The sequence below is a fragment of the Streptomyces fildesensis genome (assembly GCF_016107395.1).
Taxonomy (GTDB): Bacteria; Actinomycetota; Actinomycetes; order Streptomycetales; family Streptomycetaceae; genus Actinacidiphila; species Actinacidiphila fildesensis.
Genome location: NZ_JAAIKO010000024.1, coordinates 1 through 57,671 on the forward strand (window position 1 = coordinate 1; position 57,671 = coordinate 57,671).

General features: G+C 71.4%; 46 protein-coding genes (1 of these 46 running past the window's edge). 18 read left to right on the forward strand and 28 right to left on the reverse strand.

What is annotated here, in order from left to right; all coding sequences use genetic code 11:
- The coding region (locus C6N31_RS26375; protein ID WP_198358419.1) for an adenosylhomocysteinase at window positions 1–715 on the reverse strand (715 nt) is incomplete at its 3' end.
- Window positions 716–1,130: 415 nt separating this feature from the next.
- Here C6N31_RS26375 and C6N31_RS26380 point away from each other — a divergent pair.
- Complete coding sequence (locus C6N31_RS26380; RefSeq protein ID WP_307811550.1) at window positions 1,131–3,203, forward strand: fructose-specific PTS transporter subunit EIIC; 2,073 nt, start codon at window positions 1,131–1,133, stop codon at window positions 3,201–3,203.
- 79 nt (window positions 3,204–3,282) lie between these two features.
- On the opposite strand, the gene C6N31_RS26385 is transcribed toward C6N31_RS26380, so the two are convergent.
- From C6N31_RS26385 to C6N31_RS26410, 6 genes are all read right to left on the reverse strand, one after another.
- A complete protein-coding gene (locus tag C6N31_RS26385; RefSeq protein WP_138357884.1) occupies window positions 3,283–4,254 on the reverse strand; it encodes a cation diffusion facilitator family transporter in 972 nt (323 codons plus the stop codon).
- Window positions 4,255–4,339: 85 nt separating this feature from the next.
- Window positions 4,340–5,620 carry a mannose-6-phosphate isomerase, class I gene (manA, locus tag C6N31_RS26390; RefSeq protein WP_198358420.1) on the reverse strand — a complete coding sequence of 427 codons (1,281 nt, stop codon included), beginning with the start codon at window positions 5,618–5,620 and terminating at the stop codon, window positions 4,340–4,342.
- Between the two features lie 4 nt (window positions 5,621–5,624).
- Entirely contained in the window at window positions 5,625–6,761 is a 1,137-nt protein-coding gene (locus tag C6N31_RS26395) for an SIS domain-containing protein (protein ID WP_198358434.1), read from the reverse strand.
- A gap of 104 nt (window positions 6,762–6,865) precedes the next feature.
- The gene (locus C6N31_RS26400; protein ID WP_138357880.1) at window positions 6,866–7,045 is read right to left on the reverse strand and encodes a Trm112 family protein; all 180 of its coding nucleotides are present in this window, start codon (window positions 7,043–7,045) and stop codon (window positions 6,866–6,868) included.
- 121 nt (window positions 7,046–7,166) lie between these two features.
- Window positions 7,167–8,525 (reverse strand): phosphomannomutase/phosphoglucomutase, encoded by a 1,359-nt coding sequence (locus C6N31_RS26405; protein ID WP_138357878.1) that lies wholly within the window; start codon window positions 8,523–8,525, stop codon window positions 7,167–7,169.
- Between the two features lie 82 nt (window positions 8,526–8,607).
- Window positions 8,608–9,027: a DUF3499 domain-containing protein gene (locus C6N31_RS26410; RefSeq protein ID WP_198358421.1), complete on the reverse strand. Its 420-nt coding sequence runs from the start codon at window positions 9,025–9,027 to the stop codon at window positions 8,608–8,610.
- A gap of 315 nt (window positions 9,028–9,342) precedes the next feature.
- On the opposite strand from C6N31_RS26410, the gene C6N31_RS26415 reads away from it, so the two are divergent.
- Window positions 9,343–9,804, forward strand: coding sequence for a metallopeptidase family protein (locus tag C6N31_RS26415; protein ID WP_138357874.1), 462 nt, complete (start codon window positions 9,343–9,345; stop codon window positions 9,802–9,804).
- A 68-nt stretch (window positions 9,805–9,872) separates the two neighbouring features.
- Here C6N31_RS26415 and C6N31_RS26420 read toward each other — a convergent pair whose 3' ends face one another.
- The 3 genes from C6N31_RS26420 to C6N31_RS26430 form a co-directional block, all read right to left on the reverse strand.
- Window positions 9,873–11,345: a DUF5719 family protein gene (locus C6N31_RS26420; protein ID WP_198358422.1), complete on the reverse strand. Its 1,473-nt coding sequence runs from the start codon at window positions 11,343–11,345 to the stop codon at window positions 9,873–9,875.
- Between the two features lie 128 nt (window positions 11,346–11,473).
- Window positions 11,474–15,220: a glycosyltransferase family 2 protein gene (locus tag C6N31_RS26425; RefSeq protein WP_138357870.1), complete on the reverse strand. Its 3,747-nt coding sequence runs from the start codon at window positions 15,218–15,220 to the stop codon at window positions 11,474–11,476.
- Between the two features lie 233 nt (window positions 15,221–15,453).
- Entirely contained in the window at window positions 15,454–15,717 is a 264-nt protein-coding gene (locus C6N31_RS26430; RefSeq protein WP_093737255.1) for a WhiB family transcriptional regulator, read from the reverse strand.
- A 669-nt stretch (window positions 15,718–16,386) separates the two neighbouring features.
- Between C6N31_RS26430 and C6N31_RS26435 the strand changes: the two genes are divergently transcribed.
- From C6N31_RS26435 to C6N31_RS26445, 3 genes are read left to right on the forward strand one after another with little or no spacing between them, the layout of a single operon-like run.
- Window positions 16,387–16,908 carry a cysteine dioxygenase gene (locus C6N31_RS26435; RefSeq protein WP_138357868.1) on the forward strand — a complete coding sequence of 174 codons (522 nt, stop codon included), beginning with the start codon at window positions 16,387–16,389 and terminating at the stop codon, window positions 16,906–16,908.
- Window positions 16,909–16,934: 26 nt separating this feature from the next.
- The gene (gene cofD, locus C6N31_RS26440; protein WP_138357867.1) at window positions 16,935–17,891 is read left to right on the forward strand and encodes a 2-phospho-L-lactate transferase; all 957 of its coding nucleotides are present in this window, start codon (window positions 16,935–16,937) and stop codon (window positions 17,889–17,891) included.
- Window positions 17,888–19,189 carry a coenzyme F420-0:L-glutamate ligase gene (locus C6N31_RS26445; protein WP_138357866.1) on the forward strand — a complete coding sequence of 434 codons (1,302 nt, stop codon included), beginning with the start codon at window positions 17,888–17,890 and terminating at the stop codon, window positions 19,187–19,189. Before cofD ends, C6N31_RS26445 begins: the two co-directional genes overlap by 4 nt.
- 189 nt (window positions 19,190–19,378) lie before the next feature.
- Here the strand turns inward: C6N31_RS26445 and C6N31_RS26450 are convergent, their stop codons facing one another.
- The 3 genes from C6N31_RS26450 to C6N31_RS26460 form a co-directional block, all read right to left on the reverse strand.
- Window positions 19,379–20,290, reverse strand: coding sequence for a DNA-3-methyladenine glycosylase family protein (locus tag C6N31_RS26450; protein ID WP_138357896.1), 912 nt, complete (start codon window positions 20,288–20,290; stop codon window positions 19,379–19,381).
- A 54-nt stretch (window positions 20,291–20,344) separates the two neighbouring features.
- A complete protein-coding gene (manB, locus tag C6N31_RS26455; RefSeq protein WP_138357865.1) occupies window positions 20,345–21,427 on the reverse strand; it encodes a mannose-1-phosphate guanylyltransferase in 1,083 nt (360 codons plus the stop codon).
- Window positions 21,428–21,616: 189 nt separating this feature from the next.
- Window positions 21,617–23,026, reverse strand: a complete 1,410-nt coding sequence (locus C6N31_RS26460) for an N-acetylmuramoyl-L-alanine amidase (RefSeq protein ID WP_198358423.1) — start codon at window positions 23,024–23,026, stop codon at window positions 21,617–21,619.
- A gap of 128 nt (window positions 23,027–23,154) precedes the next feature.
- On the opposite strand from C6N31_RS26460, the gene C6N31_RS26465 reads away from it, so the two are divergent.
- From C6N31_RS26465 to C6N31_RS26485, 5 genes are all read left to right on the forward strand, one after another.
- Entirely contained in the window at window positions 23,155–23,910 is a 756-nt protein-coding gene (locus C6N31_RS26465) for a TIGR03089 family protein (RefSeq protein WP_138357863.1), read from the forward strand.
- A 166-nt stretch (window positions 23,911–24,076) separates the two neighbouring features.
- Entirely contained in the window at window positions 24,077–25,399 is a 1,323-nt protein-coding gene (locus C6N31_RS26470; RefSeq protein ID WP_138357862.1) for an LCP family protein, read from the forward strand.
- A 219-nt stretch (window positions 25,400–25,618) separates the two neighbouring features.
- Complete coding sequence (locus tag C6N31_RS26475) at window positions 25,619–27,292, forward strand: LCP family protein (protein WP_244809199.1); 1,674 nt, start codon at window positions 25,619–25,621, stop codon at window positions 27,290–27,292.
- Window positions 27,293–27,384: 92 nt separating this feature from the next.
- Window positions 27,385–29,139: an LCP family protein gene (locus tag C6N31_RS26480; protein WP_232485696.1), complete on the forward strand. Its 1,755-nt coding sequence runs from the start codon at window positions 27,385–27,387 to the stop codon at window positions 29,137–29,139.
- Window positions 29,140–29,144: 5 nt separating this feature from the next.
- On the forward strand, window positions 29,145–30,890 hold the full coding sequence (locus C6N31_RS26485) for an LCP family protein (protein ID WP_269287665.1): 1,746 nt from the start codon (window positions 29,145–29,147) through the stop codon (window positions 30,888–30,890).
- 59 nt (window positions 30,891–30,949) lie between these two features.
- Here the strand turns inward: C6N31_RS26485 and C6N31_RS26490 are convergent, their stop codons facing one another.
- Complete coding sequence (locus C6N31_RS26490) at window positions 30,950–31,981, reverse strand: glycosyltransferase family 2 protein (protein WP_198358424.1); 1,032 nt, start codon at window positions 31,979–31,981, stop codon at window positions 30,950–30,952.
- Between the two features lie 110 nt (window positions 31,982–32,091).
- Here C6N31_RS26490 and C6N31_RS26495 point away from each other — a divergent pair, with 110 nt between their 5' ends.
- Window positions 32,092–33,630 (forward strand): LCP family protein, encoded by a 1,539-nt coding sequence (locus C6N31_RS26495; RefSeq protein ID WP_187144896.1) that lies wholly within the window; start codon window positions 32,092–32,094, stop codon window positions 33,628–33,630.
- 73 nt (window positions 33,631–33,703) lie between these two features.
- Here the strand turns inward: C6N31_RS26495 and C6N31_RS26500 are convergent, their stop codons facing one another.
- On the reverse strand, window positions 33,704–34,258 hold the full coding sequence (locus C6N31_RS26500) for an acyl-CoA thioesterase (RefSeq protein ID WP_138356135.1): 555 nt from the start codon (window positions 34,256–34,258) through the stop codon (window positions 33,704–33,706).
- 58 nt (window positions 34,259–34,316) lie between these two features.
- Window positions 34,317–35,549 carry a cytochrome P450 family protein gene (locus tag C6N31_RS26505; RefSeq protein ID WP_138356134.1) on the reverse strand — a complete coding sequence of 411 codons (1,233 nt, stop codon included), beginning with the start codon at window positions 35,547–35,549 and terminating at the stop codon, window positions 34,317–34,319.
- A gap of 269 nt (window positions 35,550–35,818) precedes the next feature.
- On the opposite strand from C6N31_RS26505, the gene C6N31_RS26510 reads away from it, so the two are divergent.
- The 3 genes from C6N31_RS26510 (at window position 35,819) to C6N31_RS26520 (ending at window position 40,023) form a co-directional block, all read left to right on the forward strand.
- Entirely contained in the window at window positions 35,819–37,423 is a 1,605-nt protein-coding gene (locus tag C6N31_RS26510) for an NsdA family TPR-like regulatory protein (protein ID WP_198358425.1), read from the forward strand.
- Window positions 37,424–37,505: 82 nt separating this feature from the next.
- On the forward strand, window positions 37,506–38,717 hold the full coding sequence (locus C6N31_RS26515) for an LCP family protein (RefSeq protein ID WP_138356133.1): 1,212 nt from the start codon (window positions 37,506–37,508) through the stop codon (window positions 38,715–38,717).
- A 109-nt stretch (window positions 38,718–38,826) separates the two neighbouring features.
- The gene (locus C6N31_RS26520) at window positions 38,827–40,023 is read left to right on the forward strand and encodes an acyltransferase family protein (RefSeq protein ID WP_138356132.1); all 1,197 of its coding nucleotides are present in this window, start codon (window positions 38,827–38,829) and stop codon (window positions 40,021–40,023) included.
- Between the two features lie 92 nt (window positions 40,024–40,115).
- Here C6N31_RS26520 and C6N31_RS26525 read toward each other — a convergent pair whose 3' ends face one another.
- Together C6N31_RS26525 and C6N31_RS26530 are read right to left on the reverse strand one after the other, a co-directional pair.
- The gene (locus C6N31_RS26525) at window positions 40,116–41,291 is read right to left on the reverse strand and encodes an acyl-CoA dehydrogenase family protein (RefSeq protein WP_138356131.1); all 1,176 of its coding nucleotides are present in this window, start codon (window positions 41,289–41,291) and stop codon (window positions 40,116–40,118) included.
- A gap of 93 nt (window positions 41,292–41,384) precedes the next feature.
- Complete coding sequence (locus C6N31_RS26530) at window positions 41,385–42,602, reverse strand: LCP family protein (protein WP_244809201.1); 1,218 nt, start codon at window positions 42,600–42,602, stop codon at window positions 41,385–41,387.
- A gap of 147 nt (window positions 42,603–42,749) precedes the next feature.
- Here C6N31_RS26530 and C6N31_RS26535 point away from each other — a divergent pair, with 147 nt between their 5' ends.
- Window positions 42,750–44,093 (forward strand): UDP-glucose dehydrogenase family protein, encoded by a 1,344-nt coding sequence (locus C6N31_RS26535; RefSeq protein WP_198358426.1) that lies wholly within the window; start codon window positions 42,750–42,752, stop codon window positions 44,091–44,093.
- Between the two features lie 421 nt (window positions 44,094–44,514).
- Here C6N31_RS26535 and C6N31_RS26540 read toward each other — a convergent pair whose 3' ends face one another.
- Entirely contained in the window at window positions 44,515–45,072 is a 558-nt protein-coding gene (locus C6N31_RS26540) for a CGNR zinc finger domain-containing protein (protein WP_138356128.1), read from the reverse strand.
- A 91-nt stretch (window positions 45,073–45,163) separates the two neighbouring features.
- Between C6N31_RS26540 and C6N31_RS26545 the strand changes: the two genes are divergently transcribed.
- Window positions 45,164–45,526, forward strand: a complete 363-nt coding sequence (locus C6N31_RS26545) for a VOC family protein (protein WP_138356127.1) — start codon at window positions 45,164–45,166, stop codon at window positions 45,524–45,526.
- A gap of 245 nt (window positions 45,527–45,771) precedes the next feature.
- On the opposite strand, the gene C6N31_RS26550 is transcribed toward C6N31_RS26545, so the two are convergent.
- The 3 genes from C6N31_RS26550 to C6N31_RS26560 are packed head-to-tail and all read right to left on the reverse strand — an operon-like array spanning window position 45,772 to window position 48,681.
- Complete coding sequence (locus C6N31_RS26550) at window positions 45,772–46,956, reverse strand: dipeptidase (RefSeq protein WP_138356126.1); 1,185 nt, start codon at window positions 46,954–46,956, stop codon at window positions 45,772–45,774.
- Window positions 46,957–46,969: 13 nt separating this feature from the next.
- Window positions 46,970–47,545, reverse strand: a complete 576-nt coding sequence (gene purE / locus C6N31_RS26555; protein WP_138356125.1) for a 5-(carboxyamino)imidazole ribonucleotide mutase — start codon at window positions 47,543–47,545, stop codon at window positions 46,970–46,972.
- A complete protein-coding gene (locus C6N31_RS26560) occupies window positions 47,542–48,681 on the reverse strand; it encodes a 5-(carboxyamino)imidazole ribonucleotide synthase (RefSeq protein WP_138356124.1) in 1,140 nt (379 codons plus the stop codon). The genes purE and C6N31_RS26560 overlap by 4 nt, the downstream gene beginning before the upstream one ends.
- A gap of 160 nt (window positions 48,682–48,841) precedes the next feature.
- On the opposite strand from C6N31_RS26560, the gene C6N31_RS26565 reads away from it, so the two are divergent.
- Window positions 48,842–49,363, forward strand: coding sequence for a GtrA family protein (locus C6N31_RS26565; protein WP_138356123.1), 522 nt, complete (start codon window positions 48,842–48,844; stop codon window positions 49,361–49,363).
- Window positions 49,364–49,373: 10 nt separating this feature from the next.
- Here C6N31_RS26565 and C6N31_RS26570 read toward each other — a convergent pair whose 3' ends face one another.
- Together C6N31_RS26570 and C6N31_RS26575 are read right to left on the reverse strand one after the other, a co-directional pair.
- Window positions 49,374–50,660 carry a sensor histidine kinase gene (locus C6N31_RS26570; protein WP_138356122.1) on the reverse strand — a complete coding sequence of 429 codons (1,287 nt, stop codon included), beginning with the start codon at window positions 50,658–50,660 and terminating at the stop codon, window positions 49,374–49,376.
- Between the two features lie 23 nt (window positions 50,661–50,683).
- On the reverse strand, window positions 50,684–51,358 hold the full coding sequence (locus C6N31_RS26575; RefSeq protein WP_138356121.1) for a response regulator transcription factor: 675 nt from the start codon (window positions 51,356–51,358) through the stop codon (window positions 50,684–50,686).
- A gap of 344 nt (window positions 51,359–51,702) precedes the next feature.
- On the opposite strand from C6N31_RS26575, the gene C6N31_RS26580 reads away from it, so the two are divergent.
- A complete protein-coding gene (locus C6N31_RS26580; protein ID WP_198358427.1) occupies window positions 51,703–53,232 on the forward strand; it encodes a peptide MFS transporter in 1,530 nt (509 codons plus the stop codon).
- A gap of 80 nt (window positions 53,233–53,312) precedes the next feature.
- Here the strand turns inward: C6N31_RS26580 and C6N31_RS26585 are convergent, their stop codons facing one another.
- The 4 genes in view from C6N31_RS26585 to C6N31_RS26600 are tightly spaced (at most 39 nt apart) and all read right to left on the reverse strand, a layout consistent with a single transcriptional unit that may run on beyond the window.
- Entirely contained in the window at window positions 53,313–54,710 is a 1,398-nt protein-coding gene (locus C6N31_RS26585; protein WP_138356119.1) for a hypothetical protein, read from the reverse strand.
- The gene (locus tag C6N31_RS26590; RefSeq protein WP_232485710.1) at window positions 54,707–55,897 is read right to left on the reverse strand and encodes a hypothetical protein; all 1,191 of its coding nucleotides are present in this window, start codon (window positions 55,895–55,897) and stop codon (window positions 54,707–54,709) included. Before C6N31_RS26590 ends, C6N31_RS26585 begins: the two co-directional genes overlap by 4 nt.
- Before the next feature lie 5 nt (window positions 55,898–55,902).
- A complete protein-coding gene (locus C6N31_RS26595) occupies window positions 55,903–56,982 on the reverse strand; it encodes a WxL protein peptidoglycan domain-containing protein (RefSeq protein WP_187144898.1) in 1,080 nt (359 codons plus the stop codon).
- Between the two features lie 39 nt (window positions 56,983–57,021).
- Window positions 57,022–57,671 carry the final stretch of a WxL domain-containing protein gene (locus tag C6N31_RS26600; protein WP_232485697.1) on the reverse strand. The gene runs 658 nt beyond the window's last position, so 650 of the gene's 1,308 nt are visible here — the last part of the coding sequence; the start codon falls outside the window, past its right edge; the stop codon is at window positions 57,022–57,024.

Consider the following 57,671-nt stretch of genomic DNA (forward strand, 5'->3'; position numbering starts at 1 on the left):
ACTTCGACTTGGTGACCGCGTCATTGACGTTGATGGCCGGGAAGAGCAGCGAGCCTTCCTGCATCATCTCGTACAGGCGGTGGACACCGGTGGTGGTCTCCTCCGTGACGCCGCGGATCTCCGACGCCAGCTGGGTCCACTTCTGGGGGCTCTCGGAGAGGGTGCGGTTCAGCACGCGGAGGATGTAGCCGTACTCCTCGCTGTCCGCGGTGGACGGGTCCGGAGCCGCGCCGGCCTTCTCGAACTCGACACCCTTGTGCACCAGGAGCGTGGCGTCGCCGCCGTCGTCCAGGATCATGTTCGGGCCGCCGGTGGGGGTGTTCGGCCAGGTCAGCGCCTGCTCCGTGCACCACCAGTACTCCTCCAGGCTCTCGCCCTTCCAGGCGAAGACCGGCACACCCTGCGGGTTCTCGGGGGTGCCGTTCGGGCCGACCGCGATGGCGGCGGCCGCGTGGTCCTGGGTGGAGAAGATGTTGCACGACGCCCAGCGGACCTCGGCACCCAGCGCGACCAGCGTCTCGATGAGGACGGCGGTCTGGATCGTCATGTGCAGCGAGCCGGTGATGCGGGCGCCGGCCAGCGGCTGCGCCTCGGCGTACTCGGCACGGATCGACATCAGGCCGGGCATCTCGTGCTCGGCCAGCGTGATCTCCTTGCGGCCGTAAGCGGCCTGGGAGATGTCGGCGACCTTGAAGTCAGTTGCGGTGGTGGTCATACGGGCTGCTCCTCGCTGAATGCTTCGAGGTGGACGGGGAATTGACGCAGCCGCAGGCTGACGAGACAGCGCCCTCGAGCGGACACACCCGTCCCCTTGCAGCAGCGCATTCCGTCGGAGGCCCTCTCTCCCTCGGACGGCAACCACTTCCGCGGTGCCGCCCGACCGCCATCAGCAGCGACGTCTGGCTACAGACGAACCTACACCGGACGGCCCCGCGCTCCCCACCTCGTACCGGTTTCGGCCAGTGGGCCGGGGCAAGAAGAGCGCGGGAAGGACAGGCCGACCGGCGGGGACATAAGGGACCAATGTCACGTCCGCCCCGGTTCCGGAATGTTGCACGATTCGATCAGGGCAGCAACACTCTTGCGGACTCGCGCCCGTTTGCGCCCGAATGGCTCAAGGAGACGATCACGTGACCAGTCCGGCCGACCCCCGCGATGCAGCGGGGACCACGACACGGCGGCTGAAGCTGCTCGCGGTGACCGCATGCCCCACCGGCATCGCTCACACGTACATGGCCGCGGAGAAGCTGGCCCAGGCCGCCGAGGCGCTCGGCATCGACATGAAAGTGGAGACGCAAGGGTCCATCGGCGCTGAGAACGTCTTGTCTGACAACGATGTCATGGCTGCCGACGGGATCATCATCGCGGCCGACAAGGACGTCGATCTCAGCCGGTTCGCCGGCAAGAGGGTGCTCTCCGTCGGGGTCTCCGAGGGCATCAGCCACCCGGAGCGGCTGATCGAGCAGGTCCGCAGCGCCCCGGTGCACGGCGGGGGCGGCCGCGGCGGCGACTCGCTCGGCGGCGCCAGTGGTGGAAGCGGGGGCGGCGGCGGGGGCAAGCAGCGCAGCGTCGGCTACAAGGCGCTGATGAACGGCGTCTCGTACATGATCCCGTTCGTGGTGGTCGGCGGGCTGCTGATCGCCATCTCGCTGGCGCTGGGCGGGCACACCAACCCCGAGGGCGGCCTGGTCATCCCGGACGGCACCTTCTGGAAGCACGTCAACGACATCGGCGTCATCGGCTTCACGTTGATGGTCCCGATCCTGTCCGGGTACATCGCCTACGCGATCGGTGACCGGCCCGCGCTCGTCCCGGGCATGATCGGCGGCTGGATCGCCAACACCGGAGCGCTGTACGACTCCAAGGCCGGTGCGGGCTTCATCGGTGCCATCGTCACCGGCTTCCTGGCCGGCTACCTGGTGCTGTGGATCAAGAAGGTCCAGGTCCCGAAGTTCGTCCAGCCCATCATGCCGATCATCGTGATCCCCATCGTCGCGACGACCTCGCTCGGGCTGTTCTTCATCTACGTCATCGGGAAGCCGATCTCGTGGGTCTTCGAGCACCTCACCAACTTCCTGAGCGGAATGACCGGATCGAGCGCCATCCTGCTCGGCGCGATCCTCGGCCTGATGATCGCCTTCGACATGGGCGGTCCGGTCAACAAGACCGCGTTCCTCTTCGGCGCCGGCCTGATCGGTTCGGGCAATCTGACGGTCATGGGCATGTGCGCGGCCGCGATTCCCGTCATGCCGCTGGGCCAGGGTCTGGCGACCCTGCTGCGTCGCAAGCTCTACTCCGAGCAGGAGCGCGAGACCGGGATGGCGGCCCTGTTCATGGGCTGCTTCGGTATCTCGGAGGGCGCGATCCCGTTCGCCGCGGCACGGCCCGCGCAGGTCATCCCCGCGAACATGCTCGGTGGCGCGGTGGCCGGTGCCATCGCGGGCATGGCGTCGGTGAAGGACTCGGTGCCGCACGGCGGTCCCATCGTGGCGGTCCTCGGAGCGATCGGCGGGGTGCCGGTGTTCTTCCTGGCCATCGCGATCGGCACCGTGGTCACGGCGTTCACGACCAACGCGCTGATCGACATCAAGGAGCGGCGGGCCGGCGGCGCGGCGAAGTCCCTGCTGCCGCAGCAGGCGCTCGAACCGGCGCCGGCCGGCATCGGCGCCGTCGGTGCCCCGGCAGTCGGTGCCCCGACAGTCGTTGCCGCGGCACCCGAGCGCCAGGCACCCACCCCCGAGGTCACGGAAGTCCTCTCCGGCTATCTCACCGGGCAGACCGTCAAGGAGCAGCTCGACGCCTCCGACAAGGAGTCCGCGATCCGGGAGATGGCGGAGATGCTGGCGACCACCGGGAAGGTCGCGGATGTCGACGCCCTGGTGGCCGTGGCGCTGGCGCGGGAGGCGCAGGGTACGACCGGCCTCGGCGAGGAGATCGCCATCCCGCACGCCAAGACGGATGCGGTGACGTCCCCGCTGGTGGGCTTCGCGCGGTCGGCCGACGGCATCGACTGGGGTTCGCTGGACGGGACGAAGGCCAAGCTGGTCTTCATGATCTCCGTGCCGGAGGCGGCGGCCGGTGACGAGCATCTGCGGATCCTGGCGCAGCTGTCGCGCAAGCTGATGGACAGCGGCTTCCGGGACCGGCTGCAGAAGGCCCAGGACCGGGACGCCATTCTCCAGGTGCTGGCCGAGATCGAGTAGTCCTGACAGCGGCACCGTCAGCACATAGGAGGGGCCCCGCACCGGTCGATGCGGGGCCCCTCCTCCGTTCTTCGCGCCCTCAGTGGGGGTGCGGGTCGCCGCCCGGTGTCTGGGTCGGGTCGGGACCGGCCGCCGCGGCGGCCTCGCTGTAGATGTCGGGTTCGAGGTAGATGACGCGGGCGATCGGCACGGCCTCGCGGATCCGGACCTCGGCGGCGTCGATCGCGCGGGCGACCTCGGCGGCGGTGTCGTCGTGCTGGACGGCGATCTTCGCGGCGACCAGCAGTTCCTCCGGGCCGAGGTGGAGGGTGCGCATGTGGATGACGCCGGTGACGGTGTTCCCGTCGACGATGGCCTCGCGGATCATGGCTACCGATTCGGCGCCCGCACCCTCGCCGAGGAGCAGCGACTTGGTCTCGGCGGCGAGTACGAGGGCGATCACGATGAGCAGGATGCCGATGCAGAGGGTGCCGATGCCGTCCCAGACGCCGTCACCGGTGGCCAGCGCGATGCCGACACCGCACAGGGCGAGGACGAGCCCGACGAGCGCGCCGAAGTCCTCCAGCAGGACGACGGGCAGTTCCGGGGCCTTGGCGCGGCGGATGAAGTCGGTCCAGGAGAGCGCGCCGCGGGTCTGGTTGGACTCGATGATCGCGGTGCGGAAGGAGAAGCTCTCCGCGATGATCGCGAAGACCAGGACGCCGATCGGCCAGTACCAGTGCTCGATCTCGTGCGGATGCTTGATCTTCTCGTAGCCCTCGTAGAGCGCGAACATGCCACCGACGCTGAACAGCACGATCGACACCAGGAAGGCGTAGATGTAGCGCTCGCGGCCGTAGCCGAACGGGTGCTCCTCGCTCGCCTCGCGCTTGGCCTTCTTGCCCCCGACGAGGAGCAGCGCCTGGTTGCCCGAGTCGGCGAGGGAGTGCACGCCTTCGGCGAGCATGGACGACGATCCGCTGAACGCGAATGCCACGAACTTCGCCACGGCGATGGCGAGGTTGGCGCTCAATGCGGCGACGATCGCCTTGGTTCCGCCTGACGCGCTCATAGGTGTTGGTTCGTCCCTTCGGTCCTTCGGTCCGGCCCCCGGCCACTGGCCGGTCATTCTTGCAGGCTGCCCTGCGGACGGCGCGTCAGGCCACCACTGTGGCGCGGAAGACGGTCCCTCCGGTGGTGCTTCCGGTCGTGCTCCCGGCCGTGCTTCCGGCGCCGCTTCCGCCGGTGCCCCCGATGCCGCCGGCGATGCTGCCCGGGCACGTCAGTTCCACCCGTTCGCCCGCCGGGACGAAGGCGGACTCGCCGCGCTCCAGCGTCAGCTCGCCGTGCGGGGAGCGCAGCAGCGCCGCCCCGTCGGTGCAGAGCAGGATCTGCGGGGTGCGGGCGTCGGGGGTGCGGGCCTCGCCGCCGGGGGCTAGGACGTAGCGCGAGAGCCGGAACTCGTCGATGGGCGTCTCGTAGACCTCTTCGCCGTTCGAGGAGACCTCGGGGCGCAGGACGCCCGGGTCGGTGGCCTCGAAGCGGACGACGCGGAGCAGCTCCGGCACGTCCACGTGCTTGGGGGTCAGACCGCAGCGCAGCACGTTGTCGGAGTTGGCCATGATCTCGACACCGAGGCCGTCGAGGTAGGCGTGCGGGACGCCGGCGCCGAGGTAGAGGGCTTCGCCGGGCTGCAGCGTCACGTGGTTGAGGAGCATGGCCGCGATGACGCCCGGGTCGCCGGGGAAGCTGTGGGCCGTGGTGGCGTAGGCGGCGAAGTCGGCCGCGTGCGGGCCGTCCTGTTCGGCGAGCCGGGCTGCGGCCTGGGCGGCCTCGTCCACCGTTTCGGCCATCGCGTCGCGGTCGGCGGTCAGTACGGCGGCGAGGACCTCGCGCAGCGCGTCGGTCTCGGGCCGGGCGCGCAGGATGTCCGCGTACGGCTTGAGCGAGTCCACGCCGAGGGCTTCGAGGAGTTCGGCGGCCTCGGCGGGGTGCCGGAAACCGCACAGCCCGTCGAAGGGGGTGAGCGCGACGATGGCCTCGGGCTTGTGGTTCGCGTCCTTGTAGTTGCGGTGCGGGGCGTCGACGGGGATGCCGCGCGCCTCCTCGTCCGCGAAGCCCGCCCGCGCCTGGGCCAGGTCGGGATGGACCTGGAGCGACAGGGGTGCGCCGGCCGCGAGGATCTTGAACAGGAACGGCAGCCGGGGGCCGAAGCGCAACACGGCCGGCTCGCCGAGCTCGGCGAGCGGATCGGCGTCGATCGCCTCGTTCAGCGGGACCGGTCCCGCGCCCCGGTCGATCCGGGAAGGTGCTCCCGGATGCGCGCCCATCCACAGTTCGGCCTGCGGCTCGCCGGTGGGGGCGGTGCCGAGCAGTTCGGGGATGGCGGTGGTGGAGCCCCAGGCGTAGGGACGCACGGTGTTGGTCAGACGGTCCATGGCGTCATGATCTCTCGGCAGAGGCGACGGCGAGGTAAACCGAGGCGAAATCTGTCAGGGCGAGCAGCTCGGCGGTGGTCTCCAGGACCCCGCCGTCGCCCGCGGCGATCTCGCTCAGCGGGGTGTCGTGGGCGTAGGCCAGCTCACGGGCGGCGGGCGCGGACGCGGCCTGCTGTCCGGCGGCCTCCCGCAGCAGGACGACGCGCAGCCGCAGGGCCTGGTGGTCCTCGACGCGGTCGCGGAAGAAGTCGTCGGGGTCCGCCCCGGGCGAGAGGGTTCCGGCGAGCAGCGCGCCGTGGGCCGCGAGCGCCTCGGGCAGTTCGGCGGCGAGCGCCGGGCGGCCGGTCCTGGTGGCGAGGACGGCGGCGAACCGGCGGGCGGCCGGGGCGGCGTTCGGTCCGGTGCTCCACAGCAGCGGCAGGGCGTCGGCCAGTTCGGTGGCCAGCGTCTTGGCGGGGTTGGCGTACGTCGCGATGGCCGGTCCGCAGCGGGCAGCGACCTCGTCGAGCCGGTCGGCCACGGCCTGCACGGCGGTCGGCGGGGCGGTGAACAGCCCGATGCGGTCGGCGAGCGTGAGCAGCGGGGTGAGCAGCGCCCACAGCGCGCCGGGGTCCTCTGCGGGGACACCGGACGGTCCGGTGGGAAGCGGCGACGCGGGCCCGGCGAACGGGATCGTCATGCCGCGCGCCTGCTCCAGCGCCTCGGCGAGGGGCGACCTTGCGGGCGCCACGGCGGCGACGGTGCAGCCGCGCCGGTAGGCCTGCTCGACGAGGCCGACGAGGCCGGCCTCCCGGCCGCTCGCGGTGGTGAGCAGCACCAGGTCGAGCGGGCCGGTCCAGCCGGGGAGCGTCCACTGCGGTTCGTACGGGGTCGGTCCGGCCGACCGCAGCGGTATGACGGGGCAGCTGCCGGCACCGAGCGCGCCGAGCACATCGGCCACGGCCGCGGCTTCCGGGCCGGAGCCGGCGACCAGCACGGTGCGCGGCCGGCCGTCGGGGCGCAGGTCCTGGACGCCCGCCTCCTGCGTGAGCCGCGCGGCGGTCCGCACGCGGGCGCCGGCGGCCGCGGCGCCGAGCAGCAGCCCGCGGGTGTCGGCGCGGGCGAGGGCGTCGGGGTCGTCAAGCAGCGACTCGTCGAGCATCGGGACCTCCGGGTCCTGGTCCGTCACCCCGGGCACGTCCTGCCCGGGAGGTCACGGGTCCCCGTCCCGGGGGCCCGGTCAGGCCGTGTCGGCCGTCAGGCCCTTCAGGCGGGGCGGCGGGCCTCGTCGATGAGCAGGACGGGGATCTCGTCGCGTACCGGGTAGGCGAGGCCGCAGCTGTCGGAGGTGCACACGAGCTCGTTCGCTTCGATGTCCTCCCGGAGCGGGGCGTGGCACGCCGGGCAGGCGAGGATCTCCAGGAGGCTGGCTTCGACGAGCGACATGGTGGCGAGTCCTTCGGACGGCGTGGTTCGGACGGTGGTTTCGACAGCGGCGTTCCGGTGCCGCGGTGGCGGCGTACCGCGTGATCAGCCTAACGCCGGGGCGGTGCCGTGTGGGGCCGCGTCAGGCCCGGATGACGGCGAGGGCTTCGTCGCGGACGCGGTCGACGGTGGCCGCGTCGCGCGCCTCGACGTTGAGGCGGAGCAGCGGCTCGGTGTTGGAGGCGCGGACGTTGAACCACCAGTCGGCCGTGGTGACCGTGAGGCCGTCGAGTTCGTCGAGGGTGACGCCCGGCCGGCTCTCGTACGTGGCGCGGATCGCGGCCACCCGGCCGGCCTGGTCGGCGACGGTGCTGTTGATCTCGCCGGAGGCGGGGTAGCGGTCGTACTCGGCGACCAGCTCGGAGAGCGTCCCGTCCTGGGCGCCGAGCGCGGCCAGCACGTGCAGGGCGGCGAGCATGCCGGTGTCGGCGTTCCAGAACTCGCGGAAGTAGTAGTGCGCGGAGTGCTCGCCGCCGAAGATCGCACCGGTGCGGGCCATCTCCTGCTTGATGAAGGAGTGGCCGACGCGGGTGCGCACCGCCTTGCCGCCGTGCTCCGCGACGACCTCGGGCACGGACCAGGACGTGATCAGGTTGTGGATGATCGTGCCGCCGGGGTGCTTGGCCAGCTCACGGGCCGCGACCAGGGCGGTGATCGCCGAGGGCGACACCGGCTCGCCGCGCTCGTCGACCGCGAAGCAGCGGTCGGCGTCACCGTCGAAGGCGAGCCCCAGGTCGGCGCCGGTCTCCAGGACCTTCGCCTGCAGGTCGACCAGGTTCTTCGGGTCGAGCGGGTTCGCCTCGTGGTTGGGGAACGTGCCGTCGAGCTCGAAGTAGAGCGGCACGAGTTCCAGCGGCAGCCCGGCGAAGACGGTGGGAACGGTGTGGCCGCCCATCCCGTTGCCCGCGTCGACAACGACCTTCAGCCGGCGGATCGCACCGAGGTCGACCAGGCCCCGCAGATAGCCGGCGTAGTCGGCGAGCACGTCCCGCTGGGTGATCACTCCCGTGGTGGCGGCGGGCTCCGGCGCTCCCTGCTCGCTCCACCGCTCGGCCAGCACGCGGATGTCGGCCAGGCCGGTGTTCTGGCCCACGGGGGCCGCGCCCTTGTGGCACATCTTGATGCCGTTGTACTGCGCGGGGTTGTGGCTGGCGGTGAACATCGCGCCGGGCAGGTCCAGTTGGCCGCTGGCGAAGTACAGCTCGTCCGTCGAGCACAGGCCGATCTCGGTGACGGACGCGCCACGGGCGGCGGCGCCGCGCGCGAAGGCGCGGGACAGTCCGGGCGAGGAGGGGCGCATGTCATGGCCGACGACGATCGCGTCGGCCGCGGTGACGGTGACGAAGGCGGCGCCGAAGAGCTCGGCGAGCGGTTCGTCCCACTGGTCCGGGACCACGCCGCGAATGTCGTAGGCCTTGATGATCTGCGACAAGTCGGACACAGCACACCCCTGTTGAACAGCGCCGGACGGCGACGCGCGGAAAACTCCCGCTCAACCTACCCCGGCGGGGTGATCGGTCCGGTCAGGGCTCCGGGGAGGGCAGTACCCTCAGATGACCTCTGCGGGCGACCTCCCTGGGGTCCGCCTCCCGGCCCCGGGAGCCGTTCGCGGGGCGCTCCGGCGGGCGGACCGCCTCGCGCACCGCGTTGGCGAGCGCTTCGAGATCGTCACCGCTGGGGAGGACGGGACCGCTGTCCACGGCGAGCCGGACGACCTCCCAGCCGCGCGGGGCGGTGAGGCGCTCGGAGTGCTCGTGGCAGAGGTCGTAGCAGTGCGGCTCGGCGTAGGTCGCGAGCGGGCCGAGTACGGCGGTCGAGTCCGCATAGACGTACGTCAGCGTCGCGACGGCGGGTCGGCCGCAAGCGGTCCGCGAACAGCGACGTACAGGGCTCACGACGTTGGACGCTACCGCACTCTTGAGCGGGCCGCGACGACTCTCCATGACCTCACCCTGTCGTGTCGTCCCGGTTCGCCGGGAACGCCTGATAACCGTGATCACGGGCTGACCTGCGGGGAGAGGCCTGCGGGAAGGTTTCCTCCCGGCGATCCGCCCCTGGCCCGGCCCTCGCTCGGCCCAGGCACGGCCCAGGCACGGCCCGGATGCAGCTCCGCCTCCACTCCTCGCCCGGCCCCGCCTCGCCACGGTGGACACTCCCGGACCGCGTGTCATGCGGCGCCCCGTGAGAGCCGCGGCGGATGGCGCGCCACCTGGCGTCCGCGGTGTACCGGGGCCCCGGGAGGACTAGGCTCAAAGGCGATGGACAGCCCCGTACCTCCCTCTCCAGACCCCCGTCCGCGTCGTCGCGACCGCCATGGCCGCGGCATGCGCGGACCCATCGCGCCCCCGCAGGTGCCGCTCGCGCTCACGCGCGCCGACGCCTTCGACGATCTCGTACGGGACGCCGCCGACCGGCTGGAGAGGCGCTGGCCGCAGCTGGCCGACGTCGAGTTCGCCGTGCAGGAGGTGCCGCTCGTCTCCGACGAGGGGAAGCCGGCGACGCCGGACGACTCCGCCGACGGCAGTGTGCCGCTCGGCCGGCTGATCAGCGGCCGCAAGGACGCACCGAACCGCATCGTGGTCTACCGCCGCCCGGTGGAGATCCGGGCCAAGAGCCACGACGAGCGGGCGATGCTCGTGCACGAGGTCGTCGTCGAGCAGGTGGCCGAGCTGCTGGGACTCTCCCCGGAGAACGTGGACCCCAAGTACGGGCAGGAATAGGCCCGGCCGGGCACGTGCCCGGCCGGACAGCCCCTGAGCGTCAGCGTTCGACGAGCATCCGGGGATCGTCAGTCGTCGAGGATCGTCAGGTCCGGCTGGACCTTCGGGACCACGACCGTGCCCCGGTCGTCCGGCATCGGCTGGATGGTGAACATCGGGATGCCGTTGAGCGGCAGCGACAGCATGCGCGAGGCGTAGACCGGTCCGCCGGAGACCGGCTCGACGGTCACCGCGAAGGCGCCCTTGCCCGACGAGGGCGCGGGCGGCTCGATCGCCAGGGTGGTGCCGGCCTTGATGGTGACGTTCTTGCTGACCGGTGCTCCGCCGTCGGTGGCCGCCGAGGTGGTGACCTTCACGACGGCCTCCTTGTCCGGTGCGACCAGGGACAGCGTCGACGCCTTGATCCGGTTGTCGGCGACGGTGGCCCGTTCGTCGATCTTCGGGGTGGCCGGCAGGAAGGCCGTCTCCTGCTTGGCACCGGTGCCGCGGGTGACGCGCAGGGCGGCGACGATCGGCGCGGCCGCGTGCGCGTCGCTCGCGGTCAGCAGCAGGGATCCGGCCTCGCCCTTGGTGACGTCCCCGAGCTCGATCGTGGTCGTCATACCGCTCTTGACGTGCAGCGTCTCGTGTCCGGCCGGGGTGATCGAGCCGGTCGGGGCGGCGAGCCGCACTTTCAGGTCCGCGTCGTCCTGGCCGGTGGCGTACGCGACGAGCTGCACGGACGTGGCGTCGGCGGGGATGCCGGGGAAGACCAGGCTCGGGGCCGGATCCGCGGCGGCGGGCAGCCAGTCCGCGCCGGCCTTGCCGTCCACGGCCTGGACGGCCGCGCCGACCCGGCCGCTGCGGACGGTGACATGCACGGTCAGGTCCGGGACCTTCTCCGTGATGAGGGTGGAGAGCAGGATCGACGTGCTGCCCGGCGACGGGACGGAGACCCCGTCGCCGGTCGTGGCCTTCAGCGCGCCGTCCTTGCCGAACAGTTCGACGTCGACGACGGCGTCCAGGGCGTCGGGGTTCACCAGGTGCAGGAAGTCCTGGCGGTCGGCGGCGGTGCTCGCCGCCGGGAACCAGAACTCGCTGTCCGGGGCCACGCAGGACGTGCCGAGCACGGCACGGCCGGGACCCGCGCCGACCACGGTGGTCTGCTGAACGCTCCAGCCGGGCGCCAGACCGCCTTCGGCGGTGCCGATCAGCGCCGGGCTGTCGGCCTTCTCCACCTTGGCCGTGACGGGCACACCCGGCTCCGTGAGCGGAGCGAGCGGCTTGGCCTTGGCGCTCGCGTCTCCGGTGGCGGGCAGCAGCCGGGCGGTGCCCTGCTTGCCCGTCTGGGCGCCCTTGGGCGTGAACGAGGTGTACGTGGTGGACGCCAGCTCGGAGGCCGACGGCGCCGGGCAGACGAGCGCCGACCGCTGCACGGGCTGCCGGGCGGCGGAGCCCACGGGCGCGGCGGCCGGGTCGCCGGCTCCGGTGAGCACGGCCGCGCCGGTGAGGGCGGCGAGTGCTGCGGTCGCTCCCGCCAGGGAGATGATGCTGCGGTTCACTGACTTTCACCTCGCGGTGTTGCCCGGGGCCGGCCGGTCGGCCTGGTCACGGCCGGCGTGACGTGCGTGACGTACCTGGTGTGGGGGACCCGGCGGACGGGTGCTTCGGTGCCGCCGGGTCACGGTGCTCAGGGCTGCCGGCTGCCCCCGTCGCGGTGCTGGTCGCCGTCGGTGTAGTACCCGTTGCCGTCGTCGTCCTGCCGGTACGGGTCGTAGGCCGGCGGCGGCTGCTGGCCGTAGGTGTACGGATCGGCGTAGCCGCCGTTGTTCTGGTCGTAGCCGCCGTTCTGGTTCTGCTGCTGGCCGTAGCCGTTGTTCTGCTGGTCGTAGCCGCTGTTCTGGTCGTAGCCGCCGGGGTCCGCGGGGGCGGCGTACTGGTAGCCGTCCCACTGCCGGCCGTACGGATCCTGTTGCGGGACGGCGGCGTACGGGTCGCCGCCCGGGTCGACCGGTTCGGGCGCCGCGTACGGGTCGTACTGGTCCGGGATCGCCGCGGCCGGGGATTCGGCCGGGGCCGTCCCGTCCGGGTCGCTCCCGTCGTCGGGGCCCGCCACGGCGGCGGCCTCGGCGTCCGCGGCGGCCTGGAGGCGGCGGGCGCGCCGGCCCTCGCCGGACGCCTGCGCCGGGATCCCGGAGGCGGACATGTCCGCGGCGACCGCTTCCTGCTCCGGCAGGTCGTCGTCGATCTGCCGGCGGCGGCCGGGCAGCGCCAGGACGACCACCACGAGCAGGAGGAAGCCCTGCGCCCACAGCCAGCCGGTGTGGGTGACCGGGTCCTGGTACGTGACGTCGAGCCGGCCGCCGTCCGTGGGCAGTTCGAAGCCCTGCGCCCACTCGTCGACCTTGGTGGCCTTGAGCGGCCGGCCGTCGAGGGTCGCCTGCCAGCCGGCGGAGGCCGCGTCGGCGAGGCGCAGGACGCGTCCCGCGCCGCCGGCCGGGATCTTGGCGTGCGCCTCGACCCGCCAGGCCGGGACGGGCACCGGCGGTGCGTCCTTGCTGACGATGGCCATCCGGGACACGGCGGTGTCGACGCGCCACAGGGCGCTGCCGTCGGCCTGGCTGACGCGCGTCAGGCCCGGGGTGCTGTCGAGCACTCGGCCCATCTCGCGCGGGGCGCCGGGCTGTACGAGGACGTAGCGGACGGCGTAGCCGGTGAGGCGGGTCGCCTGGTCGGCGCCGGAGCCTGCCACGAGGTTGGCGACAGTGTCGTCCAGGCGGCTGTCGTGGCCCGCCTCGGCGGCGAGCTCCGCGTCGCCCAGCCGCGCGCCGGCGCCACGGACCAGGACGTACGAGACGCCCGTCGGCTTGCCGTCGAGCACCAGGGTGCGGGCCTGGTCGCTGCTGCTGCTCTCCTCCGCGACGAACGCGGGGACCTGCACCGGGTCATGGCGCTTGAGCGGTCCGTTGGCGCCGTCCGAGACCCAGGTGAAGGCGGCCAGCAGCGGAGCCGCGGCGGCGGCCAGGGCGATCAGCGCTGCGACGGGCTGCCGCCAGCCGAAGCCCTTGGCGGCGATGCGGTCCTTGGCGCCCTCGGCGCCGATCGCGGCGGCCGACAGCAGCGCGAGGCCGTAGACGAGGGTGGCGGGGCCGGCCCACGCCTCGCCGTTCTCCAGGATGGCGAAGAGCAGTCCGGTCAGCGCGACCGCCCAGGCGGTGAGGACCGCCAGCCGGCGTTCGGAGCGCATCAGGGCGGCGAGCGCGGCCAGGACGAGGCCGATGAGCAGCAGTCCGCCGGAGCCGTTCGGCCCGCCGGGGCTGATCATCAGCAGGTCGACGGCGGAGGCGGCCTTGATGCCGTAGGGCAGGCCGGCCTCATGCAGGAAGCGTCCGGGGTGCGTGAGCAGCGACAGCGACCAGGGCGCGAGGAGGACGACCGGGGTGACGATCAGCGCCGCGAAGCGCAGCAGGTGCGGAACGAGCAGCCGCTGTTGGCCGCTCACCACGCGCAGCGCGAGCACTCCCGCGCACAGCACCAGGGCGACCGGCCAGACGAGCGGGGTGAACGCGGTCGTGAAGGTGAGCATCAGGGCGAGTGCCCAGGTGGCGCGCCAGCTGGGCCGGGCGCCGCGCTCGATGGCGCCGTGGGTCAGCTGCAGTCCGGCGGTGGCGATCGCGGTGCGGGCCATCAGCGGCAGCAGGATCGCGAGGACCGCGGTGCCGATCCGGCCGCCGGCCAGCGCTCCGGTGGCGGCGGGCAGGAACGCGTAGGCGACGCTGGCCCAGGCGCGCAGCAGGCGGGACTCGACCAGCGGCCGGGACGCGAAGTACGCGGTGACGCCGGCCAGCGGGACGGAGGCGACCAGCAGCACCGTCAGGGTGAGCCCGGTGCTGCCGAACAGGATGGTCGAGAAGAGCGCCAGGACCGCGAGGTAGGGCGGGGCGGGCTGGGTGCCGCCGGTGCCCAGGGCGTGCCAGGCACCGCTGTACGAGGCCCAGAGGTCGGAGGCGCCGGGGGCGGCGGGCAGCAGTGCGCCGCCGAGCAGCGAGCCGGAGCCGAGCAGCGAGCGGCAGGCGGCCAGCGAGACGAGCAGCAGTACGGCGAAGAGCATCGGTCCCGGTTTGCGGGCGATGCGCTTGAGCCGGGCGAACTGCTCGACCTCGATGTACTCGCCGTCCTCGTCGCCGGGCCCGGACTCGATGCCGCCGCCGTGCCGGCCGGCGGCCGCGGCCGCGGCCTCGGTGCGTCCGGAGAAGTTGCTGACGACCTGGTCGACGGTGGCCCGCACGGTCGCGCCCGGCGGTGGGAAGAGCGGCCGCAGTTCGGACGGCGGGACGGCGCCCTGGCCGCGGCGGCGGCGCGCGCCGAGCACCCGGCCGGGGCGCACCAGTACGCGCAGCAGCCCGACGATCTCGTCGACGGCCTGTACCGGCACCTTGCCGACGAGGTAGGCGAGCGTGCGCAGCAGGGTGCCGAGGACGATCCGCAGCATCACGTAGGGCAGCAGCGGACCGCGGGTGTTGGCCAGCAGCGTGTAGACGGCGCCGGCCTTGTCGACACGGTGCGGGTTGACGGCGGAGCGGCCGGCGCAGTCCACCGGGCGGCGTTCGCGGGAGGCTGCCTCGGCATGCCGCATCACGGCGTCCGGGGCGACCAGGACGGTGTGGCCGGCGGCCTGGGCGCGCCAGCAGAAGTCGACGTCGTCACGCATGAGCGGCACATGGCGGTCGAAGCCGCCGAGCTCGTCCCACACGTCCCGGCGGACCAGCATGCCGGCGCTGGACACGGACAGGACCTGACGGATCTGGTCGTGCTGTCCCTGGTCCTGCTCGCGGCGTTCCAGCCCGGTCCAGCGGCGGCCGCTGCGGGCGATGCTGACCCCGACCTCCAGCAGCTGCCGGGCGTCGTACCAGCTGAGCAGCTTGGGGCCGATGACCGCCGCGGAGGGCGAGGAGTCGGCGGTGCGCAGCAGGGCGGCCAGCGCGCCGGGTTCCGGCTCGCAGTCGTCGTGCAGCAGCCAGAGCCATTCGACCGGCTCGCCGTGCGGGTGGTCGGGCTCGTCGTACGCGTCGTCGTTCCAGCTGCGGCTGACGGGGTCCCATCCGCTGGCGCGCTGGAGATAGGGCAGCTGCTCGGCGGTGAGCCGGCCGGCGGCGCGGGCCGCCTCGTCCACGGCCGCGCCGAAGCTGGTGCGGCGGGCGAGGTGGAGCACCCGCTGGGCACCGAGGGAGCCGGCGAGGAGCTGGGCGGATTCGTCGGCGCTGCCGGTGTCGGCCGCGATGACGTCCTGGACCGGACGGTCCTGGGCAAGGAGGCCCGAGAGCGCGTTGGGCAGCCACCGGGCACCGTCGTGCGCGACGAGCACGGCGGTGACGACATGGCGCGGCAACTCTGGGGCGGCCGGGAAAAAGGCCGACGCTTGGCTGTTCACGGACATCCGGTTCGGGCCCCGGTTCGCTGGACTGCGGTGGACGCTGTGACCACTGGGGTCGACGGCGCGCCTCGGACGGGCCCCCACACTAACGGCTCACGCCCCCGGCCCTTCCCGGCGCCTGTGGATAACTGCCGGTACACCGCTGCGGGACACCGCAACCGGACACAACAACGGCCCGCCTCCCGGCGGATGAGACCGGGAGGCGGGCCGTGCGAACCCTGTGCGGTGGGCGGGTCTCAGACCACGCCCTTCTTGAGACGTCGTCGTTCGCGTTCCGACAGTCCGCCCCAGATTCCGAAGCGTTCGTCGTTGGCGAGTGCGTAGTCGAGGCAGTCGGAGCGGACTTCGCAGGCGAGACAGACCTTTTTCGCCTCGCGAGTGGATCCGCCCTTTTCGGGGAAGAACGATTCGGGATCGGTCTGCGCACACAGCGCGCGCTCCTGCCACCCGAGTTCCTCGTCAGCCTCCTCGGCCAGCAGAAGCTGGAACTGCTCGGTCATGCGCGCCCCTCGTCTGTCTTTGCTTCCCCGTGATGTTGCCGTTACCAGTAGCGGCTGAACGACACGAGTGAAATTACAAGTGTGCCGATACGGGCCAGTCAAGCCGAGATCTGCTATTGGGTCCGTTATTCACTCCGCTGAACCAAGGGTTGGCAGAAAGTGTGGAAATCATCCCAAACGCCAGCATCTGTCAACCCTGCTCCAGTTGATCCACCGTGATCCACTGGCCGCACCTCGTCAGACGTCGCAGCGCCTGGCCACGTTCCGCCTCGCGGAATGAAGCGTTGTGGATCACAATCCGGCCACGGGGTCGCGGCGGCGCCGAGAAGGACGACGCTCCCATGTGCGGTTGCTGCGCCACCTATCCGCACATCTCTCCGCACAAACCTTTCACCACCCCGCTCGACCGGTTCAGGTGAAAGATTTCCGACATAACGGACAAGAGGTTGACAAGCCGTCCCAGAGACCGGTCTCCTATACCCATGCCAGCAGTGACCCATGCGCCCTTCCGGACTCGCCGTCGCGAGTCCCACCGCGCTGTGCCGGTCCGCTGTCGCCGTTCCTGTTGTTGCCGCTGAGTCCTGATTCCTGGACCACTGAGCGCTCGCTTCTGATCGCTCGGTGTCGCGTCCGCCGCCCTCCGCAGCTTCCGGCAAGGAACCTCCGCACATGTACAGCGATGTCTCGATCGCCGGCGACCCGCTCGCCCTCCCCCACCTGCTTCCCCCGGTGCCCCAGCACCCCAGCACCGTCGCCGAGTTCGCCGGCCTGGCCCGTTCCATCGCGGCCGACCGCGCCCGGTGGGCGCCGCTGGTCCGCTACGACGCCACCACGCGCTGGTACGCCCGGCTGCAGACCGGCCCCGGCTACGAGGTGTGGCTGCTCAGCTGGGTACCCGGGCAGAGCAGCGGGCTGCACGACCACGGCCGCTCCTCCGGTGTGCTCACCGTCCTGCAGGGCGAGCTGACCGAGCGCGCGCTGTCCGCCGGCTCGGGCGAGGTCCGGCGCACCCTGGTGCCGGGCGGCCAGCGCACCTTCGCGCCCGGCTACCTCCACGAGGTCGTCAACGACTCCCTGGAACCGGCCGTCAGCCTGCACGTCTACTTCCCCGGCCTCACCGAGATGACCCCCTACGCCGCCTGCACCGCGCCCTCCGCGCAGGAGCCGGCGCAGGAGTCCGTGCGGGGCTGACGGACCGGGCTGACAGACTGTCCCCCATGCGAATCGTGGTATTGGCCGGCGGCATCGGGGGGGCCCGTTTCCTGCGCGGCCTCAAAGCAGCGGCACCGGATGCGGAGATCACCGTCATCGGCAACACCGGTGACGACATCCACCTGTTCGGACTCAAGGTCTGTCCCGACCTCGACACCGTGATGTACACCCTCGGCGGCGGCATCCACGAGGAACAGGGCTGGGGCCGGTCCGACGAGACCTTCACCGTCAAGGCCGAACTCGCGGCGTACGGCGTGGGACCGGAGTGGTTCGGGCTCGGCGACCGCGACTTCGCGACCCACATCGTGCGGACCCAGATGATCGGAGCGGGATACCCGCTCAGCGCCGTCACCGAGGCGCTGTGCGAGCGCTGGCAGCCGGGCGTCCGGCTCATCCCGATGTCGGACGACCGCGTCGAGACCCATGTCCTCGTGGATGTCGACGGCGAGCGCAAGGCCGTGCACTTCCAGGAGTACTGGGTGCGGCTGCACGCCTCCGTCGAGGCGCACGCCGTGGTGCCGGTCGGCGCGGAACAGGCGAAGCCGGCCCCCGGTGTCCTGGAGGCCATCGCGGAAGCGGACGTGATCGTCTTCCCACCGTCCAACCCCGTCGTCAGCGTCGGCACCATCCTGGCCGTGCCGGGCATCCGCGAGGCCATCGCCGAGGCGGGCGTCCCGGTCGTCGGGCTGTCGCCCATCGTCGGTGACGCCCCGGTGCGCGGTATGGCGGACAAGGTCCTGGAGGCCGTCGGGGTCGAGACGACCGCCGCCGCGGTCGCCGCCCACTACGGGTCCGGGCTGCTCGACGGCTGGCTCGTCGACACCGTGGACGCGGCGGCGGTCGAGGGGATCGAGTCGGCGGGCATCCGCTGCCGGGCCGTGCCGCTGATGATGACCGACCTCGAGGCCACCACCGCCATGGCGCGCGAAGCGCTGGCGCTGGCGGAGGAGGTCCGCACGTGACGGCTCAGTCCTTCCAGGTGCTGGCCGTCTCCGGGATTCCCGAGGTGCAGCCCGGCGACGACCTCGCCAAGCTGATAGCCGCCGCGGATCCGGCGCTCGCCGACGGCGACGTACTGCTGGTGACGTCGAAGATCGTCAGCAAGGCCGAGGGCCGGATCATCCGCGCCGACGACCGCGAGGCCGCGATCGACGCCGAGATGGTGCGGCTGGTCGCGCGGCGCGGGCCCACCCGGATCGTCGAGACCCGGCACGGCTTCGTCATGGCCGCGGCCGGCGTCGACGCCTCCAACACCGCGCCCGGGACCGTACTGCTGCTCCCCGAGGACCCGGACGCGTCCGCCCGCGGGATCCGGGAGGGGCTGCGCGCGGCGCTCGGCGTCGAGGTCGCGGTCGTGGTCACCGACACCTTCGGACGGCCGTGGCGCGAGGGGCTCACCGACGTCGCCATCGGCGCCGCCGGGCTGCGCGTCCTGGAGGACCTGCGCGGCGGCACCGACTCGCACGGCAACGCGCTGAGCATGACGGTGACCGCCACCGGGGACGAACTCGCCGCCGCCGGGGACCTCGTCAAGGGCAAGGCGGCCGGACTGCCGGTCGCTGTCGTCCGCGGCCTCGGCCACCTGGTGACGGCGGACGACGGCCCGGGCGCCCGCGCCCTCGTACGGGACGCCGGCGCGGACATGTTCCGGCTCGGCACGTCGGAGGCCATCCGCGAGGCCGTCGCGGCCCGCCGCACGGTCCGGGACTTCACCGCGGAGCCGGTGGACGGCTCCGCGGTCCGCCGCGCCGTCGCCCTGGCCGTCACCGCACCCGCCCCGCACCACACGACGCCCTGGCGGTTCGTCCTCCTGGAGTCCGAGGAGTCCAGGACACGACTGCTCGACGCCATGCGGGACGCCTGGGAGGCGGACCTCCGGGCCGACGGCTTCCCCGAGGAGAACATCACCCGCCGGCTGCGACGCGGTGACGTACTGCGGCGCGCGCCCTATCTGATCGTGCCGTGCCTCGTCGCCGACGGCGCCCACGCGTACCCGGACGCGCGGCGGGCGGGCGCGGAACGCGAGATGTTCGTCGTCGCGGTCGGCGCCGCCGTCCAGAACCTGCTGGTCGCCCTGGCGGGCGAGCAGCTCGGCTCCGCGTGGGTCTCCTCGACGATGTTCTGCCGCGATGTCGTCCGGGACGTCCTCGGACTGCCGGCCGACTGGGACCCGATGGGCGCGGTAGCCGTCGGCCACGCGTCGGCTGCGCCGAAGGCGCGGCCGGAGCGGACCGCGGAGGCGTTCATCTCGGTCCGCTGACCACACGGTGGCCGGACCCCAGCAAGAAGCCCACCCGCACGGGGTGGGTGGAGCGAAGGGGGCCGGGTCCGCAGGGGTGGGGTTTCGAAATGCTGCCGAGCTATTTGTGGGCCGCCAGGCCCTAAATAGTCGATTTCGAAGCCCCACCCCGGAGGACCCGGCCCCCGACCCACCGACGGCGCGGCCCGCTCAGATCCGGCTGATGTCCTTCGGGGCATAGCGCGGCGCACGCCGCGGTGGCACCCGGCCGCTGAGCAGGATCAGCCGCGCCGCCCTGTGCCGCTGGCCCTCGTACGGGGCCAGCAGGGCACACATCGCGGCGTCGTCGGTGCGGTGCGCTCCCGTCAGGGCGAAGCCGATGATGTTCGGCAGGTGCAGGTCGCCGACCGTCAGTGCGTCCGGGTCCCCGTTGCTGCGCTGCAGCGTCTCGGCGGCGGTCCAGGGGCCGATGCCCGGGATCACCGTCAGCCGGGCGGTGGCCGCCGCCAGGTCCATCGCGGCGGCCTCCTCCATCCGGGCGGCCACCCGGACCGCGCGCAGGATCGTCGAGGACCGCTTGTTGTCGACCCCGGCGCGGTGCCATTCCCAGGACGGGATGAGGGACCACTGGCGCGGGGCGGGCATGACGTACATGCCGCCGTCGGGGCCGCCGGTGGCCGGGCCGGGGGCCGGTTCGCCGTGCCGGCGCAGGAGCAGCCGCCAGGCGCGGTACGCCTCGTCGGACGTGACCTTCTGTTCCAGGATCGCGGGGATCAGCGATTCGAGGACGAGGCCGGTCCGGGTCAGCCGCAGGCCCGGGTTCCGCCGGTGCGCCTCGTGCACGACGCGGTGGCGCGGGGTGAACGGCGTCGGGTCGTCGCCTGCGCCGAGCAGCGCGGGCAGCGCCTCCAGGAGCCAGTCCGCGCCATCGCCCCAGGCCTGCGCCTTTACGGTGCCGTCGGCCGCGGTGATCCGCAGGGTGCCGGGGCCCTGCGGGGTGCGGGCCGCCCGCCAGACGGCGCCGTCGGGCGTCATCCGGAACGCCGGATCGCCCGGGCCGCGGCCCAGCGGGTCCAGCGTCAGGCGGAGGTCGGGCCGGCCCTCGGGGGTCCAGCTGCGGATACTCGTACGCACCCGACCGAGCGTAGCCGCCCCCTCGGACAGGCCCGTCCGCCGCTACTGGTCGGACGAGAAGCGGAGCGAGGCCGCCGGGATCCGGGCGGAGCACCAGACGCGGACGCCGTGCAGCAGTTCGTTGTCCGCGCCGACGGTGGCGCCGTCGCCGATGACCGCGCCGTCCAGCACGGTGCGGGCACCGATGGTGGCGCCGGTGCCGATGAGGGAGTCGCGGATGACCGCGCCGTCCTCGACGACCGCGCCGTCCAGGACGAGGCTGCCGTCGATGCGGGCGTCGCAACCGATCCGGGCTCCGGCGCCGATGGAGGTGCCGCCGGTGAGCTTGGTGCCCTCACCGACGACCGCGCCCTCCAGGACGAGCCGCTCGCCCCGGCGGCCGGGGACGGCCGGCGACGGTGCGCGGCCGAGGACGAGGTCGGCGGAGCCGCGGACGAACGCCTGCGGGGTGCCGAGGTCGAGCCAGTACGTGGAGTCGACCATGCCCTGCAGATGCGCGCCGGCCGCCAGCAGGCCGGGGAACGTCTCCCGTTCGACCGAGACCGGCCGGCCGGCCGGGATGCTGTCGATCACCGAGCGGTTGAACACGTACGCGCCCGCGTTGATCTGGTCCGTGACGATCTCCTCGGGGGTCTGCGGCTTCTCGAGGAAGGCCGTGACGCGCCCGGAGGGGTCGGTGGGGACGAGGCCGAAAGCGCGCGGGTCCGCGACCTTGGTCAGGTGCAGCGAGACGTCGGCGCCGGTGGTGCGGTGGTTCTCGACGAGGGCGCGGATGTCGAGCCCGGTGAGGATGTCGCCGTTGAAGATGAGGACCGGCTCGCCGGGGGCGGACCGGAGCCGGGACGCGACGTTGCGGATGGCACCGCCGGTGCCGAGCGGTTCGTCCTCGGTGACGTACTCCAGGTGCAGGCCGAGCGCGGAGCCGTCGCCGAAGTGCGGTTCGAAGACCTCGGCGAGGTAGGACGTGGCGAGCACGATGTGCTCGACGCCGGCCGCGCGGGCGCGGGCGAGCTGGTGGGTCAGGAACGGCACACCGGCCGCCGGGACCATGGGCTTGGGCGTGTGCACCGTCAGCGGGCGCAGTCTCGTGCCCTTGCCGCCGACCAAGAGGATCGCTTCAGTCACCTGGGTTCGTCTCTGCTTCCTGGTGGGCGGGCCGGTGGGCGGCAATCTTAGGCAGATGAAGGGATGAGCTGACCACTCGCACCGCCGGGCACGCGGAACCCCGCGCTCCACGACCCCGGGGCGCACGAGTTCCGCGGCCCCGGGACACAGTGGTCGCCGGGGCCGCGGAAGGGAGGGGCGGACGGGGGGTCAGCGGCCCTGCAGATCGGCTGCCGTCTTACGGGCGCTGCCGAGTTGGCCGTAGAGCTTGGTGCCCGGGCACTCGGTGGCGAAGCCGTCGCGGTGCCCGGAGATGACGTTGAGCTTGACGCTGGTGCCCTTCGCGTACAGGTTGGCGCCACCGGACGTGAGGTGCGTGGTGCCGGTCGGGTTGCCTCCGTGCAGACCGAGCTTCCAGGCGGCGAGCTGGGACACCGCCTTCACGGCCGCGGCGGGGGCCGAGCTGGAGGTGAACGTGCCGAGCACCGCGACGCCCGCGCTGTCGGTGTTGAAGCCCATGGTGTGAGCGCCCATGACCGGCTTGGCGACGCCGCCCGCGCGGCCCTCGTAGATGTTTCCGCACTTGTCGACGAGGAAGTTGTAGCCGATGTCCCGCCAGCCGCTGCTCTCCACGTGGTAGCGGTAGATGCTGCGGATGAGGGCGGGCGCCCCCGAGCAGGTGTAGTCGTTGCCGGTGGCGGTGTGGTGGACGAAGACCACCTTCACCGTGTTGGTGTAGACGAAGCCCGCTTCACGCAGCTTCTCGTCGGCGCCCCAGCCGGCCCGGGTGACGATCCGGGGACGTGCGCCGACGTAGGGCGCGCCGGCCGCCGTGGCCGCGGTCTCCTCCTTGGTGAGCGCGGGGAGCTCGGTGACCGGAGCGGCGCCGGGGGCCGACTCCACACCGCGGTCGTCCAGGACCGGGGTGGTGGCGGGAGTGGTGGCCGGAGTGGTGGCCGGAGTGGTGGCCGGTGCGCTCGGATCGGTGACGGGGGCGCTCGGCGCGGTGGCCGGGGTGGCCGGGACCGCCGGAGTGGCAGGGGTGACCGGGCCGTCGTCGCCCGGGTCGACCATCTCCAGGCGCAGTCCGCCGGGCAGTGGCACCACCTTGGCGGCGGAACCGGCGCCGCGGTCACCACCGGCGGCCGGCCGCACGCGGACCTGGACACCGTCCGAGGCGCCGACCCACAGCGGGGCGGTGGCGCCGCGGCCGGTCCGGCCGTCCTGATCGGGGGCGTCGTCGTTGTGCGCCTGGACGTCCCGCCAGCCCGACCAGGTGCCGGTGCCGGCCGCCCGGGTGCGGACCTGGACGGCGGCGTCGAGATCGGCCGCCGGGTTGTCCCACGTGACGCCGAGCAGGGAGAACGGGGCGACCTGACGGGCGGACAGACCCTGCTCGGCGGGGGCGCCGGGCGCACGGTCGGTTCCATGGGTGACGGTGGGGGCGGAGAGCGGCACCAGCGGAAGGTTGCGGGTGCTGCCCGGGAGTTGGGAGGCCGTCGGGTGGGCCGGCCGCGCGGAACGCCCACTGTGTGCGGCGGCGCCCGTGGGAACGGCGAACGGAAGCGCCAGCGCGGCCGTGCACGCGACGCCGATGGTGGTGGCTAGGAATGCACGCATAGGACAGATCGTTACATAAGCCTCATATATGTCCAGTCGAGATCTGACGGACAGTCCGCCGGAACGACCCTCCGCCCTCGCCCGTCCGGGCGAGGGCCGCCGGCCCGGCGGCGGGTAGCCTGAGCCGGGTGACCGCTACCGCCAACACCCCCGCCGGCCTGCTGGATTACGCCCTCCGGACGGAGCCCGCCCGCCCGCTGGTGACCTTCTACGACGACGCCACCGGCGAACGCGTCGAACTCTCCGTGGCCACGTTCGGCAATTGGGTGGCGAAGACCGCCAACCTGATCCAGGACGACCTCGGCGCGCAGCCCGGTGACCGGCTCGCGCTGCTGCTGCCCGCGCACTGGCAGACCGCGGTCTGGCTGCTCGCCTGTTTCTCCACCGGAGTGGTCGTCGTCCCCGGCGGCGATCCGGCCGCCGCCGACCTGGTGGTCAGCGGACCTGAGACGCTCGATGCCGCCCTGGCCTGCGACGGCGAGCGGGTCGCGCTCGCGCTGCGCCCGCTCGGCGGCCGCTTCCTGCAGCCGCCGGCCGGCTTCGCCGACTACGCGGTCGAGGTGCCCAGCCAGGGCGACCGCTTCGCGCCCTACGCCCCGGTCGGCCCGGACGCACCCGCGCTCCAGCTCCCGGACGGCTCGGTACTGACAGCCGCCGAGGTGGTCGGACGGGCCCGCGAGAGCGCCGCCGGGCTGGGCCTCGGCCAGGGCTCCCGGCTGCTCTCCGGCCGGTCCTTCGACGACTGGGACGGGCTGGCCGCCGGCCTGCTGGCACCGCTGGCCGCGGACGGCTCGGTCGTCCTGTGCCGGCACCTCGACCGGCTGCCCGCCGACCAGCTGGCACAACGGGAGAAGAGCGAGCGCGTCACCCACACGGCCCAATAGCGACCCCCTCCCCCGGGCCCGCCGCGCCGTCCTGGGGGATGCTGGGTTGATCACCGACCAAGGGAAGAGCGAAGTCACGCAACCATGAACGGGAATCGGCTGTCTGAACGGGTGCCGGTCGGGCCTTTCCGCCCGAGGGGTCCGGCACCGAGTGACTCACCGAGGGATGGGCGCAGACGTGACCACGCAAGGAGGCACGCCCGCCCCGCCGCCGGAACCGGAGGACGTGTCGCCTGCCGGGGACGGCGCCGAGGGCGCTGACACCCCGCCCGCCGCACCCGCGGCGCGCAAGGGGCGTCGCTGGCTGCGTGTGCTCGGCCTCTCCACCGTCCTCCTGCTGCTCGCGGGCACCGGGACCGCCTGGTACCTGTACCAGCAGCTCGACGGCAACATCAAGACCGACTTCAGGACCGCCAACGAGCTGGAGCGCATCCAGGCGGAACGGCCCACCCCCGGTCCGACCTCGGCCGAGAACATCCTGCTCATCGGGTCGGACAACCGCGGCAACGGCAACACCGAGTACGGCAAGGACAGCGGCACCCAGCGCTCGGACACCACGATCCTGCTGCACCTGTCCGCCGACCGCAGCAGCGCCACCGCGGTCAGCATCCCGCGCGATCTGATGGCCCATGTGCCCAGTTGCACACAGGCGAACGGAACCATGACCCAGGAGAAGTACGTCCAGTTCAACTGGGCGTTCCAATTCGGTGGGGCGGCCTGCACGATCCGTACCGTCGAGCGGATGACGGGTATCCGCATCGACCACCACCTGATCGTGGACTTCAGCGGCTTCAAGAAGATGGTCGACGCGGTGGACGGAGTGGAGGTGTGCGTGCCGAAGGCGATCCGCGACCCGGAGGCGCATTTGAACCTCCCGGCCGGGAAGCAGACGCTCTACGGCGAGCAGGCGCTGGGCTATGTGCGCGCCAGGTACAGCATCGGCGACGGCAGCGACACCCAGCGGATGAACCGCCAGCAGGACTTCCTGGCCTCGCTGGTGAACAAGATCCGCAGCGACGGTGTGCTGCTCAACCCGACCAAGCTGTACCCGCTGCTCTCGGCGGCGACGTCGTCGCTGACCGCGGACCCGGGCCTGGATTCGCTGGGCGAGCTGTACGACCTCGTCCGCAGCCTGGAGAACACCCCGACCAGTGCGGTGCGCTTCCTGACGGCGCCGCGCCAGCCGTACATCAACAACAACGACCGGGACGAACTCATCCAGCCCGAGGCGGATCAGCTCTTCGCCACGCTCCGCGCGGACAAGCCGGTCGGGGTCTCGGGGACGACGGACGGGACGCCGAAGCCGACGGCGCCGGCGACCACCGCACCCGCGACCGCCGGACCCACGGCGGTCGCCGAACCCACGGCCACCGGCAGCGGGGAGGACGGCAAGTCGCGGGGTACGAAACCGACTCCGGTGCCGAGTGGGGGCGAACCGACGTTTCCGGGCACGACGGCCGACCAAGACATCTGTGGTAAAGCGCAATAAAAGGTATGACCAACAGGCCGGTTGGATTGGATGGTTTGTCCAGTTGTAGGGGAGTGGAATTTGTCACGCACGTGACTAGACGCTGAAGTGTGGGGCTAGTGTGAGCGATCCGGCCGGACCCGGAGGATGGTCAACCGGCCCGCATTCACACGGAAGACCAGAAGATCGAGCGCCCAGGGGGCAGGCGCCGCGTGGCACCGACGGAGGACCCGAGCAACCGTGGACACGCAAGGCCACAGGAACATCGACCCGGCAGACCAGTGGGTCCTTGATCCGGAGACGGGCAGCTACGTGCTGCGGATAGACCCCGAACAGCCTCCGTCACCGAGCGTGTCCGCACAGGGCGGCAGGCGTGAGCGCCGCGAGCAGCAGGGCACCCGCAGCACCCCGTCGAACCCCTCGGACGCACCGAACCGGGCGAGCCGTCGCAAGGGCAAGCCCCGGAAGTCCCGCAAGAAGAAGGCCCTTGTCTGGACCGCGGCCACGGTCGGCTTCGTGCTGGTCGCCGGCTCCATCGGCGGCTATCTGGTCTACCAGCACTTCAACAACAACATCACCACCGTCGACGTCGGCGACGCGGGCAACAAGAACGTCACCGCCGACGGTCCGGTGAACATCCTCGTGATCGGCACCGACAGCCGTGAGGGGCTCGGCAAGGAGTACGGCGACGCGGGCAGCGTCGGCCATGCCGACACCACGATCCTGTTCCATGTCTCCAAGGACCGCACCAACGCGACCGCGTTGAGCATTCCGCGCGACCTGATCACGGACATTCCGGACTGCCCGACGAAGCAGAAGGACGGCTCGACGAAGGTCGTCGCCGGGGAGCAGAAGGTCCGGTTCAACACCAGTCTCGGCCAGGAGGGCCGCGACCCGGGGTGCACCATGCGCGCCGTGAAGGCGCTGACCGGGGTGAGCGTCGACCACTTCATGATGGCCAACTTCACCGCGGTCAAAGACCTGTCGACCGCGGTCGGCGGTGTCGACATCTGCCTGGCCAAGCCGATCAAGGACCCCAAGTCCCACCTCGACCTCGGCAAGGGCCACCACAAGGTGTCGGGCGACGACGCGCTCGCGTTCGTCCGGACCCGGCACGCGGTCGGCTTCGGCGGCGACCTGGACCGCATCAAGCTCCAGCAGCAGTTCCTGGGCTCGATGATCCGTCAGATGAAGTCCGGTGACACCCTCACCAGCCCCAGCAAGCTGTGGAAGCTGGCGAACGCGGCCACCAAGGCACTCACCGTCGACAGTGCCATCGGCAGCATCTCGAAACTGTCCGACCTCGCGAAGGACCTCAGCGCGGTCGACACCAAGAACATCACCTTCGCCACCGTCCCGGTCATCGACAACCCGGCGGACGGCAAGGTCCACAAGACGGTCATCCTCGACCCGACCAAGGCCCAGCAGGTCTTCTCGATGGTGAAGAGCGACATCTCGCTGACCGCGGTGGCCAAGAAGCCGGGCACCCCGGACGCCTCCAAGGCCCCGGACAAACTGTCCGGCTCCAAGGCCCCCGCGTCACAGGTTCGCGTCAAGGTGTTCAACGGCAGTGGCGTGACCGGGGCCGCACAGGACACCATCAACTGGCTGCAGAACAACAAGGCCGTCAACCGCTCCACCAACGGCGGCAACGCCCCGGCCGGAACGGCTGCGACGACCACGCTCGTCTACGCGCCGAACCAGGCCGACCAGGCGCGCGCCCTGGCCGCGATGATGGGGCTGCCGGCGTCCGCGCTGCAGCCGGGGACGGTCGACGCGGCGGCCAAGGCCAACATGACGCTCACCCTTGGCAAGGACTTCAAGGGCGCGGGAACACCGATAGCCGCGCCGACTTCGGCGCCGGAGGGAATTCAGAAGGTCGTGGCGGACGACAAGAGCGTCTGCGCGAAATGACGTATCCAGGGGGGGCCATGCGGGACAGCGGTGTACGGGGCGGTGGGGCGCGAGACGCCCAGGGACCGGGAGATCCCGGTTGGGACGAGAGCTTGTACCAGGACCAGGACCAGGACCAGGACCGGGACCAGGGCGGGGGCCAGGGCTGGGACGGATCCGGTGACGGCACCGCCTCGCGTACGGGCTCCCATCCGAGCCCCGGCGCGGGCACCGTCACGGGCGCCGTCACCGACCCGTCGCTGGTCGGCGCCGGCACGGCCTCGGTACCCGGGCAGCGGAACGGCGGTACCGGCGGGGGCGGCGGCCACCGCCGCGCCGGGGGCCGGCGGCAGCCGCGCAGCCGGAAGAGCCGGATATTCCGCTGGGTGGCGGGCACGCTCTCGCTGCTCATCCTCGCCGGCGCCGGCGCGGGATACGCGTACTACGAATACCTCGCCGGGAAGATCCGCACCGGTGACCTGAACAACGGCAAGAGCGATGTGGCGCCGTCCAAGGCGAACGCCGACGGCGACACACCGCTGAACGTCCTGGTGCTCGGCTCCGACGCCCGCGACTCCGAGGCCAACAAGGATCTGGGCGGCGCGCGCGACACGGCGGGCGAACCGCCCCGCGCCGACGTCATCATGCTGCTCCACATATCCGCCGACCGCAGCAACATGTCGGTGGTCAGCATTCCCCGCGACACCCGGATGCCCATCCCCGAGTGCACGGACACCGCCACCGGCAAGGTGTTCAAGGCGACCGAGAACGACATCATCAACGAGTCGCTGGGCCGCGGTGGCGCGGGCTGCACGCGCGCGGCGATCCAGAACCTGACCGGCGTCTACATCGACCACTGGATGACCGTCGACTTCGCCGGTGTGGTGAAGATGGCCGACGCCGTCGGCGATGTCGAGGTCTGCGTCAAGCAGAACATCTGGGACCATCCGACCCCGGCCCAGAAGGGCGGCTCCGGTCTGAAGATGAAGGCCGGCACCTGGCCGGTCAAGGGCCAGCAGGCGCTGCAGTGGCTGCGCACCCGGCACGCCTTCGGTGACGACGCGGGCCGCGCCAAGGCGCAGCACATGTACCTCAACTCGATGATGCGCAATCTGCAGAGCCAGAGCCTGTTCACCAACCCGGCGCGCCTCAACAACCTGGCGACGAAGGCGATGGAGGCGTTCCGGGTCTCGAAGGAGATCGGCACGCCGAAGAAGCTCTACGACCTCGGTATGGAGCTCAAGAGCGTGCCGGCGAACCGGATGACGATGCTGACGATGCCGCACCTCGCCGACCCGCTGAACCCCGACGCCCACTACATCCCGGCCAAGGCGGACGCGGCGAAGATCTGGACGCTGCTGCGCAACGACGTCGCCATGGACGCCAACGGCACCGCCGCGAACACCCCGAAGCCGGCTCCGACCAAGTCGGGCCCCGCCGCCGCGGCCCCGGCCACCATCGCGGTCAGCGTCGTGAACGGCACCGCGGGCGACAAGAACGGCTCGGCCGTCGAGAACCGCGCGTCCAACGTCTCCAAGGCGCTGGTCACGGGCGGCTTCACGAAGGCGAAGGCCAGTCAGTCCGCGAAGCCCAGCAAGGGTACGGTCGTCAACTACCCGACGAGCGCCGGTGAGCAGGGCAGGGCAGACGCCCTGGCCGTCGCCACCGCCCTGAAGATCCCGGCCGCCGCGGTGAAGGCCTCGGCCGATGTGACGGCCGTCACCGTGATCATCGGTGCGGACTGGACCTCGGGCACCGACTACGGCAAGACGGCTCCGGGCGCCGGCTCCGTCCCGACCAACGCGGACGCGCTGAACGGCACCGACAAGGGCTGCATGGACGTCTACAAGCCCTACCAGTGGAAGTAGAGGACGTGGAGCACCGGCGAACCAGAGGCACGGCGACGCGGAACGGCGTTCCCGCGCAGAACAGCCCCTCCGAACTGGGCTCGGACGACAGTCTGTACGGGTCCGACGCCGGCGGGGCCGGCGCGGATCCGTACGCGGACGCACCGTCGCGGACTCCTGGCTCGCCGTCCGCAGAAACGTCTCGGCAGGCAGCGGGCAGCGGCCACCGCCGGGGTGGCTCCCGGTCCCGCAAGGCGCCGCGGAGCCGCCGGCGCCGGGCCCTGCGCTGGATCGGGATCGGCACCGCCGTGGCGGTCCTCGGCACGGCCGGCGCGGGCTGGGCGTACTACGAGCACCTCAACGCGAACATCAAGAAGGACGAGCTCAACCTCAGCGACGCGAAGCTCTCCAAGCCGCAGGCCAACGCCGAGGGCCAGACGCCGCTCAACATCCTGCTGATGGGCTCCGACAGCCGGAACTCCGACGAGAACGTCAAGCTCGGCGGCGCCGCGGACACCCGGGGCGAGAAGCCCCGTGCCGACGTCCAGATGCTGCTGCACCTGTCGGCCGACCGCAGCAACATGACGGTCATCAGCATCCCGCGCGACACCCGGGTGGCCATCCCCAAGTGCACCGACCCGCACGACGGCACGGTCTACAAGAAGTCCGAGGACATCATCAACGCCAGCCTCACGCACGGCGGTCCGGGCTGCACGGTCGCCACGTGGGAGGAGATGACCGGCATCTCCATCGACCACTTCATGATGGTCGACTTCGCCGGAGTGGTGAAGATGGCCGACGCCATCGGCGGGGTCCCGGTCTGCGTCGACAAGAACATCTACGACAAGCAGTCCGGGCTGAAGCTCAAGGCCGGCACCACGACCATCAAGGACGAGCAGGCCCTGCAGTGGCTGCGCACCCGGCACGGCTTCGAGGACGGCACCGACCTCGGCCGTACGCACGCGCAGCACATGTACATGAACTCGATGATCCGCGAGCTCAAGAAGGGCGCGAAGCTCACCGACCCCGGTCAGCTCACCGGCCTCGCCGAGGCGGCGACCAAGTCGGTCACCGTCGACACCGGCCTCGGCACCGTCAAGAAGCTGTACGACCTGGGCAACGAGCTGAAGAAGGTGCCCGCCGACCGGATCACCATGACCACGATGCCGTGGGACTGGGACCCGAAGAACAAGGCGCACGTCATCCCGAAGCCGGGTGACGCCGACAAGCTCTTCGCACTGGTGCGCGCGGACAACCCGGTCGACGGCAAGGCCAAGGCGCCGACGCCCGGGGCGGCCGCCACCGTGACCGCGTCGCCCGCCGACCCGGCGGCGCCCAAGGGCGAGATCGACGTCACCGTGCGGAACGGCACCGCCACCGCGTCCCAGGCGGCGGTGAGCGGTCGCGCCAAGACCATCGTGGGCCGGCTCAGCACCCTCGGCTTCACCCGGGCCGCCTCCGACACCACTCCGCAGCCGCAGACCGACACCACGCTCAGCTACCCGAGCGCCGCCCTGAAGGGCGACGCCCAGGCGGTGGCCAAGGCACTGGGGCTGCCGGACAGCGCGGTACGGAGCTCCAAGAGCGTGACCAAGGTGACGGTGGTCGTCGGCTCCGACTGGCGTACGGGCACCACGTACCCGAAGACGGCGGGCGGTTCGGGCTCCGGAGCGCCGGACAAGGCGCCGTCCACCTCGTCCGCGCTCAACGGCGCCGACACCTCGGCGTGCATGAAGGTGAACACGTACCCGGGCGCCCACTACGTCTGGTAGCCGGCACCCGGACATGGCGCCGGCCCGGACCGACAGCGGTCCGGGCCGGCGCGGTGGGTTCAGACGCCGGCCGTCGTCACACTGGGACGCCGGCTGGCGATGACCTTGTTCGCCAGGGAACGCGGGCTGGTGAGGAAGCCCCAGCCCCAGCACATGTGCATGGTCGCGAGCGCGACCGGGATCCGCACCCGGGCCCCGAACGGCAGGCCCTTGCCCGCCGGGACCGAGCCGAGCCCGATGGCGGCGAGGTACCCGGCCGGGACCACGAAACCCCACGGGGTGACGGCCGCGCCCACCACGATGCCCGCCGCGATGCCGAGCACGGCCGCCGGGGGCGCGAGGTAGCGCACGTTGACCGAGCCGCGGTGGTAGCGGGCGACGACATGACGCCAGCGGCCGTAGTTCTTGTACTGCTTCGCCAGCTCGCGCACGTTCGGCCGGGGCCGGTAGGAGACGCGCAGCTCGGGCGAGAACCAGATGAGGTGGCCGGCCTCACGGATCCGGTAGTTCAGCTCCCAGTCCTGGGCGCGGATGAACTCCTCGTTGTAGCCGCCCTGCTGCTCCAGCACCTCACGGCGGAAGACACCGAGGTAGACGGTGTCGGCCGGGGCCGCGACACCACCGGTGTGGAAGGCCGCGTTGCCGACGCCGACCTTGGACGTCATGGCGGCGGCCACCGCGTCCTCCCAGGCGTTCTCGCCCTCGGCGTGCATGATGCCGCCGACGTTGGCCGCGCCGGTCTCGGCCAGCAGCCGCACGGCGGTGGCGATGTAGTCCGGCGAGAGCATCCCGTGCCCGTCGACACGGACCACGACCGGGTGCCGGGACGCCTTGATCGCGGCGTTCAGCGCGGCCGGGGTGCGGCCGGTGGGGTTGGGCACGGTGTGGACCCGCGGGTCCTCCGCGACCAGCTCGGCGGCGATCTCGTCCGTACGGTCCCCGGAGGGACCGAGCGCGATGACGACCTCGAGCTCACCTGGGTAGTCCTGCTCCAGGGTGTGCCGGACGGAGTCGCGCAGGTGACGTTCCTCGTTGAGCACCGGCATGATCACGGAGACAGCGGGGGCGGCGGGGTCGTTGGCAGCGTTCATCGCGGGAAACGTTACCGCGAATGGGGGACCCCAGCGTGTGGGGGGCTTTGAATACTGTCCGTTTTGTCTAGCCTGACCGGGTCCCCTGTCTCCCGCGGAGGTGCGCCCCGATGACGGTTCCACCCGCTCGCCCGCCCGCCACCCCGCCCCGCAGGCCCCGTCCACCGGTCAATTCCGCCCGGCGGCCGGGACCGCGGCAGGCCCCGCGGTCGGGCAGACAGCCCGGCGGACGGTCCGGCAGACGGCCGGTGCGCTGGAGCACCCGGATCGCCGGCGGGCTGGCTCTGGCGATCATCACGACCAGCGGCGTCGGCCACGCCGTGGTCAGCGGAGTGGGGGACAGCATCGACCGGGTGGACGCGTTCGGCGGGATGCGGGACCGCCCCGGCAGCACCAAGGGCATCAACTTCCTGCTGGTCGGCACCGACGGGCGGGACGGGCTGAAACCGGCCGACAAGGAGCGCTACCACCTCGGCGGAGCGCCCTGCCACTGCACCGACACGATCATGCTGGTGCATCTGTCGGAGGACCGCTCCCGGGTGAGCGTCGTCAGCATCCCGCGCGACAGCTACGTCATGCTGCCGCCGCACGACGACGCGGTGAGCGGCGCCAAACACGTCAGCCACGCCGCGAAGATCAACGCGGCCTACGCGGACGGCGGCCCCCGGCTCACCGTCGCCACCGTCGAGAAGATGACGGGGGTGCACATCGACCACTACCTGGAGATCGACTTCATCAGCTTCATGAAGACGGTGGACGTCCTCGGCGGTGTCCAGGTCTGCACGGTCCGCCCGCTGAAGGACTCGTACACCGGCCTCGACCTGCCGGTCGGCACCTCCCAGCTGAACGGCGGCGCGGCCCTGCAGTACGTCCGCTCCCGCCACCTCGACGGCGCCTCCGACCTGGGCCGGATGCAGCGCCAGCAGCGCTTCCTCGCCCAGATCATCCACCGGATCACCAGCGGCGGACTGCTCACCGACCCGGTCAAGCTCAGCCGGATCGCCTCGACGGTGCTCGGGTCGGTCCGCGCCGACCAGGACCTCAAGCCGAAGGACCTGATCTCGCTGGCCCAGGGCCTGCGCGGGTTCACCCCGGGCTCCTCGGAGTTCACCTCGGTGCCGATCGGCAACGTGGGCTACCAGGTCAAGGGCATCGGCTCGACGGTGAAGTGGGACGACGCCAAGGCCGGCAAGCTCTGGGCGGCGATCCGCGCGGACCAGCCGCTGGCCGTCCGCCTCCCGGCCGACGCCAAGCGCCGGCAATCGTCGAAGGTCCAGGTGGACGTCGATCCGCACTCGATCCGGGTCCACGTCGACAACGGGACGGCCGTCACCGGCCTCGGCGACCGGGCGGACAAGGCGCTGCGCGCCACCGGCTTCGCCACCACGGGCTCCCCCGGCAACGCGACCGTGCACAACGTGCCGCGCACCGTCATCCGCTTCGACCCCCGCTGGGACCGTTCGGCGAGGTCCCTGGCGGCCGCGCTGCCGGGCGCGGAGCTGGTGCCGGCCGTCGGGCAGGGACCGCTGATGAAGGTGACCATCGGCGCCGGGTACAAGGGCGTCACGGCGATCCGGGCGCAGGATCCGGCACCGGCCACGGGCGGCGCGGCGGGTGCGGTGACCGGCGACCAGGTGGTGTGCGCCTGAGCCGCCGGGCCATGGGAGGCCTTTAGGGCGTGTTGCGAAAGTCCCGCCTGGCCCACGACGCCTGGCACGCGCCCTAGTCGTCGAATCCTTCGGCGGCGCGCTTCTCGCGGAGCTCCTTGATGGCCTCGCGGCGGGCGAGCCGGTGCATCCGGCGGATCTGCGCCTCCTGGTACCGCCGCTTGTCCGTCTCGGTCTCCGGGATCACCGGCGGGACCGGCCGGGTCCTGCCGTTCTCGTCGACCGCGGCGAACACGAGGTAGGCGCTGCCGACCTGGGTCGCGGGGGTGGACTCGTTCCACCGCTCGGCCATGACGCGCACACCGATCTCCATGGAGGAGCGCCCGGTCCAGTTGCACTGGGCGCGCACATGGACGAGGTCACCCACCCGGACCGGCTCCAGGAAGACCATCTCGTCCATCGACGCGGTGACCGCCGGGCCGCCCGAGTGCCGGCCGGCGACGGCGCCCGCCGCGTCGTCGACGAGTTTCATGATCACGCCACCATGGACGGTGCCGAGCAGATTGGTGTCGTGCGCCGTCATGATGTGCGACAGCGTCGTGCGGGCTGCCGCGGTCGGCTTGCCCGGAAGCCCGGCTTCCGGGGTACTGCCGGCGAGATCGGTGGTCATGCGTCCACCATAAGCCGGGCCCCGGACGCGCTCCTCCCGGGCACACCCCTCCCCCGCGCTACCCCGGGAGCCGCACCGGGAGCTCGCGCAGACTGTTGACCAGGATCGACGGGTTGTTGGCGAGCTGGTCCTCGGGCACGGCCAGTGCGAGGCCGGGGAAACGGTCGAAGAGCGCGGGCAGCGCGACCAGGGCCTCCAGCCTGCCGAGGGGGGCGCCGGGGCAGACGTGCGGGCCGTAGCCGAACGAGAGGTGCCGGGCGGCGTCGCGGGTGATGTCGAACTCCTCGGCGGTCGGCCCGTGCTGCACCTCGTCCCGGCCGATCGCGCCGTAGGAGATCATCACCGCGTCGCCCTCCTTGATGACCACTCCGCCGACCGGGATGTCCTCGGTGGCGTAGCGGAACAGGAAGTTGGTGGTCGGCGGCGACCAGCGCAGCGTCTCCTCGACGACCGCCGTCCAGGGGACGGTTCCCGAGCGCACGAGCGCCAGCTGGTCGGGGTGGGTGAGCAGCCCGCGGACGGCGCTGACCATCAGGTTGATGGTGGTCTCGTGGCCTGCGGCGATCATGACCAGGAGGGTGCCGACCAGCTCCTCGTCGGACAGCCGGTCGCCGCCCTCGGTGGCGGCGAGCAGTGCGCTGGTGAGGTCGTCGCCCGGCCGCCGCTTCTTCTCCGCCACGACGCTCGCGAAGAACGCGAACAGCTCGGCCATCGCCGCCCGCACCTCGTCGGCGGGGGTGACGCTGCTGAAGAAGGTGTCGTACAGCTCGCGCAGCCGGGTGTGCTCGGTGGCCTCGACGCCCATCAGCTCGCTGATGACGCGCATCGGCAGCTTGAACGCGAACACGGCCTTGAAGTCGACGACGGCGCCGCCCGCGCCGGCCGCCTCGAACTCGTCGAGGATCGTGCGGGTGATCTCCTCGATCCGCGGTCGCAGCCGCTCCATCCGGCGCGGGGTGAGCGCCTGGGCGGTGAGCAGCCGCTGCCGCTTGTGGTCGTCGCCGTCGGCGGTGACCATGCTCGTGCCGGGGGCGACCAGACCGATCAGCGGCCACGTCGTGGGGATCTCCCCACGGGTCCAGGCACCCCAGCGGTTGATGTCCTTCACCAGGCGCGCGTCGGTGAGCAGTCGGCGGGCTTCGGCGTGGCGCGTGACGGCCCAGCACTCGACTCCGCCCGGCACCTCGATCGCGACCACGGGCCCGGCCTGCCGTAGCCGGGCACCCTCCCCGACAAGATCACGTACGAGCGGGTCGAGGGCGATGCGACTGTGGTCGACGGGGCAGGTCATGGTTGCCTCCAAGGGGATGGCAGAAGCTGACCGTTCCGGCGGCCCCATTGTCAATAACCGTTCAGCGAACGGCATTTGGTGCCATCGACCGCTGGCACTCCAGGCCCCCCGGAAGCCGGGCCTCCAGGCCCGGATCAGGGCCTCGCGGCGCGGTCGGAACGCCCGTGTAGCTTCGCTGTAGCCTCACCGCGCCAACGAACTTTCACAGCCGGTCATTTGACGGCGCTACAGTGCGGCATCCGAAAGCCGAGGACGGGGAGGGGGACCGCATGCCGGGGAACCGCGCGGTGACCGACGGGGAGCAGCCCTTGGGCCACCCGTTGAGCTGTATACGCGCGGAGCGCGGCTGGACGTACCAGGACGTGGTCGACATCGTGGCCCGCCGGGTCGGCAACATGTCCGCGCGCCGGGAGAAGGCGTGGCGCTGGGAGCACCGCGGCGTCGTCCCCGACCTGGAGACCCAGCAGGCCCTCGCCAGCGAACTCGGCGTTCCGCACACCCTGTTGTCCTCCTCCCCGTGGCCGGCCTGGCTGCCAGTGGGCGACCGTCCTGCGGCGCGCGTCGCCTGGACGCCGCAGGACTGCGTGGCCGCGCTCGACGCGACGGCCGGCACCGCGCTGCACGACCGGCGCGGGTTCGTGGTCGCGGGCGCGGGCAGCGCCGCGGCGGCGGCCCAGCGGTGGCTCGCGCTCGCGCCCCTGTCGTGGCCCCGGCCCGCAACCGTGCCGGCAGCGGCGACCGTGGCCGCGCCCGCGCCGTTGCTCGTCCCCGTATCAGGACCCGCCCCGGTTCTGGTCCCCGCTCCGGTGCCGGCCTCCGTCCCGGTGCCGGCCTCCGTGCCGTCGCAGCGCACGGGTCCGGCCGCCGTGCCCGACGCTCCCGCCGCCCCCGTTCCGCCCGCGCTGCTCGCCGCGCTCGCCGCGCTGGAGGAGCGGGTCCCGGCGCTGCGCCGGATGGAGGCCGCGCTCGGCGGCGGGCCGGTCCGCGCGGTGGCCGACGCCGAGCTGCGCCTCGTCACCGATCTGCTGGCCAAGGGGCCCGCCGCACGGCCGGGACCGGCCGCCGCGGAGCTCCCGGCGCGGCGGCTGTTCGCGCTCGCGGGCGAGCTGGCGTGCCTCGCCGGCCGCGCCTGTTTCGACACCGGTCACGAGGCCGCGGCCGAGCGGTACTTCAGCGCCGCGCTCTCGGCCGCGCACGCGGCAGCCGACCGGCCGCTCGGAGCACGGGTCCTCGCCGCCATGAGCCTGCAGTGCCTGAGCGCCGGGCGCCCGCAGGAGGCGCTGGCCGTGGCGCGGGCCGCCCGTGCGGGCCTCGCCAGGGAAGCGGCGGGCGACGGCCGCGCCGCCGCCCCGGCCGTGACCACCGCCACAGTCACCGAAGAGCCCGCCGGCTCCGTACGTCACTCCTCGGCGCTGCTCATGGCCCGGCAGGCCCGGGCCCACGCCGTACTGGGACAGGCCGACGTGTGCCAGCGGCTGCTCGCCGCGGCGGGCGCCATCCTGACCCCGGACGCCCGGAGCAGCGCCGACCACCGTGCCGACTACTGCGCGGAGGCCGCGGCCTGCGAGCTGGCGCTGGGCCGCCCCGCCGCCGCCGACCACTGGCTCCGGCGGACCCTCGCCGCGCTGCCCGAGGGCCGGGCCCGCGACCGGGCCGGCACCCTCGTCCTGCGGGCCGTGGCCGCGCTCGACCAGGGGGCCGCGGACCGGGCGCGGGGGCTGGCCGGCGACGCCGGACGGGCGGTCGAGGGCATCGACTCCCCCCGGGTGCACCGGGCCCTGGTGGCGCTGTGGGAGCGGCTGCACGGCCGTCCCGAGCGGCACGGCGGTGGCCGGGAGACCCCTGGCCGGGACTTCGCGATGACCGCCCTGTGACAACCCGGGGGAAATGCATCGGGTCTGCCACAGAACCGCCTGTGATTGCCGGAGTGCGGCCTCCAGCGGGCACACTTTGGCTATGAGCGGATGGACCAACGAAGCAGAGCAGCGCCGGCGCACCGAGCCGCCACTGCCCCCCGAGCTGTCGCCGCGCCGTGGCGCGGCCGCTTCCCGGGCGGGCGCGGGCGCCGTGGGCGGGGTTCCCCCGCAGCCTTCGTACGGCGGCGGATCCGGCGGCGACGGCTACGGGCCGCCCAGCACCGGCGGCGGACGCGGCCGGGGTTCCGGCCGCCGGCCCGGCAGCCGGGGCCGCATCGTGAAGTTCACGTTGCTGGGTCTGGTCGTGGCACTGCTGGTGGTGTCCGTGAGCACCTACTTCTGGGCCGACGGCAAGGTGCGCCGCGAGGTGGACCTCAGCAAGGTCGAGGACCGGCCGACCGGCGGCAAGGGCACGAACTACCTCATCGTCGGCTCCGACAGCCGCGAGGGGCTCTCCAAGGAGCAGGAGCAGGATCTGCACACCGGCGCCGCCGAGGGCAAGCGCACCGACTCGATGATGGTGCTGCACGTCGGTGACAACGGGAACACGATGCTCAGCCTGCCGCGTGACTCGTACGTCACCATCCCGGCCTTCACCGGCCAGCAGTCCCACAAGCGCTACCCCGCGGCCACCCACAAGCTGAACCGGGCCTACGCGGACGGCGGCCCCGAGCTGCTCACCCGGACCGTCGAGTTCAACACCGGTCTGCACATCGACCACTACGCCGAGATCGGCTTCTCCGGCTTCGTGAACCTGGTGGACGCGCTCGGCGGGGTCGACATGTGCCTCGACAAGCCGCTCAAGGACAAGGCGTCGGGCGCGGACTTCCCGGCCGGCTGCCAGACGCTGGACGGCAAGCAGGGTCTCGCCTTCGTCCGGCAGCGGCACCAGGAGGCCGACCAGGACCTGGGCCGGATGCGCAACCAGCAGAAGTTCCTGTCGTCGCTCGCCCACCAGGCGGCTTCGCCGGCCACCGTGCTGGACCCGTTCACGCTCTACCCGGTGATCAGCTCCGGCCTCGACACCCTCATCGTCGACAAGGACATGAGCCTGTGGAACATCACCTCGATGTTCTGGGCGATGAAGGGCGTGACCGGCGGCGACGGCAAGTCGATGACCGTTCCGATCTCCACCGCGAATCTGCCGACGCGCAACGACGGTGTCGCGGTGAAGTGGGACTCGGCGAAGTCGAAGCAGCTGTTCGCTCAGCTGAAGAACGACGAGACGGTCACGGTCTCCGGAAAGCAATAGCAGACATTCCGCCCGATTTGGTCGCTTCATCACCTAGGTGGCCCACAGAGCCCTCACAGCATTCCTATATGCTCAGCCGTTCGAACCGGCGGCTCTATAGGGGTGAGGCATGAAGACGGATGTTCCCGTCATAGTTCCCGTACTGGACAGACCGAGGTCCGGGAACGACGCCTCCGCGGCGCCGACGGGAAAACAGCCCGCCGACCGTACCGTCACTCCCATAAGAGTGGACTCGGTAACAGCGCTTCGCTGGTTCGCGGCCGCCGGTGTCTTCTCTTTCCACACCAAGGGCTATTTCAACGAAATACCCTCGCTGACCTCGCTCATGCAAATCGGATACGAAGGAGTGCCTTTCTTCTTCGTACTCTCCGGATTCGTCATGGCGTGGTCGGCGAAGCCCGGCGGGACCGCGCGCCAGTTCTACTGGCGGCGGTTCGCGCGCATCTGGCCGCTGCTGGCGGTGACCGCGGTCGTGGCGGGCCTCCTGGAGAAGCAGTGGTACGGCACGCCCTTCTCGTTCACCGGCCTGCTGTACACCCTGAGCTTCACCCAGGCGTGGACCACCGACCACTTCTTCACCGTCAACATCGTCACCTGGACGCTCTCGGTGGAAGCCTTCTTCTACCTGGCGTTCCCCCTGCTGTACAAGCTGCTCGACCGGTGTGCCTCCTGGTGCCTGGGCCTGATCGCGGTCCTCATGACGGCGGCCACGGCCGGCACCCGGCTGTGGCCCGTGTGGCACCACTACCCGGCCGCGACCGAGCGTCTGATCTTCGCCTCGCCGCTCGCGCTGACCCCGATGTTCGTCCTCGGGATCTGCGCCGCGGTGGCCGCCCGGCGCGGCTGGCGGCCGCCGGTAGGCGCCCGGGTCTCCATCGCCCTGCTGGCCGGAATGATCGCCCTCTGCTGGGCGTGGACCAGGCATCCGCACTGGGTTTCCCACGTCGTGCCGGCACCCGGAATGTTCGACGCGCTGTTCATGCCGATCTTCGCCCTGACCATAACGACGGTGGCATTGCGCGACGTACGGAGCGGTGCCTCCCTGCTGCGCCGCAAAGCCCTCGTGAAACTCGGGGAATGGTCGTTCGCCTTCTACATGTGTCATGCGATCGTGCTCCGGGCTTTCAGCCACTACGGCTCGGGAGCGAGTCCGGGAGTGCGGCACGACGCCCTCGTGGTCGCCATCATGCTTGTGAGTTCCGTCACCGCTGCGGCATTTCTCCATGAATGTGTGGAGAAGCCCGCCGAGCGCCGGCTGAAACGCCTGTGGACCCCCGGCAGAAAAGCCGCTGCCGTTCCCGCCTGAATGATCATCCCTGAATGATCGTTCAGGGATGATCACGCAAAAAGCCGGAGGCACTCAGCTGAGTGCCTCCGGCTTTTGTGTTCCGTACGGGGTTACTTCGGCAGGTTGCGCGCCATCACGATGCGCTGGACCTGGTTCGTGCCCTCGTAGATCTGGGTGATCTTGGCGTCGCGCATCATGCGCTCGACCGGGTAGTCGCGCGTGTAGCCGTAGCCGCCGAGCAGCTGGATGGCGTCGATGGTGACCTCCATCGCGACATCCGAGGCGTAGCACTTGGCGGCGGCACCGAAGAACGTCAGGTCCTCGTCCTTGGCACCACCGGAGGTGCGCTCGGACTTGGCGGCGGCCGCGTACGTCAGCTGGCGGGCGGCCTCCAGCTTCATGGCCATGTCGGCGAGCATGAACTGCACACCCTGGAACTCGGCGATGGCCTTGCCGAACTGCTTGCGCTCGTGGACGTACCCCTTGGCGTAGTCCAGGGCGCCCTGCGCGATACCGATCGCCTGGGCGGCGATGGTGACGCGGGTGTGGTCGAGGGTCTTCATCGCGGTGGCGAATCCGGTGCCCTCGGCGCCGATCATGCGGTCGGCGGGGATGCGCACGTTGTCGAGGTAGACCTCGCGGGTCGGCGAGCCCTTGATACCGAGCTTCTTCTCCGGGGCGCCGAAGGAGACGCCCTCGTCGGACTTCTCGACGACGAAGGCGCTGATGCCCTTGGAGCGCTTCTCGGGGTCGGTGACGGCCATCACCGTGTAGTACTCGCTGACGCCCGCGTTGGTGATCCAGCGCTTCACGCCGTTGAGGACGTAGAAGTCGCCGTCACGCACCGCGCGGGTCTTCATGCCGGCCGCGTCCGAGCCCGCCTCGGGCTCGGACAGGGCGTACGAGAACATCGCGTCGCCCTTGGCCAGCGGGCCGAGGTACTTCGCCTTGAGCTCCTCGGAGCCGGACAGGATCACCGGGAGCGAGCCGAGCTTGTTCACGGCCGGGATGAGGGAGGACGACGCGCAGACGCGGGCCACCTCCTCGATCACGATCACGGTGGCCAGGGCGTCCGCGCCCGCGCCGCCGTACTCCTCCGGGACGTGCACGGCGTGCAGGTCGGCCGCGATGAGCGCGTCGAGGGCCTCCTGCGGGAAGCGGCCCTCCTCGTCGACCTCGGTCGCGAAAGGTGCGATCTTCGCCTCGGCGAGCGAACGGACCGAGTCGCGGAGCATGTCGTGCTCCTCGGACGTCCGGTAGAGGTCGAAATCGGAAGAACCGGCCAAGGCTGTCTCACTCCCCGAGTGCTAACTACCGTTAAGTAACCCTACGATCGTAGGCCGGATCGAGCCGATCGGCCCGTCCGGCCCACGTGAGCTTCACGACACCTTGTTGCCCAGCCTGTCGAGGGTGTTCGACGCGACGTAGTCCGCCATCGTGTCGTTCCGCATCGCCTCCCACAGGGCCGACGTGCCGTTGCCGTCGAGCAGGACCACCGACTGGCCCTTGATCATGTCGAAGCCTGCGACGGGCGCGTTCATGAACGCCATGTCCGAGGACCTGACGTCCTTCATGCCCCAGATCAGGTCACGCAACTCGCCGTTCGAGAGCGAATCGTCGACGCTCACCGAGTTCGTCACCTCGTCCAGCATCCGCTTCGCCTTGAGCGGGTTGCTGAGGGTGTCCCCCGACAGCACCTTGTTCAGCACCGCGCGCAGGAAGTTCTGCTGCCGGTGGGTGCGGTCCAGGTCGCCGCGCGGCAGCCCGTACCGCTCCCGTACGTAGTCGAGTGCCTCGTCGCCGTCCATGTGGTGGGTGCCCGCGTCCCACATCCCGGCGCCGTTGCGCCGCGAGACGGTCTTGTCGACGGTGATGTCCACCCCGCCGACGGCGTCGGTCAGCTTCCGGAAGCCGCTCCAGTCGACGACCGCGAGATGGTCGATCTTCACCTTGGAGAGCCGCTGCACCGTGTCGATCAGCAGCGGCGGGCCGCCCCAGGAGAAGGCCGCGTTCAGCTTGGCGCTGCCGTGACCCGGGACCGCCACCCAGGAGTCACGGGGCAGCGAGACCACATACGCGTGCTTCCCGTCCTCCGGCAGGTGCACCAGCATCATCGTGTCGCTGCGCTGCGCACCCGGCTGCCACTCCGGCGCCTTCGCGCCCTTGCCGGTGGTCGGCAGGTCCGAGCGCGCGTCTATACCCACCAGGAGAAACGTTTGTCCTCCCTTGCTGGGCGCGGGTATCGCCGCGGCCGGCACATTCGTCGGGAACGCGTTCGGGATCCGGTCGACGCGGCCGGTGTAGTGCTCGTACGCGTACCAGCCCGTGCCGACGATCAGCAGCGCTCCGGTGCACAGCAGCACCACGGCGCTGAGCAGCACCCGACGGGTCCTGCGCCGCCGCCGGGCCCTGCGGACCGCTGTCTCCTGCGGGTCCTCCGCCACGCCGGGGACCAGGCCCCCGGTCTCCTCGGGTCCGTCCCCCTCGGGCTCGGCCGGACCGCCCGGCTCCGCCAGCCCATCCGCCTGATCGGCCCGCTCGGCCGCCCCCTCGTCCCGCTGACCCGCTTCGGGTCCCGCTGCCTTGGAGAGACCCACTCCGGGTCTCGGTACCGCATCCCCCTGGCCGGCTCGATCCACGGCCACCACCCCCTCGCACTGTCTACGCATTCTGTCCTTCCCGTGTGGACCTGGCCATGGCCTCACCCTGGATTTCGCACACCAGGACGCGACTATGCTCTTCGCATGCCTCTGAAGCTCACCGTCATCGGCACCGGTTACCTCGGCGCCACCCACGCTGCCGCCATGGCCGAGCTCGGCTTCGAGGTACTGGGCCTGGACATCGACCCCCGCAAGATCGAGCTGCTGTCGGCCGGCAAGGTCCCGATGTACGAGCCGGGCCTCGAGGACCTGCTCGCCCGGCACGTGGCCGGCATCGCGGGATCCACCGGCCGCTTGAGCTTCACCACTTCGTGGGAAGAGATCGCCGAGTTCGGCGATGTCCACTTCGTCTGCGTCAACACCCCGCAGAAGCACGGCGAGTACGCCAGCGACATGTCCTACGTGGACAGCGCCTTCGAGCTGCTCGCCCCGCATCTGCGGCGGCCCGCCCTCGTCGTCGGCAAGTCCACCGTGCCGGTGGGCAGCGCCGCCCGGCTCGCCGCCCGGCTCGCCGAACTGGCCCCGGCCGGCGCCGACGCCGAGGTGGCCTGGAACCCCGAGTTCCTGCGCGAGGGCTTCGCCGTCCAGGACACCCTGCACCCCGACCGCGTCGTCGTGGGCGTCGCGAGCGCGCACGCCGAGAAGCTCCTGCGCGAGGTCTACGCGACGCCCGTGGCGGAAGGCACCCCGTTCGTCGTCGCCGACTACCCCACCGCCGAACTGGTCAAGACGGCCGCCAACGCGTTCCTCGCAACGAAGATCTCCTTCATCAACGCCATGGCCGAGGTCTGCGAGGCGGGCGACGGCGACGTCGTGAAGCTCGCCGAGGCCATCGGCCACGACGACCGGATCGGCCACAAGTTCCTGCGGGCCGGCATCGGCTTCGGCGGCGGCTGCCTCCCCAAGGACATCCGCGCGTTCATGGCCCGCGCCGGTGAACTCGGCGCCGACCAGGCCCTGACGTTCCTGCGCGAGGTCGACTCGATCAACATGCGGCGGCGCGGCCACATGGTCGAGCTCGCCCGCGAGGCGGTCGGCGGCGACAGCTTCCTCGGGAAGCGGATCGCGGTACTGGGCGCGGCCTTCAAGCCGGACTCCGACGACGTACGGGACTCGCCTGCGCTCAACGTGGCGGGCCAGATCCACCTCCAGGGCGGCCAGGTCACCGTCTACGACCCCAAGGGCATGGACAACGCCCGGCTGCTCTTCCCCACCCTCGGCTACGCGGCGACGACGCTCGACGCGGTGCGCGGCGCGGACGTCGTTCTGCACCTCACCGAATGGCGCGAGTTCCAGGAACTCGACCCGGCGGCGCTGGGCGAGGTGGCGGCGACGCGGCACATCATCGACGGCCGCAACGCGCTGTCGCCTGCGGCGTGGCGTGCGGCGGGCTGGAAGTTCCGGGCGATGGGCCGGCCGTCCGCCTAGCCGTTGCCACTTGCCTGCCGGCGGCTTCCTGCCGCGCCTGGCCGCTTCGTGGTGGGTGCGGGGACCGGGCCCTCCGGGGCGGGGCTTCGAAATCGACTATTTACGGGCGTGGCCGCCCACAAATAGCTCGGCAGCATTTCGAAACCCCACCCCTGCGGACCCGTCCCCCTCACGTCCAAACCGTGAGCGGCTCGGGTTGGCGGACCCCCGACCGCAGGTTGCGGGTGGGTTCCCCGGGCGTCGCCTGCCACCTGCGAGTTGAGGACGCCCCCAGCGCAAGGCAGAGAGGCGATCTGCCGCTTGTGGGGGACTCGGACCCCGCAGCGTGGCGGTGTACGAGCGCGACCGCACCAGGACCAGCGGTCTGCACGGCTACCGGGTCGGCATCGACCCGGACGGCAGCCGGGCGCTCAAGCGGGGGCTAGGTAGTTGTACGACTCCGATAGGCGCGCATTTTGGCTCGGCTGCCGCAGATGGCCATCGTGCACCAGCGGCTGCGGCCTGCCGGACTCCGGTCGTAGTAGACCCAGCGGCAGCTGTGGGATGCGCATGCCTTGAGGCGTGGCCAGGTGCCGTCGGCGACGGCGGTGGCTATGCCCGCCGCGATGTGGGCGGTGAGGGCGGCGGCGCCGGTGAGACCGTCGGCGGGGCGTACGCCGGCCCCGCCCTCCGCGTCGATCGCGAGCAGCAGCGGCGCGGCGCGCAGTAGTCGTTCCAGTTCCGCTGCCGCGGGATCCGGTAGCCGTGTTCCCGTGTGGGCCTGGCAGGCATCACGCAGCGCTTCGCGGAGTGCGAGCACGTCATCGAGGTCGGCCGGGCCGAAGCTCAGGTCGGGCAGATCGTGGTGCCGCGCCCAGGCGTCGAGGTCGGCGGGAACGCGCAGTTGGTCCTCGGCCGACTCCAGGTCGACGGTGTTCGCCAGATCCTGGACCAGAAGGAGGAGTCCAGGAGCGGGGGCGCGTTCTCCGGGCTGCTCCACCCTTGCCACGTTACCTCCACTGGGCCATCATGAAGTAACGGTTACCGGTTGAACGCTCATAGCGGTAACGACATCGAGAGAGGTGTACTCCATGATCGGCAAGCTGGGTTCCGTGGTGCTGGACTGTCCCGACCCCAAGGCACTCGCCGCCTTCTACGCAGCCGTGCTGGGCGGTGATGTGGAGGAGGCCGACGACGACTGGGTGGTGCTGCGCGCCACCGACGGCGTCAAACTCTCGTTCCAGCGCGCCCCGCACCTGGTGGAGCCGCAGTGGCCCGACCCTCAGCGGCCGCAGCAGTTCCACATCGACGTGGCCGTGGAGAACATGGACGCGGCACAGGAAGCCGTACTCGCCCTCGGCGCAAAGCTCCTCGAGGACGACCACGACGGCAAGCGCAACTGGCGCGTCTTCTCCGACCCCGCCGGCCACCCCTTCTGCCTCTGCGTCTGCTGACGATCCCCACCACCTGCTCACGGAGGGAGCAGGAAGAGTGTGGGACCGGCTGATGTGAGGGGCGCCATCACCCGCTCCCCGCAGACGGCAGCGCACGTGAGGGGGCCGGGGCCGCAGGGATGGGTTTCGAAATGCTGCCGAGCTATTTGTGGGCCGCCAGGCCCGTAAATAGTCGATTTCGAAACCCACCCCGGAGGGCCCGGCCCCCGACCCACCGCACGCCGGTGCAAACCTGCAACCCGGCGCTAGCCGTCCAGCTCAGCAAGCGTCGCCAGCGACGGACCCCTCTTCGCCTGCGCCACGACGGCAACCGCTTCCGCGTCCCGCAACACCCGCACCGCGTTCCGCCACGTCAGCTTCGCCAGGTCCTCGTCCGACCAGCCCCTGCCCAGGAGTTCGGCGATGAGGTTCGGGTAGCCGGCGACGTCGTCCAGGCCCGACGGGGTGAAGGCCGTGCCGTCGAAGTCGCCGCCGAGGCCGAGGTGGTCGACGCCGGCCACCTCGCGCATGTGGTCGAGGTGGTCCGCGACCGTGGACGGTGTGGCGACGGGGCGCGGGTTCGCCGCCTCGTAGGCGCGCTGGACGGCCATGCCCGCGGGCGTGGTGTCGAGGTGGTGCAGACCGTTGGCCCGCATGTTCTCGTCGGCGGCCTGGGTCCAGGCGACCGCGTCCGTGAGGATGAACTTCGGGACGAAGGTGGCCATGGCGACGCCACCGTTGGCGGGCAGCAGGGCCAGGACGTCGTCCGGGATGTTGCGCACGTGGTCGCAGACGGCGCGCGCGGACGAGTGCGAGAAGATCACCGGCGCTTCGCTGACGCGCAGTGCGTCCCGCATGGTGTCGGCGGAGACGTGGGACAGGTCGACGAGCATGCCGCAGCGGTTCATCTCCCGGACGACCTCCTCACCGAAGGCGGTGAGGCCGCCCGCGCGACGCTCGTCGGTCGCCGAGTCCGCCCACGGGAGATTGTCGTTGTGGGTGAGCGTCATGTAGCGGACGCCGAGCTGGTGCAGGGCGCGCAGGGTGGCGAGCGAGCAGTTGATGCTGTGGCCGCCCTCGGCGCCCATGAGGGAGGCGATCCGGCCCTCGGCGCGCGCCGTCTCCATGTCGTCGGCGGTGAGCGCGAGCCGCAGGTCGTCGGTGTAGCGCTCGGTCATCCGGCGCACCACGTCGATCTGTTCGAGGGTCGCGGAGACCGCGTCGTCGCCGGCCAGGTCGCTGCGCACGTAGACCGACCAGAACTGCGCGCCGACGCCGCCGGCGCGCAGACGGGGGATGTCGGTGTGCAGCGAGGCGCTCTGGTCGGTGCCGATGTCGAGCCGGTCGAGGTCGTAGCGGACCTGCTCGCGCAGCGCCCACGGGAGGTCGTTGTGCCCGTCCACGACGGGGTGGGCGGCGAGCAGTTCCGTGGCGCGGGCGATCAGGTCCATCGGGTCTCCTTGGTTACTTGCCGAACCCGAAGCCTGCCGCACCCTGGACCTTGGCGCGCAGCCGCTTGCCCTTGTCGGTGGCCTGTTCGTTCAGCTCTTCCTGGAAGTGCCGCATCCTGCCGAGGAGTTCGGGGTCGTGGGCGGCGAGGATGCGGACGGCGAGGAGGCCCGCGTTACGCGCGCCCGCGACGGACACCGTGGCGACCGGGACGCCGGCCGGCATCTGGACGATGGACAGCAGCGAGTCCATGCCGTCGAGGTACTTCAGCGGTACGGGCACGCCGATGACCGGCAGCGGGGTGACGGAGGCGAGCATGCCCGGGAGGTGCGCGGCGCCGCCCGCGCCCGCGATGATCGCCTTGAGGCCGCGGCCGTCGGCCTGCTCGCCGTACGCGATCATCTCGCGCGGCATCCGGTGTGCCGAGACGACGTCGACCTCGTACGGGATCTCGAACTCGTCCAGCGCCTGGGCGGCGGCTTCCATGACGGGCCAGTCGGAGTCGGAGCCCATGACGATGCCGATGACAGGAGAGGTGCGCGCGTCAGCGCTCCCATAGGAGTGGGGGCCGGGCGACGGGTGGGCGGTCATTCGGTGATCGTTCCTCGCAGGTAGTCGGCCGCGTGCCGGGCGCGCTCGCGCACATCCGCCAGGTCGTCGCCGTAGGTGTTGACGTGGCCGACCTTGCGGCCCGGCTTCACGTCCTTGCCGTACATGTGGATCTTGAGCTGCGGGTCACGGGCCATGCAGTGCAGGTACGCGGAGTACATATCGGGGAAGTCGCCGCCGAGGACGTTGGCCATGACCGTCCACTTCGCGCGCGGGCGCGGGTCGCCGAGCGGCAGGTCCAGGACCGCGCGCACATGGTTGGCGAACTGGGAGGTCATCGCGCCGTCCTGGGTCCAGTGGCCGCTGTTGTGCGGGCGCATCGCCAGTTCGTTGACCAGGATCCGGCCGTCCCGGGTCTCGAACAGCTCGACCGCGAGGTGTCCGACGACGCCCAGCTCGGCGGCAATGGTCAGCGCGAGCTGCTGGGCCTGCGCGGACAGCTCGGCGCTGAGGTCGGGCGCCGGGGCGATGACGGTGTCGCACACCCCGTTGACCTGCACGGATTCCACGACCGGGTACGAGACGGCCTGGCCGTGCGGCGAGCGCACGACGTTGGCCGCCAGTTCCCGTACGAAGTCCACCTTCTCCTCCGCGAGCACCGGGACGCCGGCCAGGAACGGGTCCGCGGCCCCGTCCTCGTCACGCACGACCCACACGCCCTTGCCGTCGTACCCGCCGACCACGGTCTTGAGGACGACCGGGAAGCCGTCACCCTCCGCGGCGAACCGCGCGACGTCCGCCGGGTCCGTGACGATCCGGTGCCGCGGGCACGGCACCCCGATCTCGCTGAGCTTCGCCCGCATCACGCCCTTGTCGTGGGCGTGCTGCAGGGCGTCGGGTCCCGGGCGGACGGCGATGCCGTCCGCCTCCAGGACGCGCAGATGCTCGGTGGGGACGTGTTCGTGATCGAACGTGATCACGTCGCAGCCCTGCGCGAAGGCGCGGAGGGTCTCCAGATCGCGGTAGTCGCCGATGACGACATCGCTCACCACCTGCGCCGCCGAGTCCTGCGGGGTGTCGCTGAGGAGTTTGAACCTGATACCGAGCGGGATGCCCGCTTCGTGGGTCATACGGGCGAGCTGGCCGCCGCCGATCATGCCGACTACCGGGAATGTCACGTTCCCCAGGATATCGGGCGGGCGGACCCCCGAATGACGCCACCCACGGGCAGGCCCTCGGCCCGTGCGGTTAGCATGAAGAGCCAGTACGACTGGACCACGAGACCAGACCACGGGCCCCGGGCGGGTCACACCGACAGACAGGGCCGAGCGGATCATCATGAGCGGACGCCAGACCGTGCAGTCCCGTTTGGGGTCCCTGTACCGCGAGGTCGCCAAGTTCGGTGCGGTCGGTGGCGCGGGCGTCCTGGTGAACCTCGGGGTCTTCAACCTGGTCCGGCACACCACTGGTCTGCAGACGGTACGGGCGGGCATCATCGCCACCGCCGTATCGATTCTCTTCAACTACATCGGCTTCCGGTACTTCACCTACCGTGACCGCGACCGGAGCAGCCGCTCGAAGGAGCTGGGCCTCTTCCTGGGCTTCAGCGCCGTCGGCCTGGTCATCGAGAACGGCGTGCTCTACGTGGCGACGTACGGGTTCGGCTGGGACAGCTCGCTGCAGAGCAACATCTTCAAGTTCGCCGGCATCGGCGTGGCCACCCTCTTCCGCTTCTGGTCCTACCGGACCTGGGTCTTCAAGGCGCTGCCGGCCCGCGAGGTGGCGGAGCAGGCGGAGTCGATCCTCGCCTCGGCGGAGGCGGACACCGATTCCGCGCCGCACAGCCGCACCACGCAGTAGGTCCCCCGGCCTACGCGGGTGACGAGCCGGCGTCCCCTCGGGGCTTCCGCGGCTGCCCCGACGGATCCTCCTGGGCCAGGAAGAGCGCGAAGACCGGCGGCCGCTGCTGGAGCAGCTCCAGCCGCCCGCCGTCCGCCTCGGCCAGGTCACGGGCCACGGCCAGCCCCAGTCCGGTGGAGTTGCGGCCGCTGACCGTCCGCTCGAAGACCCGGGCGCCCAGGTCCGGCGGTACGCCCGGCCCGTCGTCCGTGACCTCCACGACGGCCTGGTTGCCGGTCACCCGGGTGTGCAGGCCGACCGTGCCGGCGCCGTGCATGAGCGAGTTCTCGATCAGGGTGGCCAGCACCTGGGAGACCGCCCCGGGGGTGCCGACGGCCCGCAGGCCCTGGGTGCCGGAGCGGATGATGGTGCGCCCCTCGCTCTGCGAGGCCGGGCGCCACTCCTCCATCTGCTGCTTGATCACGTCGTCGAGGTCGAAGTCGACCGCCGAGCCGGACCGCGGGTCGCGGGCGTTGGTCAGCAGCCGCTGCACCACATCGGTGAGCCGCTCGACCTGGCCCAGCGCGATCGTCGCCTCCTCCTTGACGGCGTCCTCGTCGTCCGCGGTGGCCACGATCTCCTCCAGCCGCATCGAGAGCGCCGTCAGGGGCGTCCGCAGCTGGTGCGAGGCGTCGGCGGCGAGCCGCCGCTCGGCGGTCAGCATCCGGCCGATCCGCTCCGCGCTCGCGTCCAGGACGTCGGCGATCCGGTCCAGCTCCGGCACCCCGTAGCGGCGGTGCCGCGGCCGCGGGTCGCCGGAGCCGAGCCGCTCGGCGGTCTCGGCGAGGTCGGTCAGCGGGCTGCCGAGCCGGCGGGCCTGCCGCACCGCGAGGATCACGGCCGCCAGCACCGCGAGCAGCGCCACGGCCAGGATGACCAGCAGGGTCCTGCCGATCTCCTGGCTGATCTTGGAACGGGACTCCTCGACGACCACGCTCGCGCCGTCGTCGCCGGTCTGGGTCGAGGTGATCACCCGGCCCGAGGGCCGGGTCCCGATCTCGATGGGCGCGCTGCCCGGGATCCGGACCACCGCGAACCGGTCGGCGGCCACCTGCTGCGCCAGCGAGCCGGTGTCGACCTTCTCCCCGCTGGCCCGGCGGCTGTCGACGCTGCCCGCCAGCCGGACCGCCTCGGAGTCGACGCTCTCCTGCGCGCTGCTCTCGATCGTGCGGGTCTCGACGATGACGAGCGAGAGCCCGAAGACCGCGATGACGACGAGGACGACAGCGAGCGTGGAGGAGATCAGTCGGCGGCGCATGGGTGAAGGGTGTCAGCCTTCGGCTAGTTCTTCTCGAACCGGAACCCCACACCGCGCACGGTGGAGATGTACCGGGGCGCGGTCGCGTCGTCGCCGAGCTTCTTGCGCAGCCAGGAGATGTGCATGTCGAGCGTCTTGGTCGACGACCACCATGTGGTGTCCCACACCTCGCGCATCAGCTGCTCGCGGGTGACGACCCGGCCCGCGTCGCGCACCAGGACCCGCAGGAGGTCGAACTCCTTCGCGGTGAGCTGCAGCTCGTCGTCGCCCATCCAGGCGCGGTGCGACTCGACGTCGATCCGCACTCCGTGGGTGGAGGGCTGCGGCGCGTCGGTGGTGCCGCGGCGCAGCAGCGCCCGGACCCGCGCCAGCAGTTCGGCGAGCCGGAACGGCTTGGTGACGTAGTCGTCGGCACCGGCGTCCAGGCCGACCACCGTGTCGACCTCGTCGGCACGGGCGGTGAGCACCAGCACCGGGAAGGTGTGTCCCTCGGTACGGATCCTGCGGCATACGTCGAGGCCGTCCATACCGGGCAGCCCCAGGTCGAGCACCACCAGATCGACGGCGCCCAACAGGGCGGCTTCGAGCGCGGTGGGCCCGTCCTCACGCACTTCGACCTCGTAGCCCTCGCGGCGCAGGGCGCGCGCGAGCGGTTCCGAGATGGATGCGTCGTCCTCGGCAAGAAGTACGCGGGTCATGGGCTTGATGGTAGTCCGCGTGGGCAGGGGCCGAGGTAGCGGTGCCAAGAGCCCTGTGAGGTAGGTCTCAAGACGCCCTATACCACGTGTTGGGCTGCCATAAAGTAATGAATCGCCCGTAGCAGCACCCAGGGTCCTTCCGCGCACAACCTGCGCCGAAGGCCTCTTCTGTGACGGGGCTGGTACAAACCAGCAGTGAGTGATTGACCTGACGGCCGGGTCCGCAGCGCGCACCGCGCGGCGGGCGTGGATCCCGGCGCGCCCCCATAGCGCGTCGGTGCCGGCCACCCCCACCGGGCGCGCGGTCTGTTCCGTCGCGCGTCCCGAGCGAACAAGGATCGACCATGGCGTCCAGCCTGACGAAGGACGCCGCCCCGCAGGGGACCCCTGCTCCGGGCGGCAAGACCTTCTTCGGCCACCCCCGCGGCCTGGCCACTCTCTTCATGACCGAGATGTGGGAGCGGTTCAGCTTCTACGGCATGAAGGCCCTCCTCCCGCTCTATCTGATCGCCGGCGGCCCCGGCGCCGAGAAGGGCTCCCAGGGCGGCGGCCTCGCGATGACGGCGGCCACGGCCGTGGCCATCTACTCCATCTACATGGCGATGGTGTACCTGCTCGCCATGCCCGGCGGCTGGTTCGGCGACCGGGTCTGGGGGCCGCGCAAGACGGTCGCCATCGCGGCGGGCATCATCATGGCCGGCCACCTGACGCTCGCCGTCCCCGGCCAGGCGATGTTCTTCGTCGGCCTGGCACTGGTCGCGCTCGGTTCCGGCCTGCTCAAGGCGAACATCTCGACGATGGTCGGCCACCTCTACGACGGGCCGAACGACCCGCGTCGTGACGGCGGCTTCACCGTCTTCTACATGGGCATCAACATCGGTGCCTTCGCCGCCCCGCTCATCATCGGCACCGTCGGCCAGAACTACAGCTGGCACCTGGGCTTCGCCCTCGCCGCCGTCGGTATGGCCCTCGGCCTGGTCCAGTTCCTGCTCGGCACCCGCCACCTGAGCGAGCGCAGCAGCGTCGTCCCGAAGCCGCTGTCGGTCGAGGAGCGCAACACCACCCTGCGCAAGGGCCTGCTGTGGCTGATCGCCGCCTCGGTCTTCTACGGTGTGGTCGTTCTCACCGGGCACTACACGCTCAACTGGGCGCTGGTGCCGATCACGGTGATCGGCCTGGTCATCCCGGTCGGCGTCCTGGTCCGGATAAAGAAGGACAAGGAGCTGTCGGCCGCCGAGCAGTCCAAGATGAGCGGCTACATCTGGTTCTTCGTCGCCGCCGCCGTGTTCTGGATGATCTACGACCAGGGCGGATCGACGATGTCGATCTTCGGCGAGACGAAGACGCAGGGCTCGATGTTCGGGATCGACTTCCCGTCCTCGTGGTTCCAGTCCGTGAACCCGCTGTTCGTGATGGCGCTGGCCCCGGTCATCGCCTGGGGCTGGATCTGGCTGTCGAAGAAGAACCGCGAACCGAGCACCACGGTGAAGTTCGCCATGGGCCTGTTCCTGATCGGGGCCTCGTTCGTCGTCTTCGTCGTCCCGATGGGCCTGGCCTCGGACGGTACGAAGGTCAGCCCGATGTGGCTCGTCACGATCTACATGATCCAGACCATCGGTGAGCTCTGTCTCTCGCCGGTCGGCCTCTCGGTCACCACGAAGATGGCCCCCGCCAAGTACGGCAGCCAGATGATGGGTGTCTGGTTCCTCGCGGTCACCGCGGGCGACTGCACCACCAGCCTGCTGTCCATCGCGGGTGTGGATCTGAACGGCTCCGGCATGGTGGGCCTCGAAGCGGCCCTCGCCATCCTCGCCGGCTTCGCCGTGTGGATGTACCGCAAGAAGGTCGTCGCGTTGATGGGTGACGTCCGCTGACGTCCCTTCCCGTGCACGCGTGACGAAGCCCCGGTGACCGTACGGTCGCCGGGGCTTCGTCATGGGGTCAGGTGGTGCGGTCAGTGGCGCAGCCTGCGCCACGGGGTGAACGTGAAGACGGCGCCGCCGAGGAGCAGGACGGTGCCCGCGACGAGTCCGAGGGCGCGCAGCGAGCCGTTGTTGTCGGCGCCGGTCTGGGCGAGACCGCCGCTGGTGGTGGTCGCGCTGTTGGCGGCGCTGCCGTTGGTACCGCCGGTGCCGCTGCCCTTCTCCTTGATGTCGAGGGTCAGCGAGGCGTCGACGGCCTTCGTCGGCGTGCAGGTCGCGACGGGAGTGCCGCCCTGCGCGAGCTGGACGGCCAGGGCGCCCGGGTGCAGCGTGACCTGCCCGGTCCTGCCCGGCGAGTAGACGCCGGTGAGGGGATCGAGGGTGACCGGGTCGTTCTGGGCGAACGCCTTGGTGTTGGGCGGCGCCTTGACCTGGACCGTGCCGCTGTCCGCGCCCGCCACCTTGACGGCCATGGTCGCGGTGATGAAGCCCTTGGGGAGCGGCGCGGGGGTCTTCATGACCGAACCGATGAACCGCACGGAGAGGTTGTAACCCGCGCTGCTCTTGGTGGCGTCGATGGCCACCTGGCCGGTCGGCTTGCCGAACGACCCGCAGTCGAAGGTCACGGAGACCGGTGTGCCCTTGTGCACGGTGCCGTTGGGCTCACCACCGCCTTCCGGCGGACCACCGGACGTCGTACCGCCGGCGGTCGTACCACCGGTGGTGGTGCCTCCAGTGGTGCCGCCCGAGGTGGTGCCTCCAGTGGTGCCGCCGGACGTGGTCGTGCTACCCGTGGTGCCCGAAGTGGTCGTGCCACCGGATGTCGTGCCGCCCGACGTCGTACCGCCGGACGTCGTCGTGCCGCCGCCCGTCACCTTGATCGTGACCGCGACCGGAACGGTGCCGGTCGGCGCGCAGGCGGTGTCGGTCGACATGATGTAGTTCGCGTTGATGTTGTACGCGCCGGGCGAGAGCGTGACGTCACCGGCGGCGGTCAGCTTCAGCTTGCCCTTCATGTCGGACAGCACCATGGGGCTGTTCTTCGGGATCGCCGGATTGGTCCGGGTCCCTGCGACGTCCAGCGACCCGGTCTGCGCGCCGCCGATCGTGACCTTGCCGGTGGGCAGCACCGAGTTGGCGGGCAGATCCGCGACACCCGGGTTCTGCGACGCGGCCTGCACCGTCTTCCACGTCACGTCGATCGTGTCGCCGACCTTGGCGGTCGCCGGCGCGGTGATGTCCGCCTTGGTCGTCCCGTTGATGTCGGGCAGGTTGGCGATCTTCGGCGGTATGCACTTGGTCGCGAAAGAGGACTCGGCGGCCTGCGCGGGTGCCGCGATCAGCAGCACCGAGCCGCCGCCGAGCATGAGCGCGACACCGACCGCGGTGGCGGCCCTGCTCCTCCGCGGTCGCGATAGTCGATTCGTCACGTGCTTCCCTTCGAAGATGGACGTTCGGTACTCGGTGCGGAAGTCGGTGGGGGCTGCCGCCCGTCGGCCGGGGGCGGCGCCGGCAGGGTGCCCTGGCTGAACCAGGGCAGCGTGCCCGTGTCGTCCGGGGCCTGGGAGCCCGGCGGGCGCACGCCGTTGGGCGCCGGCTTGGCCGGCTGGGACGGCGCGGAACGGCGGGGCGGCGGCAGGTGGAGCAGCGCGGCGGGCCGCCAAGGGGCCTTACGGCGGCGGCCGGAGGCGTAGATCGTGCCGGGCAGCCGCGGCCGTGCCTTGTCCACGACGGCCATCCCGATCCGGAAGACCGCGGCCGGCACGACGACGCAGAGCAGGATCCAGAAGAGCGTGACGCCCCAGGGCCGGCCGACGTCCCACGGCTCGGTGACGAGCACCTTGTCGCCGTACTTGAGCTGTACCCGGTAGTCGCCGTGCGCCCCCGAGGTCAGCTCGACGGGCAGCTTGATCTGCTGTTTCATCCCCGGCGCCACGCTGCCGCTCCACTGCTGCTCCTCCCACTGCGGGGCGAAGACACCGTGCGAGACCCCGACCTGGAACACCGGGTTCTTCACCGGTCCCGAGCCGAGATTGCCGACGGTGAAGACCAGTTGGCGCTGCGGCGGGGAGCCGAACCAGGTGAGCAGTCCGCCGCCGCCCTGCAGCCTGGCGGTGAGCACCGCGAGCCGCCCGGCACCGGACGTCTGCGGCAGCTCGGCGACCGGATGCCCGGTGACGACGAACGGCGCGTCGACGGTGACGGAGTCGCCCATCACCGTCGCGACGTGCACGACGCAGGGGCAGGGCTTGGGCGGTGCGGCGGCTGGCAGCTTCTGGGTGAAGCCGCCCTTGGCGTCGGTGGTGACCGCGCGGCCGGACTCGTTGGAGCAGGAGTTGGTGCCGCCGATCGCGTTCTGCCCGCAGACCAGGAGGGTGAGCAGCGTGGTCGGCTTCCAGCCCCGGCCGGTGACGGTGATCTCCGTACCGGGCTTGGCCTGCTGCGGCGAGAGCGCCACCGCGGGTTTCTCGTCGGCGGCGGGCGCCTGGACCGCCGCCGGGTTGCGGACCGCCAATGGGGCCGCCGCGTCCGACGGCTGCGCGGTGAGTGCGGACAGCACGAGCAGCGCCGCGGCGAGCACGGCGGCCGCCGTCGCCCGGAGTAGTTCCCTGTGCATCGTGCTCACGCCTGTCCGCCCCTGCTTCCCACGCTCGTCACGCCGACCGCTGTCCCTGCCGTCCCCGCATCGGGATCGGGGTCCTCCTCCACCGGCCGCGGCGGACGGTTCCTGCGGCGCCTGACGACGAACCAGGCGGCCAGCAGCGCCAGTCCGGCGAGCAGTACCCCGGCGGCGAGCCAGGGGACGGCGAAGAACGAGACGCCGGCCGTCTCGTTGAGTTCGCCCCGGTCGGTGGTGACGGTGAGTTTCACGCTCACCCGGTCGAACTGCGGCGACCCGGCCCACTTCTCGGCCAGTTCGACCTGCTGTCCCGGCAGGAGTTCCAGCGGCAGCCCCTTGGCCCGCCGGTCCAGCAGGGTGTTGCCGAACAGCCCGGTGGCCTTGACCCGCAGGCGCGGCAGCAGCGAGACGTTGCCCCGGTTGACCAGGGTGTAGTGGATGGTGGCGTTGCTCCTGCCGGTGCCGGGCAGCCAGGGCTGGCCGTGGTCGACCCGGACGTTCTCCACGGAGAGCGCGGGGAGGCTGGGGCCGCTCACCCGGAGGTAGATCCGGGCGCCGACGGCCCGCCGGACGCCGACCGCGACGCTCCCCTTGCTCTTGTCGGTCTCGGTGTTGAGGGCGACGATCGCGCCGGGGTGGTCGCCGGGGGTGGCGGTGTCGGGGATGGTGAGGGTGAACGGGATGTCGGCGCGGGTCCTGGGCGGGACGGTGAGGCTGCCCTGGGCGAGCTTCACCCAGGTGCCGATGTCCTTGTTGGTCTCCTCGGGGCCGCGCACGGCGAAGCCGCCGTCGCGCGGGGTGTTGTACGCGTCGGCGCCGTAGATCCTGAACTGCATCGGCGCGTCGGAGAGGTTGGAGACCGAGACCTTGTCCTTGACGGTGGTCCCCGGTCCCGCCTCCAGGGTGAAGAACTGTCGTTCCTGGCTGGTACTCGTCTTGTCCTTGGCCCCGCCCGCCGGGGCGGGGAAGACCGACCAGCGCCCGTTGTCCGCGGCGCCGGCCGGTCCTGCCGCGGGACCGAGACCGATGCCGAGCAACGCGGCGACCGTCAGCAGCACTGCGCACGCCTTGGCCCTCGACATGTCTGGCATCTCCCTCGGTCCGAGTTAACTGACTGTGCGTCAGGTCAGGGTCAGGGTCAAGACTCCGGAATAGGTTCCTGGGCCGGAGTAGGCCGGGACGTTCAGCGACAGGCCCGCGTCGGCGGTGAACTCACCACCGGTCACGGTGCCGTTGGACGTGGTGGCCAGCGTGGCGCCGGCCGTGCCCACGGCGCCGGGCGAACCCGCCGCGCAGACACTGAGGCTGCCCGCCTTCGCGGTGCAGGACGGGGTCCAGCTGAGCTTGTCGGCACCGATGACGGCGCCTCCCGGGCCCTTGAAGTCGGTGACCGCACCGGTCAGGGACCAGCCCGCGGCGCCGCCGCGGAAGTCCTTGACGGTGACCGTCTGCAGTGCGCCGGTCGAAGCGCCGCCGTCGCCGAAGTTCACCGGGGTCATCTCCACGGTGTCGCCGGCCTGGGTCATGGAGAGCGTCCCGGCGGTGACCGAGGCGTTCAGCTTCTGGCTCCCCGGCGGGATCGGCGTGTTGTCGTTGACCTTGTACGCGACCGGGCCCGCGGCGGTCGCCGGGTCGTAGCTCGCGCCCTCGAAGGCCACGATGCCGGTGGTCGCGAGGTCGTTGACGACGAGCGAGGCGGTGAAGCCGCCCTGCGCGTCGGCGGTCGCGGAGGCCATGTCCGCGGTCGGGTTGGACCCGGCGATGGCCAGGA

Bases quoted from the DNA above. Each gene is read 5' to 3' on its own strand.
- C6N31_RS26595 (WP_187144898.1), bottom strand. From the start codon at position 56,982: ATGTCGAGGGCCAAGGCGTGCGCAGTGCTGCTGACGGTCGCCGCGTTG.
- C6N31_RS26590 (WP_232485710.1), bottom strand. From the start codon at position 55,897: ATGCACAGGGAACTACTCCGGGCGACGGCGGCCGCCGTGCTCGCCGCG.
- C6N31_RS26495 (WP_187144896.1), top strand. From the start codon at position 32,092: ATGACGGTTCCACCCGCTCGCCCGCCCGCCACCCCGCCCCGCAGGCCC.
- C6N31_RS26500 (WP_138356135.1), bottom strand. From the start codon at position 34,258: ATGACCACCGATCTCGCCGGCAGTACCCCGGAAGCCGGGCTTCCGGGC.
- C6N31_RS26550 (WP_138356126.1), bottom strand. From the start codon at position 46,956: ATGGACCTGATCGCCCGCGCCACGGAACTGCTCGCCGCCCACCCCGTC.
- C6N31_RS26515 (WP_138356133.1), top strand. From the start codon at position 37,506: ATGAGCGGATGGACCAACGAAGCAGAGCAGCGCCGGCGCACCGAGCCG.
- C6N31_RS26410 (WP_198358421.1), bottom strand. From the start codon at position 9,027: ATGGAGAGTCGTCGCGGCCCGCTCAAGAGTGCGGTAGCGTCCAACGTC.
- C6N31_RS26460 (WP_198358423.1), bottom strand. From the start codon at position 23,026: ATGCGTGCATTCCTAGCCACCACCATCGGCGTCGCGTGCACGGCCGCG.
- C6N31_RS26415 (WP_138357874.1), top strand. From the start codon at position 9,343: ATGGACAGCCCCGTACCTCCCTCTCCAGACCCCCGTCCGCGTCGTCGC.
- purE (WP_138356125.1), bottom strand. From the start codon at position 47,545: ATGACCGCCCACCCGTCGCCCGGCCCCCACTCCTATGGGAGCGCTGAC.
- C6N31_RS26395 (WP_198358434.1), bottom strand. From the start codon at position 6,761: ATGCTCGACGAGTCGCTGCTTGACGACCCCGACGCCCTCGCCCGCGCC.
- C6N31_RS26430 (WP_093737255.1), bottom strand. From the start codon at position 15,717: ATGACCGAGCAGTTCCAGCTTCTGCTGGCCGAGGAGGCTGACGAGGAA.
- C6N31_RS26505 (WP_138356134.1), bottom strand. From the start codon at position 35,549: ATGACCTGCCCCGTCGACCACAGTCGCATCGCCCTCGACCCGCTCGTA.
- C6N31_RS26565 (WP_138356123.1), top strand. From the start codon at position 48,842: ATGAGCGGACGCCAGACCGTGCAGTCCCGTTTGGGGTCCCTGTACCGC.
- C6N31_RS26435 (WP_138357868.1), top strand. From the start codon at position 16,387: ATGTACAGCGATGTCTCGATCGCCGGCGACCCGCTCGCCCTCCCCCAC.
- C6N31_RS26425 (WP_138357870.1), bottom strand. From the start codon at position 15,220: ATGTCCGTGAACAGCCAAGCGTCGGCCTTTTTCCCGGCCGCCCCAGAG.
- C6N31_RS26510 (WP_198358425.1), top strand. From the start codon at position 35,819: ATGCCGGGGAACCGCGCGGTGACCGACGGGGAGCAGCCCTTGGGCCAC.
- C6N31_RS26570 (WP_138356122.1), bottom strand. From the start codon at position 50,660: ATGCGCCGCCGACTGATCTCCTCCACGCTCGCTGTCGTCCTCGTCGTC.
- C6N31_RS26575 (WP_138356121.1), bottom strand. From the start codon at position 51,358: ATGACCCGCGTACTTCTTGCCGAGGACGACGCATCCATCTCGGAACCG.
- cofD (WP_138357867.1), top strand. From the start codon at position 16,935: ATGCGAATCGTGGTATTGGCCGGCGGCATCGGGGGGGCCCGTTTCCTG.
- C6N31_RS26385 (WP_138357884.1), bottom strand. From the start codon at position 4,254: ATGAGCGCGTCAGGCGGAACCAAGGCGATCGTCGCCGCATTGAGCGCC.
- C6N31_RS26400 (WP_138357880.1), bottom strand. From the start codon at position 7,045: ATGTCGCTCGTCGAAGCCAGCCTCCTGGAGATCCTCGCCTGCCCGGCG.
- C6N31_RS26490 (WP_198358424.1), bottom strand. From the start codon at position 31,981: ATGAACGCTGCCAACGACCCCGCCGCCCCCGCTGTCTCCGTGATCATG.
- C6N31_RS26470 (WP_138357862.1), top strand. From the start codon at position 24,077: ATGGGCGCAGACGTGACCACGCAAGGAGGCACGCCCGCCCCGCCGCCG.
- C6N31_RS26545 (WP_138356127.1), top strand. From the start codon at position 45,164: ATGATCGGCAAGCTGGGTTCCGTGGTGCTGGACTGTCCCGACCCCAAG.
- C6N31_RS26520 (WP_138356132.1), top strand. From the start codon at position 38,827: ATGAAGACGGATGTTCCCGTCATAGTTCCCGTACTGGACAGACCGAGG.
- C6N31_RS26535 (WP_198358426.1), top strand. From the start codon at position 42,750: ATGCCTCTGAAGCTCACCGTCATCGGCACCGGTTACCTCGGCGCCACC.
- C6N31_RS26580 (WP_198358427.1), top strand. From the start codon at position 51,703: ATGGCGTCCAGCCTGACGAAGGACGCCGCCCCGCAGGGGACCCCTGCT.
- manA (WP_198358420.1), bottom strand. From the start codon at position 5,620: ATGGACCGTCTGACCAACACCGTGCGTCCCTACGCCTGGGGCTCCACC.